The organism is Vibrio sp. GJ43-1 (assembly GCF_055808835.1).
Window position 1 is genome coordinate 1,786,761 of record NZ_CM147885.1, and the last position, 57,671, is coordinate 1,844,431.

Genomic DNA, 57,671 nt, shown 5'->3' on the forward strand with positions numbered 1-57,671 from the left:
AAATACTTGACGTTGCCATCAATATCAATCAATCCAAAGTGTTTTTCCGAATGGGTGGGATTGTTCGCGTCACCTTTCCACGGCTCATCAAAGGCTTGGAAATAGAACAGAGACGCACCAAATTCATTAGTAAAGTCACGCATATCGTCATAGAAGATTTTCTGTTTATACTCATCCGCGGCTTGTGTTCCACCCGCGCCAAACATTTCTGAAGACACGGAAGACCAGCCCGTTTCTCCTATGTGAATAGGCAAGCTTGCATCAATGTTATTCACAAAGGTTTGCACTTGGGCAAACTGGTCGACAGTACGGTCAAACGCTTTATCCATTGACGCGTTAATTTGCTCTTTCAGCGTTGAACTCTGAAGACTTTCTGGGACTTTCCATTGTTCAGAGAATGTTGGATCATAGTAGGTATCGTGGTGAGCATAAGAGTGCATAGAGACATAATCAACGGTTTCGATTAAGGCCTTTAGACTCGCTTGGTCACCGGTATTACCGCTTGGGTCCGTACCCGCCCACACCGCATAGTTGTCCGAAGAGGTAACCCAGATACGAGAGGTACTTTGATCATCAAATTTCCAGCTTTGTAAATCCGTCACATGATCCAAAATAATTTTTGGCACCACATGGTATTCAGCCCAATTGACCATCGCTTCATTACCCACGGCAATCACTTTGACAATTTCCGGATAGGCTAACGCGAGCTCTTTCGCTTTTGCCATTTCCAGCGCATTTTTAGGGCTTTCTTGGTCATGAATGACTTGTTGATCTGTCCAGGAATTTAGCGCTTCAATCCAAACCCCTAACATCACATACATTTCAAAACTGCTATCTTCAGCTTTCAACTCACTAATCGCTTGTAGGAGATTTTCTGTATTGCTTTTTCCATCTAACCCAATAAAGCCTTGCGTGTTATACGTTCGCAGCACTTTTATTCCCATTGCGGCTAAAATTTTCATGTCTTCTTTCTGTTGGTCGACAGTCGGTACATTGACACCTGACTCACGAACCGTGGTGCGCCATGCTCCATAAGATATAGCAAGATAATCCGGGTTACCCAATAAAGCATCGCCGTTTGCGGCGGTAGGCTGAATAAGCGGAATAGGTTGAGGGGTTAACTCTGTCGAGCCAGAGCCTCCTCCGTCAGGTGTTGAGGGCGTGGCGGTGAGTTTCTCATCGCCACATCCCGACATCGCAAGCGTTAAACCTACTAGCATTGCTGCTTTTAAACTGCATTTTTTCATTGCTTCTTCCTTGCACACTTTTGTTTTTATTTCTATCGAGGTTCATTTCATCAATTAAAAAGGCCTCTAGAACGTTAATTCCAGAGACCTTTGGGCAGTATTAATTCGCAGTAATAGAAACGTTATCGAAATATGCCGTCACTTCGCATCCTGCAACCGCGCCACACACTGGCTGTAGTAGCATAGACACGCCCCATTCAACATCCGATCCAGTAGTCACATCGAAGCTATGACTTACCCAATCATCGGTAGGCATAATAGAGAGTAACGGGTCTGTCTTAGAAACCCCTGCCGATCCTTCAGAGAACAGTAATGCATTAACAACCCCTCCATCGCTCGCCGAGCCCTTCAAATCGAAAGATACCGTTAAACTTTGACCCGCCGTGATCACACCTTCGCCAATTCGAGTTTGCTTGATGAATGGGTTTTGCGCCTCTGGGGCCACTAACTTGGCCAAATACGTTCCACCGAGTATCTTGTTCAACAGCCATGTGCGCGCCTTCCACTGCCCAGCCCTCAAAACTACCCAGCTCAAACCCACCATTCACAACTAAACCAGTATCACCGATATCCCCTACACCGTCAGTCGGCCCGTCCGGCACGACTGGCACATCTGGCTCTTGTGTGGCGCCAGTAGCAAAGAAATTGACGTTATCGATATGGAAGACAGCACCATTGCCTGTTCCCCATGCTGGAAATACCATCACCAAGTCTATGGCACTTAGATTCACGCCTTGTTTGGCGAAATCTGCCAAGTTGAAGCTAAAGTGCTGCCAATCAGACGTCGGTGCACTCGGTAAATCAACCTCAAGGGGTACGCCTTCTACACTTTCAATTTTTAACTTCCAAGCAGCGGCGCCATCCGTTGGCGGAGTCACAAGTTTAAGGTCAAGTTCTAATGTGCTTGGTCTCTGCAAGCGCGCTTGCGTCATAAGGCACACCATCCACTGCGGTATGGCCAGCATCTTGAGCATCGCTTCGAGTCGTGAACCCAAGTACGGTCGCACCCACTACTTCAAATTTCGTGACGTTACCGTATTCGCCATCCTCAACAATAGAAGGGGTTGTGCCACCACAGCAGTCCCACGCCGCCCATTTAGGGTTGGCTAAATCAGAATAAATGGTAAAAGCAGGTGTCTTTTCATCGACAGGCGGTTCCACAGGCGGCTCTACGGGTGGCGTCACTTCATCATCGGCCTCAACAAACGTCACGTCGTCCCAATAGAAAACTTTGTCTTCCGCTGCGTCTACGAGAAAATCAAAGAAGATTGATTTTTTGTCAAAGGTATAACTGTCATCAATCGAACCACTATTTAAGTCGGTGAAGTCAAACGTCAGCTTTTCCCAAGACTGCGCAACCGTTGTATAAACCAACACCTCCGCAAATTGACTGTCGTCGGCTTGGTTTTCAACTTTCAGCAAAACCAGGCACACTAGATTCCGGAGAATAAACCCACACTGATACTTTGCTGCGCTCGGCAGAAAGGGCCAGCTGAGTAGTGTCGCCCAATGTCGTACCCGCCCAATCCTCAGCAGATGCAGGCTTATCTGTTTTAATTACCACATTACTAGCGCTTGTTGGTGCAATGTCGGTATAAATTGGGTTAGTTGCATTTAACACCGTCGCGGTCCCACCAAAATCTTCCACGCTAGTGATATCTAATTTATCACCTAGGCATCAGCGTCTGGATTCGGCTCTGGCTCTGGTTCAGTTGGGGTCGACGAATTACCATCAGAGGTAAACTCAACATTATCGACACGATACACAGCCCCCGCTCCTTCTCCCCATTTGGGGAATATAAGGATGTTGTCAATGCTAGACAGATCTAAACCGCTATTAGCAAGATCAGCGAGTGTAACGGTTACATGCTGCCAGCTGTCTGTTGGCGTAGTAAGCGCGACTTCTACCGCTTCACCCTGGTTGCCATTTTCTGGTCCACCATTACTTTCTAACTTCACACTCCACGTTGTCTCACCTGGGCTGACCATCAGTTTTATGTCAAACTCTAACGTCCCTTCAAGTTCATAGGCACTCGCATCTAATGGACCACGAGCAACATCGCGTACAAAGCCCAAAACAGCTGGCGTATCCCCTACGCGAAACTCGGTTACCGTTCCGTAAGCATTCAGTTCTTCGGGATTACTCGGCGTTGTCCCGCCACAACAGTCCCATGTCGGCCAATAACTATTCAACGAATCTTTAAACACAACGAAATCACTTCCAGTTTCTGGAACTTCCGGCACATCTGGCGTTTGAGGGGTTTCATTTACCGCCAAGCTATCATCACCACAACCGACCATCGCTGCTGATAACGCTGTAACCAAAACGACATTTGCCAACTTAAACTTCTTGCTTTTTGTTCTCATCCTACATTTCCTTGGTAGTCAATAACTTCATGTATAGAGTGGTTTTGATGCACAACCTAAAAAGAAAGCGCTTTCATTAATAGCTACAATCAGCCTTACGTGAACATCGTGTGATAAATAGCAAAATGATAATCGCCAAGGTATAAAGCACTACTTTAAGGCGATAAAGCCAAACAAACCCCTTACAAAAGTAAAAAACAAAGCCAAAAGGTTAACCTTTCATCAATGCACAAAAGAAAGCGGTTTCTTAAATATTTGCTTTATTGTCTTGCTAGTTTGATTTTCATTCTAGCTAATGGTTATTTGAAAATCCTCTATCTTGAACAAAAAGTGTGCTTTGACGCTCTAATGTTGGGCATTGTCATTATAGTTTCGTGAGCAAAAGCAAAAAACAACACTGAATTGAGAACCAAATCACACCGCTTAATACAAAAGGAGAATAGCAAGCGCTTTCCTAATAAAAAAGCTAAATGTGGTCGGTTATTGTAGGTAAGCTTCTGATATAGAGTTTTAAAAAATGATACGGAAAGTTCACCATTTGCAAAAGTTACATCGCGGTATGACTGCCTACCTATCCTTCCAGTGACCTATAATAAAATATCGTCTATTCATTACATTTCACGTAATTTTCTCATTTTTCACTCTTATTCAACACCAGAATAAAACACTAAAACATCCAATAAATTACAAACAAACAACAACTATTTTTTACACATACAAAATTAATCAATACATTGACGGCGATCATTCTTCACCAATCAATGTCACGCCACAATATGCATCCTGTTCTAATTACAAGGATTTATCATGTCTGATCCAACTGCTCCAGAACGTAAAGTCACCATAGGAAGTTACTTGGCTCTTGCGTTTGCCATCGTTTTCTTTTCTGGTTTATTACAATCCAACGAATGGTATGGTGTTTTCGACTTTACGACGCTTAATGGCTCGTTTGGTCAAGTGGCCCATTCTGTTAGCGAAACCTCCGATGGTGTCGTTGAAGCGGCTAAAACCACCTTCCGTGGTGTTGGCGGAAGCGGCGCCCGCGATGGCTTTATTTTCGCATTAACGCTTATTCCAACAGTGATGTTTGCCTTAGGTATGATCAACGTGTTAGAGCATTACGGTGCACTAGACGCTGCTCGTAAGCTACTTTCTCCGCTTCTTCGCCCTTTAATGGGTATTCCTGGTAACTCAGGGCTAGCGCTCATTGCGTCGTTACAAAGTACGGATGCTGGTGCGGCGATGACTCGTCAACTTAAAGATGAAGGCCACCTGACCAAACGTGAAACCGACGTGTTTACCATGTTCCAATTCACAGCAGGCGCCGCCATTGTTAACTTTTTCTCTTCTGGCGCTGTATTGTTTACCCTGACTATGATGGATGGCTCTCTAGCCGTAACATCATCGATAGGACTCGCGGTCGCCGTAATGTTCCTATTTAAGTTTGTTGGTGCAAACCTATTCCGCCTTTACCTCAACATTACAGAAGGCAAGGAAGACAAAAACCAAAATGACAACGACACAGCAACGAAGCAGGAGATGGCATAATGAGTGAAGTAAAAGCTAAAAAGCCAATGGTAACGGACATCTTTGTAGAAGGCGCAAAGAAGGGCTGGGTCATCGCAACAACTTCAACGGTCCCTAATGTGTTGATGGCGTTTGTTATCATCAAAGCACTGCAAATCACTGGCGCACTTGGCGCTATGGGCGTGCTATTTTCGCCAATCATGGCGGTCTTTGGTTTACCTGGTGAATCGGCTGCTGTACTAATAGGCGCATGGATGTCGATGGGTGGCGCGGTTGGCGTGGTCATCACGTTATTTGACCAAGGTATTCTTAATGGTACGCACATTGCTATTCTAGCGCCTGCCATTTACCTAATGGGCTCACAGATTCAATATATGGGTCGTATCATGGGCCCTATAGGCACTGAAGGCCGCTATATTCCAGTGATGATTGCCATCTCTGTACTGAATGCTTTTGGCGCCATGTTCCTAATGAACATCCTAGTTTAGCCCTTAGTAGGCATAAACTTCGTATAGAACGGCCTTTCGAGGCCGTTTTTTTTTGAGTAAGACTTATCAAGACTCAATTTGTAGGTATACTCCCCTACCTAATTAAATAGAGGAATTCTGTTGTGGCAAATGATATGTCTGTGATTATTGGTCTCGTTAACCCAAAAAGTCCAACCAACGTCGGTGCGGTAATGCGCGCTGCGGGTTGCTATCAAGCGTCGGAGGTTCGTTATAGTGGCGAGCGCTTCGATAAAGCCGCAAAGTTTCAAACTGATACTCAAAACATAAACAAAACGATTCCTCTTGTCGGAACCGAAGATCTACTCGGCTCCTTGCCTGAAGACATGAAAATTGTTTGTGTCGAGCTCGTGGTAGGGGCAACGCCATTACCCGACTTCGTCCACCCTGAAAAAGCGATCTCATATCTTTGGTCCGGAAGACAACTCCATTCCAAAGAAAATCGTGAAGCAAGCTGATGAAGTCGTTTATGTACCAACGATTGGCTGCATGAACCTTGCGGCAACAACCAATGTTCTACTCTACGACCGATTGGCGAAATCAGCGCAAGAGATTAATCACGATGAACTCATCAAAAGCAGCCGAGACAAAAATAATCACCTCAAAGTCTAACTGCTCAACTGGCTTTATATTTATAGCGGCCTTACCTGGCATGAAACAAACTAGCCGTAAATCAAAGCGGGCTAGTTTGTTTCATCACGTAATGAACGGCAAAGGCTAACGACACTTAAACTGCGCCACTTGTCCGCTAAGCTGTTCTACTCGCGCAGTCACTTCATCTGTAACGCTATTGGCATCGCGAGATTGTTGCGCGACCATTTTTAGTGCTTCGTTGATTTCATTAACCAATGTTGAAATAGACTGTGTCGCAGAGGCTTGTTGCTCAGCCGTTGCCGCCAACGTACTCATTTGATCGTTGACGTTCTCCACTTGTTCCGCCGTCGATTTGATTCGCGAGGCTGCTTTATTCGTATGCGCGACGGCCTCTCCAGCAATGGTGGTTCCAATGCCTATTTGTTCAACCACTTTACCGGTGGATGACTGAATAGCCTGAATGATGCTATTAATCTCGCTGGTCGATTCTGTTGTGCGACTGGCAAGCATGCGTACTTCATCAGCAACCACTGCAAAGCCTCGTCCTTGCTCTCCCGCTCTCGCAGCTTCAATTGCCGCATTGAGTGCCAGTAAATTAGTCTGCTCAGCCAGCCCTTCTATAACATCTGTCACTTTACTGATTGCTTGGCTCTCTTGACGAAGTGTCTCGACAAGTGCTGCCGTGGTTTCAATCGCTTCTGCTAACAATGTCATGCTTTCTTGGTTGGCCTTTAATGCCACCTCTCCACTTTGCAGTTCCGCTTTGGAGTCAAATAACGTCGACGACGACGCCTGAACTTGATGTGCGGTTTGCTCTGCACCCACAGCCACTTCTGATAACGAATGACCAATTTCATCAACATGTTGAGATTGGCGCTCCATTCTCTGCAGTCCATCTCGGCTTGATTGCATTAGTTGCGCCATGCCGCCTTGAACCGACACGGCGTTCTCCGTGACGCCACCCACTAAATCTGCCAATGATTGGTTCATCGAATTCACTGAACGTGTGAGGTCTGCAAGTTCATCGCTTCCTGTAATCACCAACGCAGGATTGGATACATCACCTGAGGCGATTTGCTGTGCTCTGTTCGCTAGCGTTTTGATACGCGCGCCGATATGATGCCCCATCACACTCGACACCACGAAAGCACTCAACAATGCAGCCCCACAACTACTCAGAAGAATGACAACAACCATAGTGATACTTGTTGCTATGCTCTCTTCGGTTTTCGCAGCATTGGCTTGCTGCTGAGAAACAATGGTATTAAGGGAGATTTGCATTGCGTCGACAGCAGGCACAAGCGAAGAAGACATCAGGTAACTTGCACGGTTCCAATCTGCCGATTGGCGAATTTGAATAACTTGCTCTGCCAGCGGAAAGTAAAGCTGCTTCATTTCGTTGAACAGTGACCACAAACTTTGATCGCTTGAGCTTAATAATGACGTTTTACTGGCAATTTCGTCGACAACTTGTCGATGATATTTCATTAAGTCATGGTATTTATCTAAATAATCTTGTTGACCATATTGCAAGTAGTCTCGCAGAGCCGCAAGTGCGTTCGCTAACGACGTATAGCCATCGGCATAAAGCTTAAACAAGCGTTTACGCTCTCCTCCCTCGGTTCTACCGGCTTCATCGTTAATCAGACCTTGTAGCTGATCTAATGCAACTTCAGCAATAGGGGCGGCTTCATTGATAAACATAGAGTGAGCGGGAAGATTGTCATCTGTATGGCTGAGGGTCACAATTTCTTGAGCAGTCAGTTTAATGTTCGACCAAGCAGTATCTAAGTCATGATACTGACTCGATGAAATCAGTGACTCCAGACTAATCAGTTGAATGTCGGTGGTGTCAAACGCCTCAAACACCTTTTCCTGACCGAGTTCTTTACCATTATCTGAGTCGTTTAATAGCATGTACCCGCGAAGCACAGAGACCGTCGATTGAAGGGATTGCCCCACCTGACGACTTGCATCAACCGTTGGCAAATCATATTGCAGCAAAGATTGCGTGTGGTCTTGCACTTGAATAACACTTCGATAAACCAATAGCGAAGAGACGATAAACAGTACACCAAGCGCTAGAAAACCCATTCTAAGCTTACCCGATATCGAGAACTTCATCCTTAATCCTTTTATAAATCCCTTATTATCTCGGTACTATATCGACAAATATAACAAAATCTATACATTTTCATTATGATTCTTGAATCGTGTTATTTAACCGTTCTCATTGTGTTCAGAATAAACAATGAGAACGCTGCCGTTCTCATTGTTATCAGGTAACGTTACGCTTTACTGACAATACGCAGCAAGCTTACCCGCTTCAACTAACGCTTTGTCCCACACGAACTCATTGTTATCACTCACATAGTAATAAATAACATCGTTGGGTAGCATCACAAACTGAATGCCTCCATACCCAGACATGTAGGGAACGTAGTCTTCACAGCCACCCGATAGCACTTTTCGTTTGGACCACATACTATTACTGTAATATTTACTATCCGCTCTAACGTCGAGTGGTGGCGAGGTTGGATCAGCAAACATTGCTATCTCTAGTTCCGCAGGATCCAACATTGGCTGACCATTAATATATCCCCTATCGATACTGGTAAATTTTGTAATCTTAACGATATCATCACGCAAGTAAGTTAAACCATAGCCGCCGAAAGGCATCGATTCAGAATCGTAGGTTCTACGGGTATCCTGAGTGCCAAGATCGACATTAAGTGGTTTCCAAATATCGGTAACGATAATGTCAGCAAAAACATCAGCGGTTGCACCACGCTCGTTTCTTACGAAGTTTTGTGCGGCGACCGTAGCGATATAGGTATCTGTCGTATGGTAGTTAAAAAAGGTACCCGGTTGCGCTTTTCGTGGATAACGACTTAGGGAATAATCCAATTTTCCTGCATGATCTAATACTAAGAAAAAGCCCGTATCATTCGCGGTTGAATATTCGTCACTTAAATACCCTGATGACAAACGGTAGTTTCCTGTTGCCATATCGATCGCATTATTGGGCGTCACATCATTCCAGTCATCTTCTGGGTCTAAAGCCGCTTGTGGGATTAACTCCGTGAGCTGGCTGTCCATATAGCCCGGATAAAGTAATTCAAGACGCATTGATGCCGTTCCAGCAAGGGTCGTTTTCGCTGTCGAATACGAAGGCACTCTTAAACGCTCGCAATAAGGATGACTTCCTTGCCTTGTATCACAGCCACTGGTGTAGTGAACCCCTTCGGCAAAAACACCAAAGAATGTCATATGTTCAGGTGTCACTTCTGAAGCATGACCAAAATTCGCAACCTCAATATTGGCCGATGGGAAATCAACGGCCAACTCTTGTATGGGCTTACTTGGAATTTTGCTTGATTCATAAGATTGATGCGCTTGCTTAATTTCCAAGCTATTTGAGATGACACTTGGTATATACGTGGCATCGACACTTCCCCACATGTCGAACTGATAGTACAGACACGTTTCCGAAGCGATCTGATAGGCCACATCACTCATGGTATTATCATCATACGTGAATGTCATAAGACCGTTATGCACACAGTTCGAGTTTTTCTGCATCAAAGCAAAAGGAATAGAGGCGCGAGACTTACCATTGTCCCCCTCTTCTTTCCACACTCGACCCGGTTCAAGAATATATTCCCAATACGCGTGTGAGTTAAGCAAAAGACCACGCTGCACGGGTACAAGGTGTGTACCGGTTTGAACAAATTCATAATCAAAGTCTGGGATGTGCTTTCTTGGATCATCAGCATTCGACGTATAGCGATAAGTATCTTTGTGTTCGCTAAATTGCCCTACGCCCGCACTACCTGGGTTATTCAACGTAATTCGTCCCTCAAAATGATGTGCAGGCTGCGCAGCCTGTGCCGGAATCGCAAATGCTTCTGTGGACACTCGCTGTGTGATTGTTCCCGCGTTAAGGTCTTCATACGTTAATTCGGTTCTAGAATACTGACCGCTGCCATTCAATGGATCGTAATTTTCGATGTAACCTTGTCCATGCTCCTCTATCCCATTGCCCAACAGCGCAATCGTTGCTTGAGGGGTATCTGGGTCATTAGATTGTATGGACAACGTGGCATTGTGTCCCCCTATTGACTGAGGGCTATAGGAAACCGTGATGTCGCACGAACCACTTTGTGGAAGTTCACTATTGCTGCAAGTGTCAGTCACAATAGCAAAGTCACCAGTCAACGTTGACATTGTTGTTATCGAGAGAGGTTGCTGACCCGTATTCTCAACCGACAATACGCGCTCCGCGCCGTTACCCATAATTACCGAACCAAATGACACAGAATCTGGCACAACAATATTGGGTTCTAGTATCATGGGAACACTGTCACCTTGAATCAGTACATTTTCAACATAACAGTGGTCAGCACCGCCAGTTTGCGCTCGAAAGCGTACAATTACGTGGTCATTACCGTCATCAATAGACTGACTATGAGCGTAAAAGTTACCATTATCTTGACCATTTCCAAGAACAGACATGGTGACAAAGTTTACGCCTCCGTTAATAGAGTATTCTGCGTAACAGTAATCACTATTTTCCAATAACCTTGATGCCAACGAATACTCAACAGTCACCCCCAACGACCCAGATAAATCAATAGTCTTTGATAGCTGACCGGTTTCTTTAAAATACGCTGATGACCCAGACAAACTGTAATTTGAGGCGGTTGTAACATTCCCCGAAATATCCCATTGCGCTAATCCCGAATCAAAGTCATCTGAGAAAATAATCTCTGAATAAACGGGTTGAGATAATATCCCTCCAATAATTAGAGGGATAAGTGACGAAAGTTTCATTCTATTCTCCATATACAAATTAATTTTGATATCCTGAGAACTCAGACAACCGACAACATTTAAGGCTAACACTTCAGGTGATTTAGAAGTTGTGGCACCACTTAGCAGCCACACTGCTCCCCTTAGACACTAAGGAATAAAGGCATTACTTTAATTAAAGCAGTTAAATTACGAGCGATGAGTTTCCTGTCTTCCAATCCTGAGGGACACGACATCAGAAGAAGTACTGCATCGCCCGTACCCATAATGGCGAACCCTCAAGTTAACTATCAAACACTAATTCATTACCTTATTTGGCAACCATAGTACTAACTCGGGAAACATCATACATATTATCAGTACAACTAATTGCACTAAAATAAACGGCGTGACAGAACGATAAATATCCATCATGGTTACCCCATTCGGCGCAATCCCTTTAAGATAAAAAAGCGCAAAGCCATAAGGTGGTGTTTGTACTGCCACTACAATATTTAAAATCATGAGAACACCGAACCAAATAGGGTCATATCCAAGTGTTACTGCGACAGGAGTGAATATTGGCGCGCACATTAATACAATAATGAACTCATCGATAATAAACCCAAGAAATAGCATTATCAGCTGAAACATAATAATGATCATAATTGGCGGTAAATCAATGCTAGTTGCAAAGTTAGACACCATATTTTGTACTCCCATCAGTAGATGGAAGTTACTAAATATCGACGCACCTAAAATTATCCACATCGCGACACTCACTAACAGCGCGGTTTGCACACCTGCTTTATGCATCATTTGTGGTTTAAAACGTTTAAACAGTATCGCTAGAATGATCGCCCCAACGACACCAATTGCCCCCGATTCGGTTGGGGTAGCAATTCCCATAATGATACTACCCAACACAGCAACAATGAGAACTAATGAAGACAACCCGTCTCGTATGGTTCTAAACAACTCAAACCCTTTTGGCACTTCAATATCATTTTCAGTATCGAGTGGCGCTCGGCTCGGGTTTAATTTACAACTAATCACTACGTAAGCGATCAGTAATGTGATCGTGATAAGTGCGGGCACCATTGCGGCTAAAAACATCCTACCCACTGAATTTTGCGTAGCGGCAGCAAACATGATCATTGGAATACTCGGCGGGATCAGAATACCCAGCGAACCACCAGCCATGATAACCCCTAGCGCCAGTTTTTTATCGTATCCCCTATCAAGCATCGGCTTTAACGCGATACTGCTTGACGTCATAATTCCTGCACCGATAATTCCCACCATGGCACCAATCATCGAACATACGCCAATAACACTGATTGCAAGCGACCCTCTGACTCTCCCGATGAGAAGTTGGCTAGCATTAAACATGGCATCACCAATACCTGAGCGAGTCAGTAATTGCCCCATGTAAATATACAAAGGGATCGCAAGCAAAATAAAACTAAAAAATGTCGACTCAACCGTGGTAGGAATAATATTGAACAACGCGTCTCCCCACGTCATATACCCTATACCCATCGCAATGCCAGCAAGCGCTAGTCCTACCTGTGCTCCCAACGCAAACATGACTAGAATGCAACTAAGCAACACCAGTGTTAATACTTCAATTCCCACGAGATTCCCCTACGATAATACTGTCTGATATTGGGTGAGTTTTGCTTTGTGAGTCAGCATATTCAGCATCCCCCGTCACGTCGGGTTCAGTAATATTAGCTTTCTTTGTATCAGCGTTGTCGGGCTGATGCTGAGCCGCATGCAAATGATCCACATAGGCACTAGGAATAAGTTCACGTTTTGTTATCAATGCAAAAAGATGACAAATAAACTGTACGGAATATTCAGCTATAAAAATCACTGCAGCCACTGCCATCATGAGCCAAAAATGGTCCACCCGCGGCGCCCATTCAGTTTGACGTTTGAAACCGTATTGATACGTCTCGAGGAATTTTTCAAAACATAGTTTTGCCATTACGATGAGAAAACCGACCGCAAGAATGATGGTAATGAGGCTAAAACAATGTCGAACAAATACAGGCACTTTTAAATAAAGAATATCAACATTAATATGTGACTGCTTTTGTTGTGCATAAGCCCCTCCCAATGCAGAGATATAGCCAAACAAGAACAGAGAAGTATCATAAGCCCATATTGTTGGCGAATTTAATACATATCGGGCAAACACTTCAAATGCCACAACGCCCGCCAAAACAGGCATAAAGAAAGACACCGTACGGCCAATGGCCCACACGATGTAACGTACACTTCGGCAATAAACCACCAATAACTTTTCTAACATCTCAACCTCCTAGAAAAGAAAAAAGGCGGAGCATTGTGCACCACCTTTTTCAGTCACGCTTCTACAGACTTTCTAACTGTTCGACTAACTGTTTCGAGTATTTATCTTGGTTGGCATACTCTTTTGCTAGTGATTGACCCGCATTTTTCCACGCCGCCGTATCCGCTTCTGAAGGTTGCGGGCTCCATTTCAGTCCCTTGCCTTCCATTTCTGTTACGGCTTGAGATTCCCACAAAATTGACTTAGTCATTTGTTCTTGTGCGTGAATCGTTGTTGCCGCTTTTACGATTGCTTGAAGATCTTCAGGCAATTTATTGTATTCCTTTGTATTGACGACAATAGGAAGTACCTGCGCGCCAGCCAATGGCAATGGATACATGAATTTAGCCACTTCTACATGATTACCATCACGGTGATCAATCATATTCGACCCAATAGAGGCATCAATAACGCCTGTCGCTAATGAGGTGTATATCTCACTCCATGACAAGGTGACAGGTGAAGCACCTAAATTACGTAAGAATTTGCCATAAGCACCGGGCGCACGAATTTTCATGCCTTTAAAGTCTTCAATCGACTTAATCTCTGTTTTTGAAATAATATAAACCGCAGGTTGAATATACGGGTCAAGCCATGTCATTCCTTGCGAACCATAAGCCGCCTTTAACGTGTCTGACCAGCCTTTTTCATGGAACAATGTACTTAATTTACCAACATCTGCAGTGCCACCAGGCAAACCAATTTCAACCACACCAGCGGGGAGTTCACCCGCATGCATTGACTGGAATGGCGCCCCCATCGTTACTAAACCAGACTTAACGGAAGACAAAATACCACTTGTTCCCACACCTTCGCCTGAATACAAAACTTGAACTTCAATTCGTCCATTCGACATCGTTTCAATATTCTTTGCTAGATTTTCATATACCTCTCCATACGCCGTGCCGCGTCCGTAAAGGTTAGCAAATCGCCAGTTATGTTCAGCGGCATAACTGGCGGCTGAGGCGGCTAGTGACGTAACACCGATCGCAGTTGCAAGTAGGCTACTCAGTAGTTTTTTTCCATTACTGTTCGACATTTTTCTTCCCCGTTCCATGTGCTGATTGCAATTAACATTCATCCGATATGTTGCGTAAATGTTTCAATAATCAATATAGAAGTCTGAAATAATTGGTGTTAGAACCAGTTGCCGACTTCATGTGGTACCAGCTACAAACCGTTGGTACCATAAGAAACGCGCATCTGGCACTAAAAATCCCCGCCAACTATTCCTACTCTTATTGCATTCAGGTCAATACATGGAATCAGTGAATGGAACATATAATTAACAAATCATTACTTGCAGCATGCTGTGAACCCAGCGACCACGCTATATCGGTTTACAACCCCGCCACTCAAGAGCGCCTGACACATATCCCGTCAATCTCCGCCGAAATGCTACTTGATGACATAGAGCGCTCAAAGATTGCTCAGAAGCAATGGGCAGCGACGACGGCATCCGAACGCGCAAAGGTGCTCAAACGCTGGTATGACCTAATTATTGAAAACAGTGACGACCTCGCCAGAATAATGACATTGGAACAAGGTAAACCGTTAACGGAAGCGAAAGGAGAAGTCATGTATGGCGCTTCATTTGTCCAATGGTTTGCCGAAGAAGCAAAACGCACGTACGGAGAAACAATCCCAAGCCCAGCGGGCAACAAACGTACCATGACTATCAAGCAACCCGTCGGTGTCGCGGCAGCAATCACGCCATGGAATTTCCCTATTGCGATGATTACACGTAAAGCCGCACCCGCACTCGCCGCAGGTTGCAGCTTTATCGTAAAACCAGCAAACCAAACGCCACTGTCCGCATACGCTATTGCCGAACTAGCCTATCAAGCGGGACTCCCCCGAGAACTGCTGATCGTGGTCAACAATCATTCTTCGGTAATGATTGGCGATATTTTATGCAGTCATGCCGACATCAAAAAACTGTCATTTACCGGGTCAACAGAAGTTGGAAGACACCTCATTAAGCAAACTTCACAAACGGTAAAAAGAACATCCATGGAGCTTGGAGGTAACGCCCCCTTTATTGTTTTTGAAGATGCGGATATTGATGCAGCTGTCCAAGGTGCACTGGCATCTAAATTTCGCAATGCCTACCAAACCTGTGTCTGCGCCAACCTAGCTATATGTTCACAGCAAGATACATGATGAGTTTGTAACTAAGTTAACCGACGCTGTAAGCCATTTGAAAGTGGGGAATGGGCTCGATGACGGCGTGTCCATAGGTCCCCTCATCGACCAAAACGCCAAAAATAATGTACTCAAAATCATTCAAAGGGCCATAGAGCAAGGTGCACATTTGAGCCAAGGTGGTACGTCGTTGCAGGGACAATTTATGGATCCAGCCATTCTGACTGGCGTCACTTCGCAGATGGATATCGTTCAAGAAGAAATATTTGGGCCAGTTGCACCCGTTATTGCATTCGAAGATGAAGACGACCTTATTATCCAAGCCAATGACACCATCTACGGTTTAGCAAGTTATTTCTACACCAGTAACCTCAACCGAGCTTTTCGTGTCGCAGAAGCACTTGAATATGGCATGGTTGGGATTAATGAAGGCATCATTTCAACCGAAGTAGCCCCATTTGGTGGCGTCAAGCAATCTGGCTTTGGTCGAGAAGGTGCCAAGCAAGGTATTGATGAGTACATGAGTGTTAAATATATTTGCCTTGGAGGGCTATAGCACATGCAAGAATCGAACATGACCGCCCAGCAAGGCGCCACTCGGTCGCAATCTTCGACCAATGAACAGTGGCAGCAACGAAAAGAAGCCGTGATCGCAAAAGGCATGGGGAATTTGACCTCGATTTTCGTCCAGTCGGCATCCAATGCCACCATTACGGATATAGAAGGGAAAAATTATATTGATTTTGCATCCGGAATTGCCGTCACAAACACTGGGCACAGCCATCCAAAAATTCAACAAGCCGTAGCGCAACAACTTGAGCGGTTTAGCCACACTTGCGCCATGGTGACGCCCTATACAAGCTTTGTCGAGTTAGCCGAAAAAATCATCGATAGAACCCCCATTTCAAACGATAAAAAAGCTGTTTTTCTCACAACAGGAGCTGAAGCGGTTGAGAATGCGGTTAAGGTCGCAAGAGCCTATACGAAGCGTTCCGGCGTCATCGCCTTTCGTGGTGGCTTTCACGGAAGAACCAATTTATGCATGGGGCTCACCGGAAAGGTCACTCCATACAAGCGTCACTTTGGGCCGTTTCCTGGTGACATCTATCACGCGCCATTTCCTAACCAATATCACGGTGTCAGTGAAGAACAAAGCCTCCAAGCTCTAGATGATCTGTTTGCTTGTGACATTGAACCTGAACGCGTCGCCGCTATTATTTTGGAACCTGTTCAGGGTGAAGGTGGTTTCTATCAGGCTCCAGTGACTTGGGCCAAATCGCTTCGACGTCTCTGTGATGAACATGGCATCATGTTGATTTGTGATGAAATTCAAACTGGTTTTGCTCGAACTGGCAAACTGTTTGCCACAGAGCACCTAGCGATCGAACCGGACCTCATTACTATGGCAAAAGGTATTGCAGGTGGGTTCCCAATTTCTGCTGTGGTAGGTAAAGCACACATCATGGACGCTGCACCACCGGGAGGTTTAGGTGGTACTTACGCTGGCTCACCACTTGCTTGTGCTGCTGGACTCGCCGTATTAGACATCATCGACCAAGAGCACTTATGTGCCAGAGCTGAAGAAGTCGGAACTCTTTTTAAACAACAACTCATTGAGATTCAAAATCAATGCCCGCAAATAGGGGACATACGCCAGTTAGGCGCTATGATCGCCATTGAACTGAACGATCCAGGCGATGGCTCCCCTCTCACCGAGCTCACTAAATCAATCGTCCAAACATGTGCTGAAAATGGAGTTATCGTTCTGTCCTGTGGCGTAAAGGGGAATGTTATTCGATTCTTACCACCACTTACTATTGAGTTCTCACTCATTGATAAGGGCCTAAGGCAGGTAAAAGCCTGTTTACTTACCAACGGTCAACCCTAAATCAGGCTATCATTCGTTACACATCAAACAGTACGGCGTTTGGTGTGTAACCACTAGACCTTAGTCGTATGTCTATGTTTTTTATAACCATTGAGATCCAAGTCTCATCTATAAAGAAATATATCATCAATACTAATTAACTATATTAACTGATAAATCAATACTGAGCGTGCATGTTAGAGCAATACATTCAGCTAGATGCTAACCATCACCTGACGCTACAAGACCAAATTAAATCAGGGATCACTCAAGCGATTGCTAATGGTTTCATCAACGCGTCTGTACCCCTAACCTCATCTCGTAAACTGGCTCAAGATCTTAAAGTCTCCCGTAATACCGTTCTGCGTGTTTATGACCAACTCAGCGAAGATGGTTTTCTTATATCCAAAGAACGAAAAGGCTATTTTGTTAATCCAGATATCAGTGTATCGACGATTCCTAGAACACAGCCAGTCAAGCAAACCATCGATTGGAACCACTACATACAAGTTAAACCATCATGGCATCAAGAAGCCCCTAGAGACCTGAAAAATTACCCCTACCTCTTTGTTCACGGAATGATGGACCACTCATTATTTCCTGTGAACGAATGGCGAAAATGCAGTATTCAATCGCTCAACAAAACCAACAGTAGACAATGGACATCCAGCGACAACGATTACGACGATCTGGTAGAGCAAATTCGAACTCGTGTGTTACCTCGCCGGGGCATTTATGTGCAATCTGACGAAATTATGGTCACTATCGGCAGCCAACAAAGCTTAAACCTTATTGCCAAGCTCCTGACGAGTGACACTTCAACTATCGGCATTGAAAATCCGGGGTACCCTGAAGCATGGGCACAATTTGAATCAAGGAAAGCACGACTACAGCCGCTCGATGTAGATGGTCAAGGCTTAGTTATCGGCGAGCCATTGAACCAGTGCGATATTGTATACACAACGCCGAGCAATCAATTCCCTACCACCGTACGGTTATCTTCAGAACGACGTAAAAAGCTTGTTGAGGCGTCTGAGCAGCACAATTTCCTAATTGTAGAAGATGACTTCGAACACGAGGTTTGCTTTATTGAAGAAAATACCTTTGCATTAAAAGGCGAGTATTCAAGCGAAAGAATTATCTATTTGTCTAGCTTTTCATCAACCATTGCTCCAGGACTTCGCATTGGGTTCATTGTCGCTGCACCAGAATTTATTAAAAGAGCAAAACATCTGCAACGCTTAAGTCATACCTACCCTCCGAAAAACAACTGCCACACGTTGGCGCTGTTCATCAGCCTCGGATATTATGATGCCTTAATGCAAAGACGGTTAAAAAAACTTCGCAGTAAATGGTTAACCATGGAAAAAGCATTAAACTACTATTTCCCCCAATCCGGCGTCGTCCCATCCTTAGCTGGCACCTCTTTTTGGCTAAACTATGATGCGAGATTCGATGCCAATACACTTTATGAAAAGGCTGAACAAATAGGAATTCTTATCAATCCTGGTGACCAGTACTACATTGAAGATGACAAAAAAAGCAGCTTTCGGTTGAGTTTCAGTTCTATTGAAGAAAGTGACATAAGAGAAGGCATTAGGCGTTTATCGGAAGTGGCGAGGAAAATACTACCGTTAGAACACATCGCTGATACTCAAGGTCAGCAGCTCTCTGGCTCTGAAATAAGGAAACTATTCGACCATCACACGGTGCTGACTAGTGACTGCTTTAATATTCCATACCGCATTGAATTTCAACCGGATGGACGAATGCATGGCGTATCGGATAGGCCTAACGATGAAGATGAAGGTTACTGGTGGGTAGAAGGTAATACTATGTTTTATCAATGGAAAACATGGCAGTTTGCCGACATCCGTGAAGTCAGACTCGTCCTAGATGGGCATCAACTAAAACGGTTCGATCGCAATGGATTTTGTGTCAATACTGGCAAAATATCGCCCTCTGAGGCTTGGTAATATCAACGAGCAAACTCGGACCCAACTCGACCTAATCAGAGCTTTCCCGCACTGTCTAATAAACACTGCGGTTACAAAAAGAAAACATATTTTTTGTAACGCACATTAATAACTCTTTGCACCAATGAACATTTATTCTTACTATGAAGATGTTGTACGCTGTATAAGGATATCCCATGGCCAAAGACCTATTTTCTAATCTCGACCTCAATTTATTGCGTACCTTCATCATTTTGAATCAAGAGCGCAATATGAGAAAAGCCGCTGAACGACTATTTGTCTCCCAGCCAGCGGTGAGTAAAGCACTACAGCGGCTCAGAGATCATTTTGGCGATGAGCTGTTTGTCAAAACCCATCATGGTTTACGAGCAACAGAAAAAGCCAATATCCTTGCCGAGTCTGTCAGTCCAATATTGGATGAACTCTCTCACGCAGTAAATCACTCCTCAGAGTTTGATCCGAGTGAACTAGATGGTTCGCTTAAAATCGCCATATCTCCCTTTTTTTATCAGGGATTGCCAGTAAGTTATTTCAATCAATAAGAAAAGAAGCGCCAAACGTTCAGATCCAGTTACTCAATTGGAACAAAACCACGCTACAAGATATCGTGAATGATGACGTACAGCTTGGTCTCAATTACTCTATTGCTCATGCGCCAAAAGAGCTGGTACAAACTCAGCTAACCACCGACACTTTTCGCGCCTTTATACGTAAAGATCACCCTTTTGATAAAGATGAGATTGACATGCAAGATGGTGGGAAATTTGAGATAGCGACCCTTATTGCTGCGGATTGGAACTCCAATTTATCCAATACCGAGAAAATGCTCCTCATGAGAGGTATAGAGCCTAATGTCGTGTTTCGGTCTGAACTGCCTTCCGCTGTTATTGATGTGGTAAAAAACTCCGACATTCTCTTCCCTGCCTCGATGTTCCTTAACCTTGAAGAAAATTCCGGCTTACGCTCACTGCCAATCTTGTTTGGAAACGCAGGGGTGAATACCGACATCAATACCTTCTTCCACTATAAGAATAGAAATAATGCAACCACGCAGTGGTTACGTAAGAAATTACATCTAACACTGACTGCTTAACCCCATAATCTCATTAATAACCCTCGGTTATTAATGAGATTATGTTTATTTATTAATAACTTAATGTTATTTCCCTAATGAAACCCTTTCATTAGTCTTCAATTAACCTCATCCATATACTTCTCTCCATCGGCTAGGAACAATCCTAAAGACAGGCGCATCCCCTCATCAAGAGTGGAAAACCAGCCTAGGGACCAGCTATACCCCGATAGACTGGCTGAACTTTAGCTATTCACTTAATCATGAAAGAATTATGTCATACACAGACTTAGAACCTAATATCTTGCATGCTGACTTCACGTTAACCTTTAAGCCGAAATACATCGAACCATACGTCAAATATCGATATGGTCAGCACCGTGTTCGCCCTGGCGAACCAAGAACGACAGAAGGCAGCTATGAATTTGGTTTTAACTTCAACTTTAAATAACTCCGATGCACTTGATTATCAACCTAGCGATGTTAACCATTTTAGTCATCATTCTTTCTGAGCTGGTTATCTTACTTAGTTACTTAGCTGCTTAGTTACCTAATTACTTAGTTGTTTAGTTGTTTAGTTGTTTAGTTGTTTAGTTGTTTAGTTGTTTAGTTGTTTAGTTTCACACGTTTCATCGGTGACTCTCTCCCCTTAACGCACTATTTGTTAAGGGGATTTTTCAAAACGACGACAACGAAACCAAGGTTTTGGTATAGTCATGCTGAGGCGCGGAAAACATCATTTGTGTGTCACCTTGTTCCACAATCTCACCATTTCTCATCACAATTGTGTAGTGACACAGCGATTTCACTACATTTAAATCATGGCTAATAAACAAATACGTCAAGCCATGCTTAGTCTGCAATGACTTCAATAAGTCGAGCACTTGAGCTTGCACTGTGCGGTCTAATGAAGAGGTTGGCTCGTCCAGAAGAATAAACTCTGGTTTTAGAATGAGAGCCCTTGCGATAGCAATACGCTGTCGCTGCCCCCCGAAAACTCGTTGGGGTAACGGTGGCGTGTGTCTGGGTCTAGATCGACCTCCTTCATCACATCACAAATCAGGCGGTCTAACTGCGCTTCGTCATGTTCAAAATGAACACGCAACCCTTCTCCTATCACCTGAGCAACGGACATTCTAGGATTAAGCGCTGAGAACGGGTCTTGAAAGACCACCTGCATACGGCTTCGATAAGGTAACATTCCTTTTCTATCTAAGCGTTGAATATCCTGCCCATCGAATTCAATTATCCCTTCACTTTGCACGAGTTTAAGTATCGCCATACCTGTTGTCGATTTACCAGAACCACTTTCGCCGACCAAGCCAATGGAATGCCCTCTCTTGAGTTGAAATTGCATTTGCGTCACCGCCTTGACATGGTCCACGACTTTTTTGAATAGCCCCCTTTTATCGGGAACCACACTTTCAAATCATTGACCGACAGGAGTGTTTTCGCGTCAGGTTCAATTTCAACTGGCAGGCCTCTTGGATCTGAATCAATCAGTTTTTGGGTATAGGGATGTGACGGCGTAGTAAAGACTTGCCGACAAGGCCCAACTTCTACCAGTTCACCGTCTTTCATTACGGCGACTCGGTCCGCTATACGTCGTACAATACTCAGGTCATGAGTGATGAATAACATCGCCATACCAAGCTCTTGTTGCAGCTCCTTTAGTAAATCTAATATCTGGGCTTGTACTGATACATCCAAAGCCGTCGTCGGTTCATCGGCGATAAGTAATTCAGGTTCATTAATTAACGCCATCGCGATCATAACGCGTTGACGTTCCCCACCTGACAACTCATGAGGATAGGCCGAAATCTTACGCTCAGGAGACCGTATTCCCACCTTTTTTAACCACGACACGGCTAAAGCTTCCGCTTTGGTTGCTCTCATGCCGCGATGAATAGCCAATGTCTCCACCAGCTGTTTACCTATTTTGTGCAAAGGGTTCAAGGACACCATTGGTTCTTGAAAAATCATGCCAATTCGACCACCACGAATGCCGCGAAGTTGACGAGCACTGCACGACAATATATCGATACCATCAAATGTAATCGTACCGTTTAGGTAATGGCTTGAACCTTTCGGCAGCAACTTGAGGACTGAATTGGCCGTGACGGACTTGCCGGAACCGCTTTCTCCTACGAGAGCTAAGGTTTCCCCTTTTTGAATGCTTAAGGAAACCTTATTCGTCACCTGCTCAACACTTTTACCACGCCCAAAGCCAACGGAAAGATTGTCTATAACCAGTACGTGGCTTGGCTTCTCTTGTCTAACTTCTGTTGGGGCTGTATTGTCTTGGTTCATAATGAAATCTCAGTATTAGCCCTGTCGATGTGGGTCAAAGGCATCGCGAACGGCTTCGCCAGCAAACACCAATAGCGTCAGCATGATAGAAAGAACGGCAAACGCTGACAGCCCAAGCCAAGGCGCTTGAAGGTTCGCTTTTCCTTGCGCCAACAATTCACCTAATGACGGGGAACCCGCAGGTAGACCAAAGCCAAGAAAGTCCAACGACGTTAAAGTCGTCACCGATCCAGATAAGATAAATGGCATCATAGTTAACGAAGCGACCATTGCATTGGGTAGCATGTGCCGCAACATAATGCGCTTATCACTGACTCCCATGGCATGCGCGGCTTTTACATAGTCAAAATTGCGGCATCGCAAAAACTCAGCCCGCACGACCCCCACTAAACTCATCCAGCTAAACAGCACCATAATTCCCAGTAACCACCAAAAATTAGGCTCAACAAAGCTCGACAAGATAATCAATAAGAACAATGTTGGCATGCCCGACCAAACTTCAATAAAGCGCTGGCCGATTAAATCAATCCAACCGCCGTAATAGCCTTGCGTAGCACCTACTGCCACACCAATAACGCTCGACACTATGGTTAAAATAACACCAAACAATACTGAGATACGAAAACCATAAATTATCCTCGCTAAGACATCCCGACCTTTATCATCGGTTCCCAACCAGTTGGCAGAATCGGGTGCCGACGGAACCGATGCGACAATGTTGTAATTGATCGTATCGTAGCTAAAACGAATGAGTGGCCAAATTATGTAGCCATTTTCTTCAATAAGATCGCTGACATAAGGGTCGGTATAGTCGGCTTCTGTTTCAAACTCACCACCAAACTCCGTTTCTGCGTATTGGCTAAATATTGGGTAGTACCATTGATTATCATACTCAACCAATAGCGGTTTATCGTTAGCAATAAACTCCGCAAATAGACTTAAAAAGAACAGTAGACAAAAGATCCATGTTGACCAGAAACCTCGTTTGTTGGCTTTGAAACGCTGCCATCTTGCGTGCGTGAGCGGATTCGCTGCCATCTATCGCGCCTCAAAATCAATACGTGGATCGACCCACATATAGGTTAAGTCAGAAATAATACTCAAAATCAAACCTAAGAGCGTCATGATATATAAAGAGCTAAATACCACCGGGTAGTCTCGTTGAATGGTTGATTCAAAACCTAACAATCCTATTCCTTCTAACGAGAACATCACCTCAATAAGCATTGAGCCCGTAAAGAAAATACTGATGAACGCACTTGGGAAGCCAGCAATAATAATCAGCATGGCGTTACGAAAAACATGCTTATAAAGAATGCTGTTTTCATCTAACCCTTTGGCTCGAGCAGTCACGACATATTGCTTGTTAATTTCATCTAAAAATGAATTCTTAGTCAGCATACTGAGTGTGGCAAAGCCACCAATTACCATCGCAAGAATCGGCAAAGTTAAGTGCCAAAAGTAATCAATAATCTGTTGGTACCACGTCAACTGATCAAAATTGCTCGACACCAGCCCCCTCAATGGGAACCAACTGAAATAATTCCCGCTGGCGAATAGGATGATTAAAATGATAGCGAACAAGAAACCGGGAATCGCGTAACCGATAATGATCATGGCACTGGACCAAATATCAAACCGAGAACCATGATGAATGGCTTTAAAGATGCCTAACGGTATCGAGATTAAGTAAATAATCAACGTACTCCACAATCCCAATGAAATGGAGACAGGAAGGCGGTCTTTAATTAAATCAATAACATTGCCACCACGAAACAGGCTTTCACCAAAATTAAACATGGCGTAATTTTTCAGCATATCGAAATAGCGCTCGTGGATAGGCTTATCAAAACCAAATTGCTTACGGATCGCTTCCACGACTTCTGGGTCTAAGCCACGCGACCCTTTATACCCAGTCGATACATCATCAGAACTAGTATCCAGTTCTACTTCCTTACCGCCACCACTAAAACGCTCCATTACACCTGAATTTAATCCCTGCATTTGAGCGATAGCTTGCTCTACTCTATCCACCAGGCGCGACCTGAATAATGAAGAAATTAATGGTGATGATTGCCCAAAGCGTTGGGATAACCAGCAATAGTCGCCGGAAAATATAGGCCGCCATAATGTCCTCTTATCTACGCTTTTCAGGAAGCTTTTCAGCTTTCTCTTTAGATACCCACCAGGTATCAATACCTAGGTCATAAGTAGGTAGGACATCAGGGCGTTCAAATTTATCCCATGTCGCCACACGATATTTTTTGATGTACCACTGAGGAATGATGTAGTAATTCCATTGCAATACTCGATCGAGTGCACGACCTAATGCGAGAAGCTGTTTTGGGTTGTCTTGATGATCGGCAATTTCATCCGTTAGCGCATCAACAACAGGGTCCATGACGCCAGCAGTATTGTAAGTCGAATCAATGAAGTTCGAATTCCACACTATTTTAAGGTCAGAGTTGGGGTAAGGGTTAGCAAAATAAGAAGAAGAAACCATGTCAAAGTCACGATCTCTCAGCCGCTTAGTGTATTGCGTCGTGTCGATGGTACGAATTCTCATATCTATACCCATCGCGCGCATATTTTTCTGAATAGGAATCGCATAGCGCTCTGTCGTTGGGCTATAGATAAGCAATTCAAAACTCATTTTCTCGCTTGGCTTTGACATTCGTCATCACTTTATTTTTTAGCTCCCACCCTGCTTCTTTTAGCAGTGCGAATGCTTTACGCATTTGAGGACGAATTCGACCAGAACTATCAGTCACCGGAGGATTATACTCTTCACTAAATACTCGCTCAGGGATCTTACCCTTGTACTCATTAAGAATAGTCAGTTCAGCCTCGCTTGGTAGCCCTTTCGCTTCATAGTCAGTATTTTGGAAGTAGCTGCGTGTTCGAGTATACTGGTTATAGAACATGTTCTTGTTCATCCATTCAAAATCCATCGCATAGTTTAATGCTTCACGGACCTGCGGATCGTTAAATACGGGACGCTGAATATTGAACACAAAGGCTTGAGTGGCCATTGGTTTGTGATGTTCTATCTCTTCCTTTTTAATATAACCTTTATCGAAGTTCGCTCCAGTATAAGAACTGGCCCAAAATTTAGCGCTGGATTCCTGTCTAAAGTCAAACTCACCCGCTTTAAATGCTTCTAGCATCACGGTGTCATCTCGATAGTAATCATATTGGACTGTCGCAAAGTTGTTACGACCAACGTTCACGGGTAAATCTTTAGCCCAATAGCTTTCATCCAGTTCATAAGTCACGCTTTGACCCGGTTTATAATCTGTAATCTTGTACGCACCACTGCCTACCGGAGGTTCAGTCAGAGGCTCTGCAAAGTTCTTATCTTTCCAAAAGTGCTCAGGCAGTACGCGCGTACTCTGGGCGAGACCAAATAACTTTTCTTTATTTGGTCTCGACATATCGATTCGCACTGTCAGTTCAGATATCGCTTTGACCGACTCGACATCTTTATAGTAAGCACGATACTGTGGCACCCCCTCTTTCATAAATTTGTTAAAGGTGAACTCCACATCTTTCGCCGTAATGGGATGACCGTCATTAAAACGGGCCTTCGGATTGATATCGATTTCCATCCATGAAAAGTCATCAGAGTAACGAACTCGCTCAGCGATCAGTGGGTAGTAAGCGTTAATTTCATCGCTTGGTGAAAACATTAGGGTGTCATAGAGGTTGCCAGATGCTGCCGCCGCAACACCGCGTGAAGCAAAACGATTAAAATTATCGTAAGTGCCAATTTGGCCATATGTGACTTTACCAAACTTGGGCGCGTCTGGATTGACGTAATCAAAATGAGTGAAGTTTTCAGGATACTTGGCGGTACCAAAACCAACCAACGTGGTACTTTCTATTGTATTTGCGGCGATTGCACTGGTAGCGAACAACCCTAGCGTAACCAATGCAACGTTTCTCAATACTGCCATCCCTTTCTCCCTAAAATAGAAAAAGGGCGTCTTAAGGCGTCCTTTCCCTCACAAGCTAACAACAAGTAAATTTGATTATACTGTTATAAATAGCTGTATTTCACGGGGTTTTCAAGGGGCAGGGTCGATTAAGAAATGATTTAACATTAAAGTTTGCAGTACCTTCGCAAAGGTGCTGAATTCTTAGCCACATAAGTCGCAAGCTAGGATATCTTGCGTCTCAGGACAATACATGTGGACACGCCCACTACAGCCTTTCTTCGAGACATAAAGCGCCTTATCAGCACGCTCGATAATGTTACCTTCCAGCGCTGAATGCGTCGCTACACCAATAGAACATGACACGCCGAATGCTTTACCACTGCTACTGACGAAACTTAATGCGTCTATTTTTTTTGAAAGGCGGCTAGCCAATAAATAGGCTTGCTCGAGATTACTATCTGGGAGAATAAGTACAAATTCATCACCACCATAGCGACACAATAAATCTTCTTCTCTGGTACCTTTATTGATGGCGTTAACCACCGCTACAAGTACCCTATCCCCGACGGAGTGGCCGTATTTGTCATTAATGGGTTTAAAACGGTCGACATCAATAATCAGAACAGAACATTGCGTACCGTCATCGTGATATTTTTGATGCTGTTCTTCCAACGCTAGATGCAAATAGCGACGATTATAACAGCCTGTCAATCCGTCCGTATTGGCCTCTTCTAGTAGTGTTTGGCGCTCTTCCATGTCTTTCGATATATCGACAGCAAAACCGATAACCCCCAAGACCTTGCCATTTTTTACAATGGGTGAAGAGACCGTTAAATGGTACAGCTCTTCATCACCAATAAAAAATGGGATCTTTTGTTGGGTAGGTTTACTGGTGGCAATCACTCGCTTATCACTGGCACGCATCAACTTTGCGGTACCATAACTAAATAGATGCCAATCTGTTTTGCCTCGAATCCCATCCAGACCCACACCAAACGTATCGATCGCTTTTTTATTAACGTATTGGTAATTGCCTTGGCTATCTTTTATAAAAATATACGCATCAACAGCGTCAAAGACTTCTGACAAGCCTAGTAACTCTTCTTGAGATCCTTGATGTGCTGATAGTATAAGATCGAGCATAATTTCGCTTTATAAAATGCATTGGATTGAATATCGAATGCTAGAGTTTAAACCCTAGTTGCCGATTATTCCTGCGTCTTAACTACTTTTCTAAGTCAAAAGTTTAATTTCGTTACGCACTGCACATTTTTTGAATTAATGTCACAAAAAAAGGCTGAATCAATCAGCCTTTCTATTTCTTGCCTCACTTAAACACTACAAGCTCACAACATTAATAACATTATTGATGTTGTTTCTACCACCATACATCGGCTTGAAAGCCGACAATAAAGTCGCTTGCCGCATCACCTTTACTATCTTTACTCGTCCAAGACTCAGGAAGGTAGGTGGCAAGTAGTCTAATTTCTGGCGCCACTCCAAGTGAGGTGGGAAGTATAAACGTTGGCGCGACAGTGTATTTTGTTTGCTTCCATGAATTACCATTCCAATTATTGTAAACGTAGCCAGCTTCTCCTTGAAGATAAAAGTGCTGACTTACTGGTATCGTGGGTCTCACCATTGCTGATGCCCAGTAGTTATAACCACCGTCGGTACGGGCATCACCCGTTGCCATATCGTTGTATTGCGCTTGAATGGAAGGGAACAAACTCACACCATTGTCAAATGTATATCCACCCCACAATAATACACGTGCAGAGGTATCATCTTCTTCTAATTGGGTAAGAAGATACGAGGCTTCACCTGCCGCTCCCCAGTCATTATGCTGCCCTTGTGCCAGAGAACCCGGGTGGTACGCATTATAATCTGTGATTGTTCCTCCTAATAGATTACCCGCTCCTAGACCCTTACCACCTTGTACTATTATCTTAGAAAACCCATTCCCAGGGATAGCAAAGAAACTGCTTAGATTATACGTAGCCGTCAAGTCGTAACCCGTTTCCGCCCACTCTTTACCCGTTGTATCCCAGTTGTCTGGCATCGCTTTTAGCAACGCTGATAACTTTAAGTTACCAAACGTTGATGAAATATTAAGGGCATGCATTAAGTTGTTTAGATTCGTAGCATTGTTACCAACGGCTGCCTAAGTGAAGTCGCCCAACGATCGACATCCTCATTCACTCGATCACTACCGATATACGCTAAATCAACAATAGAATCACCGAGCTCATAACCTTGAATACCAATACCCGTTCCTGACATGTCAGTGTAAAAGAAATCGGTCATGAATATGTAGTTATCGGCTTTGCCATATTCTCTTCGTCCTGCCCAAAACGTACCCGATGGGGTGATCCCATTAAGTTCGATAAATGCGTTACTAATACCTGCATCAAAGGCATCCGCACTAGACGTTAACGCCGATTCTTTACCAATTTTGCTAATACCAATATGAATTTTGAAGCTGCGTTCATCTTCAAATACCCACGTACTGGCAAAGTTTGCCTTGTAGTCATTGTCGGCTTCAATACCAAGGCGACCTAATGTCTCTTTTTGCCCTGCGTAGTTTGAACGTTTGAAATCATTCTCTGCACTGGTAATGACACCAGTCCTAAAGTATCCATGAAACTCAAACCCTTCTGTTTCTTGTGCAAAAACCCCGGTATTGATGCTCAAAGCGGCAACAACGCCTAACGCTAATCGTGATACTTTCATGTAAATGTCACTCCATTTTATTGTAAGCGCTTTCTTTGTGATCGTTAATGATTCTGATAAAGACGCTTAACCACTGCGATATATAACTGCTAGTATTTATTTGATATCGCTAATAACGTGATGTATTAGCGATATTTAGATTAAAAATTAACGAACAAGGCGGATGTTATCTAAGAATACGGTCAGGGATGCGTTGGGCTCTAAAACGAGTAAGTTTTTGACCTTAGACAAATCCACCGTGCTTCCTTTCGCGAATCGGTTACCGTTACTCACAAGTTGCGAAAGTGGAATTCGAACTTCCTGCCACTGCGCTCCCGCTTTCAAAGGCACTTCATAATCACCAGCAAGTGGCCAACCGCTGTCCATTTTGACTAATAACTGAGACTCACTATTTACCGTCGGAACTTTAATATCAAATACCAACTCACCGTTCTCCGCCCAATCACTTAAATCGAGTTCAGGAGTGATGAAATACGCATTACCGACTTTGCCTTTTTTAATTAATTCAATCACTTTTCCGCGTTTAGGCTCGTCAATGAATGACACGCTAACTTGACCATCCGGATCGTAACCACTCACGACAAGATGCTTATTTAGTTCATCACCAAAAATGGACAGTTCGGTACCTTTACCGTAATCCTTGTCAGCAATAATAATAGGCGGCGCAGCATTTCCTTTTACGAACTTGGCGTCATCTGAAACGGTAGCGCACCCTTTGCCAGTATCTGGGTCTACACTACATTCAAATACGCGAACGTAATCAACCGCCAAGGTTTGTGGGAAGATGTCATTATCAATCCCGCCCTCATTGCGATTGGCTGACCAAGAACCTCCAACCGCGAGGTTTATCAACATATGAAAACGTTCGTTAAATGGTGCACTTTCCTTTGCGGTGGTCAAAGAGCCATTTTCTTTGTACTGGCTGTACCAACCATCTTGCCGTTGCGTCGCAAAATGAATGTTATCAACATACCAACGGACTTCACCTTCTTCCCATTCAACCGCGTATGTATGGAAGCCATCGGCAGGGTTGATTTGATTTGGCAAGTGATAATCGGTACCAGAGCTCACATTTTCAGGCCATTGACGTCCATAATGTAGCGTGCCATATACACGACTTTCTAATTCACCTACTGGGGCATCTTCTATGTCAGTTTGTACCTTTAGGTTAACCGCTTCCATGATGTCTATTTCACCTGAGGCCGCCCACGTTCCATATTTTTGGTCCGTCGGTAACATCCATATCGCAGGCCAAGTGCCTTGACCGTGAGGCAACCTTGCTCTTATTTCAAAACGACCGTATTTCCAATCGCCTTTATTTAACGTACGTAACCTTGCAGAGGTGAAAGGCAATGTCGCTTTTGAACGCATATCACCTTTATTATTATTGGGTCCGGTGAAGCTGCCTTCTTTGGCGACAATATGCAGAACTCCGTTATCCACAAATGAATTTACTTTTCGCTTGGTATAACATTGCTGCTCATTATTCCCTCCCCCCAACAATTCTCTTCATGACTCCACTTCGACTTATCAATTTCATCCCCTTGGAATTCATCGTTCCAAACCATATTCCAAACAGCATCAGGACTGCTGGTAGGATCATTCAATTCTTCTTTAGAAAATGTCAGTGGTTCGCTGGTAGAACTACAGCCAAATAAGGCAATGAGCAGCGCAGAAGATAAAGCGGAACGTGTAGTTACATTCTTGATCATATTAATTCCCTGTACGACGACACCTTCCTTTTTACAATGGAAAGAACCCGCCTTTACGATTGATTATATTATTATGTTTACGATTTAAAATTAGGGGTGCAATTTCACAGATTGCATGAATATGTTTTTGGCTACCGCCGGATTCGTTGCCCTATTAACAAGCGACAAGGCTTCTTCAAATTTATTTTCCTGTACCAAATCGACAATTTCTAAGCCGTAATTATTCAGGTCTCGCTGAGTTAAACTGGCTTTATATTGTTCAAATAAACTGACGGTGATAGCAGGTAGCGCAGCCTTTTGTGCAACGTGCTCCACTTGTCCCGATTTGGATGTAAGCGGTAGCCTTTTTTCTATGTGATCGATGGACAGCGTTAACTTTCCAATGGCGCTATGAATCGAAAACGGCTGAAGTACACGTTTTTGCATTTCAATACTTTGACTGCGTTGCGCTGCAAACGATTCTGGCAGCTGCCGCAACGTCTCTTCACCGAGTAACGCTCGTGTGGTGTATATCACGATATACTTGGCGTGTTCGTTCATATTCATCAACACCGATAAGTGATAGCGCTCTGGATGCAAAATCGTCTGTTTTTCCAAAGCTAAATCATCACTTGTACTTGTGTAAATAACAGAAAAATTGCTATTAAGTAGCTGAACCTGAGGTACAAATACGTGGTTTTCTATATTGGCATAAACATCGAATCGAGTAATTTTACCAATGTCTGAAAGGTCATAAGCCTGAACAAACGACTTCCCGGTCGGAAGCTCGAAGGCTTGAGATCGACGACTCAGTTCGATGGTTAACTCATTTGTATGGCTCAACTTTTGATAATGCAACTCTGAATAGCCTTGACAACACAAGGGAGCTGCCGCTAATGCGCTCGTGCCAGAAACATCTGAATGATGAGGCGTTTGAGTGCACCCTACGACGGTTGAAAGCAATATCGATGCTAGTAATGGTAACTTCATATACATTCCTTTGCCTTTTACAAACTGCAACACGCAACACTCAAAATAAAAACGTCGGGATAACTGAGTACACATATCCCCATATGCTTCCTCCCCCAAATAACACTATCCCGACAAAAACTGGTCAGCCTAGACGCTTAATACGTTAATCGCTATTAACGTATTCTTTGGTTTGATAGTTGCGCTATCGTACTGCACACAAAAAGAAAGCGCTTTCTTTAGTTGCTGAAAAAACAAAACTACTTCTTGATTAACTATTCAGTTAAAAATACAAGAAGTTAAGCAACTAACCCCTTTTACTCTTGATAATAGTAGAGTAATTGAAAATAACCTTTCTGTACACGGATGAACGGATTGCCTATCTTAAACCTTGAACAACGTCACCATAAAGAAAGCGCTTACAATTAGTAGTGTGTGTTTGGTCACTAAATCATCAATTTTTCCCAATACTGGCCGCCAAGAAATGAAATTCGCCACTTTGATCACGTTTTTCTTTTTGAAACATCGAACTTACGTTAACACATCACGGTATTACTATGATTCTGTTGTATAATTTCATCGTTAAATGATTAGGAATATTAGATTGATTACGATAAAAGAAGTCGCTGAACTCGCTCAAGTTTCTCAAGCAACAGTCTCAAGAACGCTTAATGGGCACGCTTCTGTAAAAGAAGCGAATAAAACTCGAGTATATGCAGCGATCGAGCAGTTGGGCTATAAGCCAAATGCGTTTGCCCAGGCGCTCGCTTCAAACCGCTCATGCAGTATTGGTATGTTGGTTGGGACCCTAGATGGCCCCTTCTATGGGCCGATGATGCACGAAGTGGAAAAGGTCGTACGTAAAGAAAACTATCACCTCATCATTACCAGTGGACATGAAAAGTATGACGAAGAGCATGAATCGATCCGCTTTCTGCGTTCCAAAAAAGTAGACGGATTAGTACTGACCGTCGATACCTTACCCGATAGTGAATTACTAGAAATTGCTAACGAAGTCGAAGCGACGGTGCTCATTAACCGCTATATTCCAGAGATCGCTAATCGTTGTATTTGGATAGATAACGAACGCGGCGGCTTTCTTGCAACCGAACACCTTATCCAAAAAGGCCACCAGCATATTGGCTGTGTGACGGGTCAGTTAAGCAAAGTCGACAGTCGAGATCGTCTACAAGGTTTTAGAAACGCGCTGAGCCAATATGGTATCGACTACAATCCACACGCGGTTGTGGAAGGACGCTTTGATCACAAATGTAACCATGAAGCTATTCGTCGCTTGCTCGACCGAGATATTCCTCTCACCGCAATTTTCTGTATGAACGATAATATAGCGATGACGGCGTATAGCTTGTGTATTGAACGAGGCCTCACGGTTGGCGAAGACATTTCAATTATCGGTTTTGATAACGTGTCATTCGGTCAATATATGACACCGGGATTGACCACCATTGACTTTCCTATTCAAACTATGGCAACCGAAGCCGCCAAGAAAGTCATGGGAATCGTACAAGGCAAGAGCAACGCGAAACAACCAAGTGCCCCTATTGTTCCAGATGTTATTGTTCGAGGCTCCGTGAAAGATTTAACGGAGTGATTGCTTCCGAAGTCGGAAAAACGTTTTTATTGTTGTTCAGTTTTCATTGCCAATCAATTTTTGTCGCGAACTTGTTTTATCACGAGCTTGTTTTGTCACAAACCACAAAGGGGAGCACCAAATGGTGACTCCCTTTTTATAATTAAGCCTAATCTTCTAGCCTAGGCAGAACGCAAAGTATTTTCTTTGCTTCCCCCAACGTCGCATAACGACTAGTGAATAGCCCCTATTGCATCATACTCATTGGCAAATTAACCGTTACTGCTTTTACGTGGTGACCACGAGAAAAGATAGCGTTGCTGAGCAGCGTTGGTATCGTCGCTGATTTTAGTCTTGTCACCTCACCCGAAACCATTTCAACATCAATACTTATCTCTTTCGAATGGTTAATGACATACATAAATGGCACCTGACAATACGTAAATGCAAGGCTATTGACTGGCATTGCTATGCCTTGTCGCTTCCCTTCTACATCAAAGTAACAGAACCTATTCGCTTGAGTAATGAACTCTTGTTTTTGTAGCAACGTCGGCGAGATATGAATTTCACCATCCGTAATCTCAATGCCCAATTCACCAAAGCGAGTTAGAATCTCTTCTTTCACTTGCCCTGTCATTCCAGGTTGCTGTGCACCAGCTTGTTTAGGAGTATGAGAATAAGGGTCTGTCGGGAATGCGCCATACACGTCTGGCGTTTTGTTAAACCCTATCCCCTCTCGGACGCGATAGTAATAACCTGCTAACTTAGCCGTTTCTTCGCTTTCCGGAGATTCCAAGTATGCACGTTGATAATTCTCTTGCACTGCGAGTAACAGCTTAGAAACCATGTGCCAATAGATACAGCCCAAGCCTTCATAACCAAACATCGTGCCTGAACGACCCGTAAATGCTTTATGGTTAAACGTCAGCTCGTAGATGTCTTTTATTTGTTCCCAGTCCTGGTCTGTATGGGCAGGGTAATCATGCTTCACTTCTGCGATTTTTTCGATTAACTTACCCACGTTTTCAAAATCAGCATTAAAGTGTACCTGTTGGTTGCCACCCGCCACGACCAATCGCTTGTCATTGGCAGCTAACATGACTTGTAACAACTCACAGTGTTCTAGCATCGCACTTGAGACTTGGTTTTTCTCTAAATAACTCGGTAACGCTCGATCTGGATAGAGCATGAAACTCTGTTGATCTTCCCGATACATATCACTAGCAAATAGCTTATCTAATAACGTAATAGCTTGCTTGGAATCCAGAATACCAGAGCTCAATATAGCAACCTGACCTTCTAGCATTGGATATAACTCCGCAACTTCAGCCGTGCCATGAGACAAGTCCAGAATATTGTAAGCATTGTACAAACCATCGCTGCGTTTGTTGTTCATAATACTTTGATCAAGTAATGACACACTTACATCCAGCAGCTCATTGATTTTGCTCATATCAACATTAGATTTACCGCTAAATCCATCCGCGTATACCCGTTGGCGATACGCATCTGCACTCTCTTCAAGATTGACTAACATCTGCTTGCGAAGCTCTGGTGTAATATCATTACTTCGTACAATCGTTAACATTTCTTTCAGGCGAGTATTGGTGTTCAATAACCATGTTGACACTTCGTTAGATAACTCAACACTCATTGACGCTTTACAGACAAGCTTTCGCAAGAAAGTGACATAGCGACGAATGTAATACAACGTCACCATCGACAAGCCATTACCGACAATCGCGTTATTCGCATCATTCCATTCTGGGCGCTGGGTATTAAGCCAAATACCACCATCAAGCACAAAGTTACTCAGCTTTGACAATAGAGGGACTAACAATTTTTCAAGCAAGTTGACTTGGTAGACTTCACCATTACTATCAAGTAGTAAGCGTCCGTCACTGCCTAGCGTCGCGCTTAACTCTTCCGTTAATTGTTGCTTCTGAGTATTGAAAGAAACCGTGTCTTTCGGGTTTGCAAGTAACCCTTCTACATTACATAGCTCATAAGGCACATTGGCGTAACTATAGTTCGCGTCAGAGAGCCATGATGTCAGGTCATTATGGTGATATTTGTCAGCCAGCTCTAAAAACTTAAGTAGGTAAATGATCTGGTGATCACCCCAATAACCAATATTGCTCCAAGGGTCGTCCAGTTCCAATAATTCCCAGTCCACCCCTTCTTTTGTAATTCGATAAGGGTTATAACCATCGACCGTCGATGCGTTGACAAACTTAGCAATAAACGAACCGATAAAATGCGGATAACTCAGCGCCATGGCTTCCCAGTTTTGGAAAATATCGCGCCAGTTCCCTTGATAGGCAAGGAGTCGATTGCCCTCATCATCACGCACTTTAATTTCAAAGTGGTTCCATGGTCGGCTAGGGTCACCGTGCCTGCGACCGAACGTCAGCGGTAAATATTCGTAACATAAGCGCACAAGTTGGTCATCACCTGTCGCTTTAGCGGCTGCCATTAACTCCGGGTGCGTAAAGTTTGCATTTAAGGAGGCAATGAAGTCAGTGTGTCGTTCGAACACGCGACTGTTCATCGCCTTTAATGAGCTCATGACATCTGCAGCATCAAGGTGGTACCCCGACACAAACACACCGCCACGCATATTGTTAAACAATACATTGGCGTAATGGTGCACACTCGTTTCTTCATTTGATGTCAACTGCCAAGCGTCAGCACCTGACATTAACGTGACGAGATCCAACTGATTACGCGCGACATCCTCATGTACCAATTTTAGGAGGTCGTCACCACGATGTATCGACTGTCTTAGCTCATCGACTTCTACGTGGGTTTTGTCGATATCAGCAACCATCAGCCAAGCCTTTTTCTCTGCTGGCTTTAGTGCAATAGCTTGATGAACAAAATAAGCGCCACGTTCACCACGGGTGAGCTGTTCACGCTGTATCGGCAATCCTTTCCTAAATTGACCCAATGCTTTTGCACTCAGTAAAATATCGGCGTCATTATCGGTGATAGAAAAAGCGGTCGTGGTCCTTAGTGACTCTGCAGGCTCTGCTCGGTCACTAAGCTTTGCGTACATGCTATACGTTGCCATAGGCAGGTCATCAACGCGCTCGTTCCATTTGTAAGCATCAACAAGTGCACTGCGGGTCTGCAGCGCCTGTAATGGTGCCCCCGATGGAAGCAAGTTCTGGATACCATCGATCACTTCCATTTGAATATTCGCTTGCGATAAGTTTGTGATTTCCGTTTCTCTTACAAAACCAAATGCCTCACCACAACTCCAACTGTACTGATAGCGCAGTGCTAAAGAGTGGTTCACTTCCTCAAAAATAATTTTGTCACCCACAGAGTTCTTATATAAGTTCCTTTGAACCTCGTATCGCCCATCATGGTGCTCATTATAGGGTTCCCATAACAATGACGCCCCACCCTCTTGCACAACCTTGATGATGGTTTTCGCACCCGTGTTGTGGGCGCTCTCATGAATATGGTCCACTGAACGATACGGGAAAAGGGCGTTTTCTGGGCGAACACGTCCGGCAGACAATGCACCTGTAGACGAAATAAAAAACCAATGATTGCTCGCTGATACCACACTGATAAAAAACGGGGACATTTGGTCCACATCACTAATTTTGTAAAATCGCTCTCCATCTCGATCGACAAACTGGCCTGATACGGCTGAATCACTCTCTTTTGGTCTATTTTCCATAATGTATATCACTTATTTGAAAGCGCTTTCTTATGCGCTAAAATGGGAATTAAAGGTTGTGGCAACGAGCGAAGTGCTCAGGTGCAATTTGTACAGGCTCAGGCATCTGGGTCTGGCACTGCTCTGATGCATTCGGACAGCGCATATAAAACGGGCAACCGACACTATCAGGCTTCCACAACGGTATATCCCCTTTCTTCACCATGAGTTCACGACGACCGGCTTTACCAGCTTCCGGCACAGCTGAAAGCAACAATTTCGAGTAAGGATGCTGCGGGTTTTGCGTCACGTTATCACTTGCCCCCCACTCCACCATGTGACCGACGTACATGACTGCGGTTTTCTCGGCAAAATAACGAGCCGTAGCAATATCATGAGTAATGTACATGAATGAGATGCCGTGCTTGTCCTTAAGGTCCGCCATTAAATTCAAAATACCCAGTCGAACGGAGACATCGAGCATGGAAATCGGCTCGTCAGCCAAAATGACTTCGGGATCAACCGCAAGCGCACGTGCAATAGCAACCCGTTGGCGTTGCCCACCACTCAATTCATGAGGGAATTTTTCCGCCGTTTCTTTTACCGGTGATAAGCCTACCAATTCAAGTAAGTCGTATACCAGCTGGGGCACGGCTTCTTTTGCTGCACGTTTATGAATCAGTAGCGGACGTGCGATATGATGATAGATCGTATGCACGGGATTTAGGCTGCCAAACGGGTCTTGGAAGATCATCTGCACTTGGCGTGCGTACTCAAGAGCCCCATTTTGTTCAATGTAAGTGTTAAGCGGCACACCCTTAAAGCTAATGTTGCCGGACGTCTCATCGTAAATACGAGTTAGGATTCGAGCACCCGTGCTCTTACCTGATCCGGATTCTCCAACAATCGCTAACGCCTCACCTTTTTTAAGTTCAAACGAGACATCATTCACGGCTCGCATTACATTACTTTTTGCCGATTGACCAAGAGGAAAATCTTTAACTAAATTATTGACGGAAAGAATCACTTCATTACTTTGCATCTTTCTTACCTCACATCAGATGACAAGCGACCAAGCGGTCAGCATCAGTTTGAATTAACCTTGGCTCTTCACGAGTACATACTTTCGAGCACTCGCCGCAGCGCTCTTGAAAGTTACAGCCAGTCGGGATATTTAACAGATTTACAGGGTTGCCCGGAATGCCATAAAGGCGCTCTTTGGGTCCATGAATTGTCGGGAAAGAAGCAATCAACCCTTTTGTATAAGGATGCTTAGGCGAGCCAAAGACTTCGCTTGCGCTGCCCAGTTCAATCAAATTTCCTGCGTACATCACGCCAATTCGGTCGGCAATTTCACCCATCAAACTCAAGTCGTGACTAATAAACAAAATGGAGAAGCCAAATTTCGTTTTAAGATCATAAAGCTCGTTCAAGATCTCACGTTCTACGACCACATCTAACGCCGTGGTCGGTTCGTCCATAATAATCAACTTAGGCTCTAGCGCTAAAGCAATCGCAATGACGACACGTTGACGCATACCGCCGCTGAGTTGATGGGGAAAACTTCCCATTCGGTCAGCATGAATTCCTACTACTTCAAGTAATTCGGCACCACGTTCATGCGCTTGCTTGTAGCTGACCTTTTTATGCGCGAGGATCACATCCACCAGCTGCTCACCTATTGTGATAACTGGGTTTAAGGAGTTCATCGCACTTTGAAACACAACAGACACGTCATTCCAACGAAACTTACGTAGCTGACGAGCATTCATTTTCAGCACATCCTCTCCCTTGTAGAGGACCTCTCCTTCCGAGATTAATGCCGAGTGCTTTGTGTAACCGTGAAATGGCAAACGCTAAGGTACTTTTGCCGCAACCTGATTCACCTAAGCGATACCTAAGGTTTCGCCTGGTTGAATGGTTAAGCTGACATTATTTACTGCACGTGCGATACCGTTTGGTGAAACGTAATCAACACATAAATTGTTAATTTCAAGTAATGCACTCATTATAGGCCTCGACGCTTATCTGCTTCTTTCTTAAGTTTGTGCCACAGCTTCATGTGTGGACCCGTCCGTAGTTTCGGATTACTTACTTGGTCGATAGACATATTGATCAAAGCAAGTGCACCGCCTGTAATAGCAAGAGCCATTGCAGGGACAAGCATTTCCCACCATGCACTCGGTATAGAGCGACGATGACGTTTGTGCCCAATACAACATAGAACCCCAGCTCACTTCCGTCGCATCTCCCAATCCAAGAATACCAAGACCAGCCTCCGCGCCCATGGCGTAGATAACCGTTCCAAGGAAGCCTCCAAACACAATCGAGACCAAATTAGGCAGTATTTCTACTAAAATAATTCGTGCTTTTGATTCGCCCATTACCTCAGCAGAAATAATGAACTCTTTGTTTCTAATCGCCATGGTTTGTGAACGTATCACCCTCGCCCCCCATGGCCAGGAGGTAATCCCCAGCAAGACCGTTATCACCAAGGACCCGACCTGCCCTAAGAACGCGGCTAACACTATTAGTAACGGCAATTGAGGAAAAACGAGAAAAACGTTGGTCAGAAAGTTCAAACGATCATCAATTTTCCCACCAAAATACCCAGACGATACTCCAACCAGCACCGCGATAGTCATCGCGATTACGCCAGCACTCAATGCCACGGTGAGCGACTTTCTCGCACCATGTAATACTTGGCTGTAAACATCTCGCCCACTTCGAGTTGACCCCAAAATATGGTCCGAACTCGGTGCCATATGAGGTCTTGCAACACGCTTTTGAGGATCATGGGTCGCTAGTGAAGATGCGAATATTGCTCCCATCAACACCAAGCTCATTAATGTTCCACCAATAATAGCGGGAGGGTTTCCGTAAAAAAATGCGTAAACCGTACTTAGCTTGCTTTTGATATTTTTCCATGAAAAACGTGGTTCACGAGCCGCTAAGTTTGGCTGATTTGTGTACTTATGAGCATCAATTAACTTGTCCATAATGCACCCTAATTTGAAATACGTGGGTCGAGCCAAACATATAGAAGATCGGCAATAAAGTTCGCTGTTAATACAGCGGTAACGAGAATAAGCAAAATAGCTTGGATAAGTGGGTAATCACGCGCAATGATGCCTTTTAGCAGGATATTACCTAGGCCCTGATAGTTAAAAACCACCTCGGTCATGATGGAACCTAAGCAAACGAAAAGCCAATGGCCATCGCAATCGCCGTCGCGACAGGTAAAATGGCATTACGCCCTGCATAGCGATACATCACTCGAAAACTACTCAGCCCTTTTGCCTCCGCCATGGTGACGTAATCTTCCCCTAGGACATTGATCATGGCATTTCGCATATTAAAGACCCAGGTTGAGATACCAACAATGACCATCGAACCAACAGGTAAGATCGCATGCTTAGCCACACTAGAAATAAATTCCCATGTCCATGCAGGCTCCAAAGATGGGTCGTACGTGTACGCAAGCGGAAGCAGCTCCATTTTTAAACCGAAAAAGTAAAACAGTAATAAAGCGGTGACGATATAAGGAAAGTTACTGATAAATGCTAAGACTGGCGGAACCACCTGACCAAAGAAACCTTCACGACGATAAGAGGCATAAGTACCAATACTGACGCCGATGATAAGCGCAACAATTAATGACCCCAGCGCAAGAAACATAGTCCATGGCAACGCCATCGCCAACACGTCCGAGACACTCACTGGAAACATGAGAACCGAAGGACCTAAGTCCAGCGTGAACACACTTTTAATATAAGAGAAATATTGAACGAAAATATTACCATCTACAAAACCATACATTTCACGCACTGCATCCATTTGAGATGGATCCATACGTCCCTGAGCGGCAGCAAACAACGCATCTACAGGGTCGCCAGGCATCAGCCTTGGCAACATAAAGTTGAACGATATAGCGATAATAAATGCGGTAAAATAAAAGCCAAAACGGCGAGCTAAAAACGACATAGCAATACCTTTATAAAAGGGGCTAGCAAAGTGATAGCCCCAATGATGTCAGTTACTTAAGATGTAAATTATTAAGAATAATTACGCGCTTGCCACCGTCGTACCAGACTGGCTGGATATACGGATTTTTCTCGCTTGGCCAGCCAACAATTTTTGTTGAGTTGTATTGGAACCAAGTAGGGTTTGAAAATAGCGGAATAAATGGCAAATTCTCTGCTGTAAATGCTTGCAGCTCCGAAAGGATGGCTTGTTGCTTCGCTTTATCGCCAGTTTTGCCGAAACTTTCAATTAACTGATCGATTTCAGCACTGTTTACACCGTGTCCAGCATGCCAAGTTTTACCGATGCGAGAGGTCGAAAAATACTCTTGATAAGCTAAGATTGGATTGGTTGCGACCATCGACCAGTTAATAGACATTTTGTAATTACTGTCTTTTAGGTTGCTGTCATAAACGGCCCAATCGACGGTTTTAACCTTGGCTTTAATACCAACTTCTTCATAATACTCAGACACCATCTGAACCACTTGAATCCAGTCCGTCCAACCGTTGACCACTTCAATATCAAACTCAACCGTGTTACCAGATTTATCGTCTCTAAAGCCATCACCGTTGCGGTCTTTAATCCCCGCTTCGTCGAGTAAAGCCTTCGCTTTATCAACGTCATATCGAGTAAGTTCAGAGAATTTATCATTTACGCGCTTATCGATGCTGCTCATATAGAGCTCCCCAATACCACCGACGTTAAAGTTGGCAGTTGGGTAGCCGTAAGCGGCAATGTCTACAATCGCTTCACGATCCAATGCCATGGATAACGCTTGGCGTACACGTATGTCGTTAAACGGTTCTTCTTTGGTATTCACATACAAATGGATAGCGTCATTCGCCGGATACCAAAAGTGATGCTCGCTTGGGTTTTGAGCGACAAAGGTCGTTTCAATATCAGCAATAAAGTTTGAACCCCAATCAATCTCACCTTTGATCAATGCTGGTTGAATTTGAGAGTTGTCGTTGTATGAACGGTACGTAATGCAATCTAGATGAGGTAAATTTGCGAGGTAATAATTAGGGTTTCGGCATAGCTCAACTTGTTGAGGCTTAACATACTTCACCGTTGTCATTGGACCGCTACCAATTGGATTCGGGTTAGTAAATGTCGTTAAGTCTTTTGCCTGACTCCATACTGCTTTTGGAACAATATGGTATGAAGGGAAGTTCCACAAAAATGTTGAGTCGGCTTCATTAAGTTCGAATGTCACGGTACGGTCATCAATTACATTCACCGAAGCAAGGTTTCCACCTGACCAAATACCCTTTTGGTCAAAAGCTGGCGCTGTTTTAGTCATCGTGAAACTAAACGCCACATCTTCCGCAGTCAGTGGGCTACCATCTGACCATTTTAAGCCATCACGCAGTTTGACGGTGATGGTTTTAAGATCATTAGAATAATCTGCAGACTCTGCCAATCGCCAGTTCGTTTCACCCGTCATATTATTAAAAACCATTAAAGGTTCAAACATCACACCGTGATAGAGATCTTTTGTTGTATATGGATTGAAATTGTCAACAAACCCCGTATTGATGATTGGAACGGTCAACGTCCCGCCCTGTTTAATCTCTTCCGCTTGCGCGCCAGCAGCCATTAAAGCTCCACATAATACTGAGGCGATGAGAGTTGTTTTTTGCATCTCTGAATCCTTTTCTTTTAGAGTGAATAAGCGCGGTCTTCAAATTTCTCGTCATATAGGGGGGTTAACACATAAAAAGAAAGCGCTTTCTTTTAGAGATACTATTCAATGCCGCCTCGGATAACAAAGGGTTAAACAATAAACCTCGAACAGATCACACAAAGGTAAAACTAGTAGAATCAACACCTTAACTATAAATACATGAGTTAAACATATAGAATTTAAAAAATAAAAGCTTAAATATCAATAGGTTGAACCACATTAACTCAGTTAATCACTAATATACAGAAGTGTGACCGCTCTAACTTTATGAAAGCGCTTTTATTGTTCAATATTACTAACGCCTTCTTTCAATATGGTAACGCCGCCTAATATAAACTTTAAAAACATAAGGTTATGGTATAAATCATTCCTTAATTTCTCATTATTCATAGTGATACTACTGTTTGAGTGTGGAGTTTGTGGCATAATTTTGAAAACGCTTACATAAGGAGGCACTATGACGATTCACTTTTGGAACGGAAATAAATCTAAGCCGCGTCAGGATTTTGAGCGTAGCCTACTTCAAAAAATACTCCTGACTACTTCGCGATCAGTAGATGACACTTTACTCTTTGATGACTGTAGTGATTATCCCAACGCGGATGATGAAGGTAATATATTCCAGACAGGGGTTGATATTTTAGTCACGGTTAAGGGGAATCAGAAATTTTCTGGGAAGCCATTTATAGAGATCAATCGATCGTTAACGAAAGCGTTGCTCGGCCAGCGAATCCTATTCATTCGAGCTGATGACCAAGCTCGTTTTCGCTCCATCCAATCCATTAAACAGTTAAAAGTTGGTATACCTGAGACCTGGGTAGACGCAGAGTTATTTCGGCACAACGGTTTCAATGTTGTCGAAAAAGGCAACTTTGATGGCCTCTTTACCCTGTTATCCGATAAGAGTTGTGATTTCGTCTGCTTTGGTGCCAATGAGGCGCTAGATATTTATCAGCAACGTGTCGATGACAAAAAGAGCATCATCCTCCTAAAAGATAAAATGATCCTCTACCCCTTCCCACTCGTTTTCTACGTCAACGCCAATCGTCCTGACCTTGCTAAGCGAGTCGAACACGGTCTTCAAGTATTGGAAAGAACGGGGGAATTTGAAGCATTATATCAAGAATACTTTGGTGATATTGAGAACGAGTTGGCGTTAGATAAGCGCGAGGCACTACCGCTACACAACCCATTTATCTAGTGCGAACAAAAAATTAGTTAACATTGTAATACCAGAAAACAACAAAAAGAGGCGACACTACGTCGCCTCCATATACACTGCTGGTTTCTCCCAATAAGAATGCTTACGGCGCAGAATCAATCTCAACAGGTTGGTAATGTTTCCCTTCCAGCTTGAGCCATTCTGGTAACACCGTTCCCATTGAAATGGAGGACCATGTACCTGAGAAGATGCCGATGAACATGGCGGTGGCAAACCCTTGTAGTGCGTCACCGCCTAAGAACCAAAGTGCTCCTACCGTCATTAGCGTGGTACCCGATGTCACCATCGTGCGGGCAAACGTCCCTAATACCGCTTGATCACTGACTAACGCGGTCTCTTCGTGAGGTTTGAACTTCAGAATTTCACGAATTCTATCGGCAATGATGATCGAGTCATTCAGTGAATAGCCTAATATCGCTAAAATGGCAGCGAAGACCGTAAGATTAAACTCCATTTGAGTCAGGGCAAAGAAGCCTAAGACTAACACCACATCATGCAATAACGCCGCCAGTGCACCACTCGCTAGGCGCCATTCAAAGCGGAAGCTCAGGTACCCTAGAATACTCAGCAATGATACCAACAGCGCCAATCCCCCTTGATCGTAGAGATCTTGACCAACTTGCGCGCCAACGATGCTATCGCTCACAATACTTGAATCAGGATATGCCTTCGCGAGTACTTGTTTAAACTCTTGGTGCACCGCATCACCACGGTCAGCCGAGTAACGAATGGTCCAGCGACCTTCATCACCGGACTTAGTGACAGAAATACCCTCACCGAGTACCGGGCTTAATGTCTCGCGTAACTCAGTTTGAGTCGTTGATTGCGCTAGCTGGACTTCCGAAACAACGCCACCAGTAAAATCTAAGCCCAAATTCAGGCCTTTGACACCAACCACAATGATGGATAACACCACTAGAGCAATTGACAGTAGGTTAGTGAAATAACGAATTGAACGAATATGAGTGGTTAGATAATTTTTCATCATTATACCCTTACTTCTCTGCGAGCATCTTTGCCCCACACAAGATTGATGATGGCGCGAGAAACAAAAATACCGAGTAAACATACTGGTCAATAGACCTAGACCTAGCGTCAAAGCAAAGCCCTGAATTGGACCATTACCCATTGAGTACAAGATAACCGCAGTAATCATCGTGGTGATGTTGGCATCTAGGATAGTGGCAACGGCTGAATTAAAACCTTGGTCAATAGCCTGAGCAAAGCTTCTCCCCTCGGCGAGTTTGTCACGTATTCTTTCAAAAATGAGCACGTTGGTATCCACTGCCATACCCACAGTAAGTACTAAACCAGCAATACCCGGCAAGGTTAATACCGCACCAGGAACCAATGCAATTAGCCCTAACAAACAGCTCATGTTGAGCATTAATGCCACATTTGCAACCCAACCTAAACGTCGGTACCACAGCGCCATGAATGTTAGCGTTAGCCCAAGACCTAGCGCCAGCGCAGCAAAGCCATTTTGAATGTTTTCAGCACCGAGAGACGCACCGATGGTACGCTCTTCAACTATTGTGACTGGTGCTGTCAATGAGCCTGCACGTAGCAATAGTGCAAGCTGCTGTGCTTCTTCTAAATCACCAGATCCGGTAATTCTAAACTGGCTACCAAGCTGAGACTGAATGGTCGCCACACTGATAACTTTCTCGCTTCTTTGGGTTTCTCCACGAGCATTCACACCATATTCGCGATACACCGTTGCCATAGGTTTACCAATGTGAGTGGCAGAAAAATCACTCATCATTTTTCCACCCATGTGATCGAGGGAAATATCTACTTCCGGACGATGCATTTGGTCAAAGCCAACTCTGGCGTTGACGATATGCTCACCAGTGAGGACTGGCTTTTTCACAAGAACAACCATGCTGCCTTGCTCGTCTTTTACTCTCAGTGTGGAAACCGCTTCACCACCCGGCGTTTTGACTTCATAAAATGCTAAGCTCGCCGTCGCGCCGATAACCCGCTTGGCCATGGAAGGATCTTGCACACCCGGCAATTCAATGCGAATACCCGATTCACCTTGGCGCTGCACTAATGCTTCAGTAATCCCTAATTCCTCAATACGTTGACGCATAATTTTTAGGTTCTGCTGCATTGTGAGGTTAAGAAACTCACTACTATTTTGCTCACGCAGAGTAATAGAGAGTCCTTCACTGTCGCCTTTAGCTAGCCACTCAGGGTATTGGCTATTGATGAACTGACGTACGGAGACTTCGTCAGCTTTATCTTTGGTGCGCACTAACATGCCATTACTATTTTTAGGGCTAACCGTGACACCAAATATTCGTTGCTCGCGCAGTGCTTGCTTGACTTCATCGATAACGGCATCGCGCTGCTCAGAAATCGCTTGGTCAACATCCACATTCAGCAAAAATTGAACACCACCACGCAAGTCAAGACCTAGCTTTATTGGAGCAAAACCCATCTCTTTTAGCCATGCTGGCGCAATCGACGTGTAGGAATAAGAAAGGCTATCACCTTTGCCGATTACGTCATTGAGGGTATTCCTGGCTTTAGTTTGATCCGCTTCATCATTAAAAACTAGCGTCGCTTTGTTGCCTGTCAGCGCTATCGATTCGGCTTTAACACCTTGAGCATCCAGTAAACTGCTAATTTTGAATGGAGTGTCGAACTGGCTGCTGCTATCCGTAAACTTCAGCTCAATGGCGGGCTTCTCACCATACCAAGATGGCAAGGCACTTAACGCTAACAGCAAACACGTGGTAATAAGGACCAAATATTTCCATTTGGAATAGTGGTTCAAGCGCTTTAGTGGTTTATTTTTTACACGCATAATTCTTCCTCAGCACTGAGCTGATAATTAAAAATTGACCTTTGGAGCGGAGAAAAAATTAGACCATTCACGCATCGTGAACCCTCTATTATTTTGTTATCCGCACATTGTTATTAGTTAATTTAGAAGCGTTATGCGTACTGCCCATTCAGGGCAACATAGAAGGTATTACTGTCTTTCCAACCACTGACACGGTGATCACTGATATGGAAGTAATAATGAGCAAATGAGAGGGGAATATCTGTAATTAAGCCGACCTTGAAGCAGCAATAAGCATCGCCAACTTCTGTGACGACGCCAAAATTTGCCGATTCAAACTCATGGGGTTCGTTGCCGTTACTGATCCAACGAAGGTTCGATAAAATCGCTTTAATTCGATTATCATCAGAATGCGTGGACATCGGGTGAGCAGGTTGAGACGACGTCTGATTACGGTGAGGGATCGGAATAACATCCGGCGTAAATGACGATGTACCCTGCCCTGAGACAACATCTGAACCCATGTCAGAAGATATGCTAGGCTCTGTTGCTACAGAGCGACTGTTAAATTCAAAGGAAGTGGCAGCATAGTCCGTATTCGGAGCCTCTGTTAATTTTTCAGACGCAGTGACTCCAAAGGACGTAAGAACTACGACACAAAATGAAAGCACAAACGACAACAAGGACTTCGACACAGCTTAACCTCAATGAATTTACGCCGCCATTATTCGCCCATCTGAGTACAAACACAAATAAAAAATACTAAATTCATCACTGCAATTAGCCCCTGTCATCTTGAGGGAACAAAAACTGACCACTATAGTAAATACAGAGGCGCTGAATAATTCAGGCTCTTAATTGCAGGTGAATAATGGAACTGTCGCAAAATGAACGACTTACATTAGTGAAATACGCCCTCACCATTCTTGATGGCTGGGGTGCCTCAAATATCCAAACAGAAGCAATATTAGAGCTTTCTCCCGCCCAACATGCCCGCCTGAAAATTACGCTGCAGCTACGGTTGCGGTTACCCCCTCAACGATGGAGAGAATCCACATAATTGTTGAAATAGATGGCTATTTACGTACCGCGTTTGACAACTCGCACTTCATCAATAACTTTATTAATGTTCGCAGTAATACCAACCGTTTCAACGGTTATGCACCCATTGAGCATATTGAATGTGGTGAAATTAGCGGATTACAGCGACTTAAACAATGCGTTCAAGATTTAGCCAGTGATGTACAAAACCCAACATCTTAATATGTTAAACACTCCAAGGGGCGCATCATTAACCCTGAAGCTACGAATTAATATTGCATCAGATACCACCAGCCACACATAAAACACCCTAATTATCAAACATGCAAACCAACACAATGAATATCTATCGTGGTGACAAAATTCGCTAGTTGATGTCTCTTGGAAACATCAACTAGTATGCGCTGCAAGTTAAGAGCGGGCGAAAAGCGTCCTTTCTTTTAAACTGATATGCATCGTTTGGAGTAATTGTCGTGAATGCATTTAAAAATTTATGTTCCGATAAAATGAATAAAGAACGCATTAAACGTGAGCATGATTTGCTTAAGTTAAACTGTGTAAGTGACAACGAGTTCAAATCTCGAATGGCCATTTGGGATAGTTTAGCGTTTGCACCTGCGCCACTAGAAGAAGCAAAAACCTTCATTAACACCGTCTTTGGCAAATTACAGCAAGATGTTAAAGAAGCGCATCATGAACTATCACTTAGCCATAGTGAGTTCGTTACGTTTGCTACAGAAGAGATCACCTACATTAGAAACAACGTCGCTAACCAAACTACGCAATATATTTGGTATGCGGTGATTGCACTTACTACTGCCTGTATTATCGCAATCTGCCTATAATGGAATAAGCGCCCAAATTAATTAAGAGCGTTACACAAGCTAACGCTCTTACCCCTCTCTCATTGTAAATTCTTCATTTAGCAAAGACCGCCATCATTCAGAGTCTACGTGTGACTCTTGCCTGATAGCTTGCGATCACCCAATTCTTGATAACCACTCCGTCTTCACCATCTGCGATGTCCATCATTTACCCTACAAGAAAAGAGCGATAAGCTAGTCTGTTGTATAACTCCCACTCACAAGGATGATGTGCATCATGAACCAAACTATCGCCACCATGTTAGGCCACCGCTCCATTCGTCAATTCACGCCACAGCCAATAAGTGCCGAACAACGAGACATGATTGTACAAGCAGGTCTAGCGGCATCGTCTTCAAGCTTACTGCAAGTCGTTTCTGTCATACGAGTGACGGATAATAAGAAGCGAAGTCTTTTAGCTGAATACGCCGGAGGGCAAGCTTACGTAGCCTCCGCTGCTGAGTTTTTAGTGTTCTGTGTTGATTACCAACGCCATATTGCTATCAACTCCAACGTACAGGCTGATTTCACTGAATTAACATTAATCGGTGCGGTAGATGCGGGAATTATGGCACAAAACTGTTTACTGGCCGCTGAGTCTCTAGGATTAGGCGGCGTATATATCGGTGGTCTACGCAATAACGCACAACAGGTAGACGAGCTACTCAATCTACCGGAAGGAACTGCGGTATTATTTGGTATGTGTCTAGGATATCCAGATCAAGATCCAGACGTAAAGCCACGTTTACCACCTCATGTCATTGTGCATGAAAACCAATACCAAGCTTTAAACATGGCCGACATCGACGTCTACGATGAATCGATGCAGCATTACTACGCTCATCGCTCCAGTAATCAAAAACAAGCAACGTGGTCCCAACAGACAACCAGCAAGCTTTCAGGCGAGTCGCGACCACATATGCTCCCTTACTTAAACAGCAAAGGACTGACTAAACGGTAATCACACCGCTTGTTCAAAGCACGTAAAGTATTCACCTATAACGAACCACGCCGCGTTTCGTTATAGTGTCTACTTTACGTTCGAGCTTGAATCAGACAATACCGTTAAAACGACCAACCCACTTTAAAATTAAACGCCGTTTCAGAACGATCAACAAGTGGCAATTGGCTGACGCCGACACTGCCTGTCCACCCTTCATTTTCAACGATGAAATCAACCCCTGGCGTGACACCTGTGTAAGTATGGTGATCAACATGGTCACGTCCGGCATAAAAGTAACTTCTGTCTAATGTTGAATGAATCACACCCAAATTCGGCGCAATATATATCTGATCGGTCACACCGTAAGTGAGCGCAACCCTAGCCGCATAAAAATCAGATTGCGTATAGTACCCACCATCCGGATTTTCCTCGATTCGACCCGCTTCAATGCCGCCACCAAGACCCCATTTCCCTTGTCCATTTAGTTGATATACACCCAAAGAGTAAGCCTTTGTTGAATTGAGAAAAGACACGCCCCCTAACACTGAAAGCTTCCCTTCCGTGTCTTTTGCAAAGGCAGAAAAGGTCACGGCTGCAATAAGTGCAACACCGAAAATCATATTACTACGTGCTCTGTTCATTCATTTTATTACGTTTATCGGAAAGTGGACCGCACTGTAGGCAACCCATGCCTCGGGGTCAAAGTAATCGACCACCTTTAACAAAAGCCTGACGAAACCACAAAGTTTCAAAGGATTTGGTCATTTTTTTCACTCAATAAGAAACTACCCGCGAATTTATATTCCCTTTCTTACTGTATAGGAATATAAATTGCGCATACGACCTGAAAAGTAGATAACCAATATGGACAACACGCAGCGATCCACCAATCAAGTTAATGAGAAGCCTCTTCAGCTTCTGATGCAAGTTGCGCTTTCAGAAATACCTGTGTCAGCTAAGACACTCAGTATGCAAATGGGTGTGCCGCTAAGCAGTTTGTATCGCCACATTAAACTGCTAAAAGAGTGGAATTTAATAGAAGAAAGCACACAAGACAAAACCCTGATTGTTGGCCCTGCGGCATTGATGCTCATGCACAGCTATCAATCCAACCCTCATAATTCTGAGGCGATTGAGAGCATTCTGAGTCGCTTGCAAAAACAGACCGGAGAAATGGCAGCATACATGGTGCCCGTCGGCTATCGTGCATTGTGCGTTAGCCTACAAGAAAGTGCACAGGCCATTCGCTGCAGTTATGTTCGTGGCCAAAGTCAACCTTTGTTACGTGGTGCTTCATCTAAGGTTATGCTCGCATTTTTACCAGAAATGCGTTGTGAAAAGATTCTTCGTTATTTCGGTGAAGAAGACAATATCGACCGATGGATGGCGGAATTAACACTTATTCGACATCAAGGGTTTGCTGTCAGCACATCAGAGTTTGACCCTGGCGTAACTGGTATTAGTGCCCCTGTTATGAAAGGAAGCAAGTTACTAGGAGCAGTCTCTATCATGGCTCCTGCGTATCGAGTCGAGGCCAATAAGGATCGATTCATATTACACGTATTACAAGCGGCCCGAGCACTACCACCAGAAAGGTAAACCACTACATTTTGGGTGATTTAATCTCTCGCAAGGTTATTTACTCTCTCGCAGGTATTGACTATGTTAAGCGTCTTCAAGCAATTATGGAAAAACCGTTATCATCCAACCATTGAACACAAACTGCCTATTTTTACCGTTTGTGAATCAATCAAACCGATAAGTAACGTAGAATTTGAAGACGCTGAATCGCTGTTAGAAACGGCCTATGACTGGCTAAGCGATCAAAGTCATTCTCACTCTATGAGAAATGTAGGTCACTTCCCGCTACTTTCTGTTTACTCTGCTGAACGACCTTACTTCGAAAGTCCATATGCGAATTGTGCACTAAATTCTCAACTCGTTGAGCACCTTTCACACGGTGCTACGCCGATGGTGATTACCAACTGCCATGAAACACTTCTCAACCTTCTACCGAGTCTAATTATTGACTCGGAGCAACTTGGCATCATCAACATCAATGCTGATTTTTTAATGGATCAAACATTAGAAGTAAAAACTGGCTCAATGCTCCACTTTGCCCTAAATCGACACAACGAATGCCGCGCGTTCCACATTGGGATTGATCCAAATTCTGCGAGCAAAAGTCAGTTGGATTACGCCGAAGATATGGGGTGTGATTGGGCACTCTTGAATGAAGTCAACTATCGAAATAAAGGCATGGTTAAATCTCAAGTCGCTCGTTTTCTGCACCACTGCGATAAAGTTGTCATCACCATCGACCTAGCTTCTATCTCAAAGACTATGTCTAAGTTAGAAAATCAAAAACTCGAACTATCTATGGTTCTTAGAATCCTACGTCAATGTATGAGCGCTAACAAAACCACCTTGATCCAACTCGTTGGCAACAAAGAAGAACACATATACTCCGCGTCAACACAGCTAATTGTTGAGCAAGCGAGCCACTTTTATTATTTTTCTCGCTAACCAGTTACTGCCTTGCTTTAAGGGGATTAGCTTTGCGCTCTATCCCCTTTAGCAAAGTAAAAGATCCACACGGAAAAATATTGTGCCGTGCGACGTTAATGGCTAAGCGTCGTCCACTTTTTGTCGACGCCTCATTAATTATTGTTAGTTATTAGTTATTAGTTATTAGTGCTTATATCTAAATGTTCGACTGTCATCCAAAATCTCAATTCTGATGGGCACCACTCCTTGCTTTGTACTGCCTACTTTCTCAAATGCTTTTTGAGAAAGATCGATAGTTCTTCCTTTGACATACGGCCCTCGGTCGTTGATTTTTACATCAACGCTCTTATTGTTATTGGTATTAATGACTCTAACAACCGTACCAAACGGGAGCGTTTTATGAGCCGCAGTCAGTGCCCTCATATTGTACTTTTCTCCACTGGCAGTGAGTCGGCCATGAAATTGACTGCCATACCATGAGGCAAGCCCGGTAAGTTGATGTTTCCGTGCATACTCTTGTGTTTTAGGTGACGCATTAGTCGAAATGGATGAACAGCCCGCGAGTACGGTGAATGCTAATAGAGTGGATATCAGGGATATTGATTTCATGTGCCTACAATGTCACTTTCCTTAAATGTGTCCTTTAAGTATTCATGGTTATCTTGCAACGTTCATCAATACTGTGTCAGTAGTCCGTGATTTTGCTTCTATCCATTTGGATACTCGACTCGTTTCTACGCGCCCCCTTCAACCTCCTATCATAGGCGCTCAAATAATACGCAACAACACAGTTGACATGCCTAATAAATCAGCACAAATCGAAACATAATAGTAACAAATGAAATTTTTATACATTTTTATTGCATAAAACATCATTTTGAGTAGTATACATACCTAGTGACTATTAATGCAGTAAATCAGCATGAGAATTCAAGTTAAGCAAGTAAATAAATCCTATGGTGAAACACAAGTTCTCCATGATGTCAGCTTTACCTGTGAACAAGGTGAAACTCTGGTATTGCTTGGCCCTAGCGGTGCGGGTAAAAGCTCTTTACTCCGAGTGTTAAATTTGTTGGAAACCGCGAATAACGGCACCCTCGACATCGCGGAGCAAACCTTTGACTTTGCTGCAACCATTACCGAAAAGCAGGGCTTAGCACTGCGCAAAAAAGTGGGCATGGTCTTTCAGCAATACAATTTGTGGCCACACATGTCAGTCATAGACAATTTGATTGAAGCGCCTAGATCAAAGTCGCAGGTATGAATAAAGAAGAAGCGAAGAGTGAAGCTTTAAAAATATTAGCAACATTGCAATTGGCAGATAAGGCCGATGCTTGGCCATTGCAACTTTCTGGAGGTCAACAGCAACGGGTCGCGATTGCCAGAGCGCTAATGATGAAACCTGACGTCCTTTTATTTGATGAACCGACTGCGGCACTAGACCCAGAAATCACAACGCAAATAGTAAATATCATCAAAGAGTTAAGCAGCACTGGCATCACCCAAGTTGTGGTAACTCATGAAGTGGATTTTGCTAAAAAAATTGCCAGCCATGTCCTTTATTTAGAGCAAGGTAGAATTGTTGAACACGGGACTAACGCTTCCTTCACTCAGCCTAAAACTCAAGCTTTTGCCGAGTATTTAACACACTAATTCACTCGCCAACCTATCACGTAACCACTCCACTCATTAGCGCCACCGCTATTGAGATGAGATCGGCGTAGTCCTTAGGATGGCGAAAAAATATCAACGAGGATGCCACCATGGTTTACCTCACTTGGAGAAATATTATGAAGAAAATTCTACTCGCATCAATCATCGGCCTTGTATCTGCTAACGCGGTTGCTCAACAAGAAATTAAATTCGCGATGGAAGCCACTTACGCACCATTTGAGTACGTCGATGAAAACAACCAAATTCAGGGCTTTGATGTCGATTTAGCCAATGCGCTTTGTAAGCAAATTGACGCAAAATGCAGCTTTCACAACCAAGCCTTTGATAGCCTGATTCCAGCTCTAAAATTTAAGCGTTACGACGCCGCCATCTCTGGTATCGATATTACAGAAGCTCGTCAACAGCAAGTTAGCTTCACAGCGCCTTATTACGATAACTCAGCGGCATTTGTAGCCCTACAAGGTAAAGTCGCCAACCAAGCGGTACTAGAAGGCAAACGTGTCGGCGTACAAAACGGCTCTACGCATCAAAGCTACCTACTTGAACAAATGACCGGTGTGACTGCCGTACCTTATGCGAGCTACCAAGATGCCTTTATCGATATGCAGAACGGTCGTATCGATTCTGTATTTGGCGATACCGCCGTGGTTGCTGAATGGTTCGATAAAAACGACAAGCTCACTTACGTCGGTGAACAGATCACTAACCAACAATACTTTGGTAATGGCTTTGGTATTGCGGTAAACAAAGGTAACCAAGCGCTGCTTGACCAATTGAATACCGCGCTCAGCGCTGTAAAACAAAATGGTGAATATCAAGTTATCTTCGACAAGTACTTTGGTAAGTAATATGGGACTGACGGGCTACTCCTCTTCACTCCTTCAAGCAAGTTGGGTTACGATCCAACTTGCCTTGGTCAGTCTGTTGGTTGGGTTGGTTCTTGCTATCGTTTTCGTGCGATGGTGAGATGTCACGCAAGAAGCTAGTATCTTGGCCTACGACCGCCATTGTCACGGTCATTCGTGGGCTGCCAGAGTTATTGGTGGTGCTATTCATTTTCTTTGGTTCGACGCAAGTCCTGTTTCTTATTACTGGCGACTTTATTGAAGTGAGTCCGTTTCTTTCTGGTGTGATTGCGCTATCGTTGATCTTTGCCTCCTATGCAGCGCAAACCATTCGTGGCGCATTGAAAGCGGTTCCTAGCGGACAACGCGAGGCAGCACGAGCACTCGGTATGAGTCGCTCGCGCACATTTATCAAAATTGTTTTACCTCAAGCAGTGAAACACGCGCTTCCCGGCCTTACGAACCAATGGCTGGTGTTATTAAAAGATACGGCGCTGGTGTCATTAATTGGGGTGACTGATTTGATGAAACAAGCGCAACTGACGTCAGCTGCAACGCACGAAGCCTTTACCTGGTACGCCACTGCCGCTGTAATATACTTGGCAATTACACTGCTTACTCAGCAAGCCGTTAAACGCATCGACAGCAAGTTTTCGGTACAACAAATGTCGGCACCGAAGAAAGGAGTCACCGCATGAATCAACAACACGTTTGGCAAATGCTGGAAGGATTGGTGACCAGCTTACAGTTGACCGTTGCCTCATTATTGGTTGGCTGCATTTTAGCCTTGCTGATGACATTAAGCCTCATTTTACGTACCCCATTAGTACACTGGTTGAGCCGAGGCCTCATTACGGTTTTCACTGGCACGCCGCTACTTATTCAAATTTTCTTAGTCTATTACGGGCCTGGACAGTTTGACGTCATTAGAGAAAGCGTGGCATGGCACTGGTTAAGCCAACCATGGTTCTGTGCGATGTTAGCACTGGCGCTCAATACTGCCGCTTACAGCACTCAGTTGTTCAAAGGCGCTTTTCGTGCGATCCCTGATGGCCAATGGCAAGCTTGCCGTGCATTAGGCATGGATATGAAGGCCACGCTTGGTGTATTACTGCCGTTTGCTATTCGTCGTGCAGTTCCTGCATATTCGAATGAAGTAATCTTAGTCTTTAAAGGCACATCTCTTGCCAGCACTATCACCATTATGGACATCATGGGTTACGCTCAGCGTATTAATGCGCAAACCTATGACACATTAACGGTATTTGGTATCGCGGGATTATTCTATCTTGCCGTCAACGGCTTACTCACACTGCTATTTAGAAAGGTAGAAAGGCAAGCTCTGGCGTTCGAATCCTGTCGTTAGCAGTAATCGAATCAACGAAAAGTCGCCTAGCTTTCCCTGTTGGGAAATGGAGCGCAGTGAAAAATGAAAGAAGCTACTCTCTAAATATAAACAAGCTACTATCTAAATATAAACAAGCAACAATGTAATTATAAACAAACGATAATGTAAACAAGCCGCCCCATTTGATTTGCTCAAAGGGGCGGCTTGTTTATTTATTCGCTAAAATCATTAAATCATTACTTTAAGGGAAAACACCAATACGTCGGTATACAGCGCCGTTTCAAAGCCAAAATGGCTATAGTGAAGGGTAATCGTTGGGGCGAATACGGGTGTTATTCCGCCAATCTGAACGCTGTTATCCTCTTTAGAATAGCCGCTAATCCCACCAAGCCTCAAACCAACTCGAGCCCAAGATTTCCAATCATATTGAGGATGATAAGAAACAATGTATGAGCGATTATCAAAACTATTAATCAGCGTAAACGCCTCAAATTGTTTGTATCTAAAACCCACAATATAGTTGTCTTGATTTCGTCCTGTCGATGTCAGGTGCTCTGTCCACCCAGCATAGGTGAGATCAAAGTTCCCTTTAAGTGGGTCACTATCTTGAGCATTTTCTGAAGAAACGGTTTTTGTCGGTACTGCTTCAGATGTTAGCTCATCCGCGAACGCGCCAGTACTCACGCACATCACAGCGGCAAAGACCCACCTCGTGATTTTACTGATTATGTTATTTATTGTTTGACTCATCGTTTTCGTCATATCTCAATTAGTTTCAGCTGCTATTTTAATAGAACACGCGCCATTAAGTTCGTCTCAATTTGTAGACAATTGTCTTTATCTGCCGAAACAAGACGTTACCATTTGTAACACGCTATATTGTATGCCCCAAACCAATTAATTCAAATACTTCATTACAATCCAGACTCCATAAATACTATCAATCATTCGTGTCCAGACGACTGATGACATGCAGAATGTGACGCGAGCCGTTTGATTGTTGACTCAATCCCACGTAAAAAATAAGCAATAATTCTGTATTGTGGGTAAATGATAATCGCAAATTTCTGTGACAATATTGCGATTATTTCGATAAAATGGCGCCATTAGATTACGCACAAGGAAAGTAACCATGAAAAAAATCGCACTTATATTATTCATTGCCTCCTCTCTGATGGCTTGTACGGAAGTTGGAAGTGAAGCTTGGTGTCAGGACATGAAAGAAAAACCAAAAGGTGACTGGACTGCAAATGAAGCAAGTGATTACGCAAAGCACTGCATTTTCAAATAGTCCCGCCCCTCTCATAGAATTCAGGCGGCATTCCGTAAAGTCTACATCGTCTGAGTTCTGTTAAAGAATATAA

The 57,671-nt window shown here is 43.9% G+C and carries 39 protein-coding genes and 12 pseudogenes (1 of these 51 only partly in view); 20 read left to right on the forward strand and 31 right to left on the reverse strand.

Going from position 1 to position 57,671, the window contains the following annotated elements; genetic code table 11:
• The 6 genes from AC0L66_RS25395 to AC0L66_RS25420 all read right to left on the reverse strand — a co-directional run.
• Window positions 1–1,247 carry the 5' portion of a glycoside hydrolase family 17 protein gene (locus AC0L66_RS25395; RefSeq protein ID WP_473570002.1) on the reverse strand. 667 nt of this gene lie to the left of the window's left edge, so only the first 1,247 of its 1,914 coding nucleotides appear in the window; the start codon lies at window positions 1,245–1,247; its stop codon lies off the left edge, out of view.
• A 100-nt stretch (window positions 1,248–1,347) separates the two neighbouring features.
• A complete protein-coding gene (locus AC0L66_RS25400; RefSeq protein ID WP_473570003.1) occupies window positions 1,348–1,599 on the reverse strand; it encodes a hypothetical protein in 252 nt (83 codons plus the stop codon).
• Window positions 1,565–2,179 carry a hypothetical protein gene (locus AC0L66_RS25405; protein ID WP_473570005.1) on the reverse strand — a complete coding sequence of 205 codons (615 nt, stop codon included), beginning with the start codon at window positions 2,177–2,179 and terminating at the stop codon, window positions 1,565–1,567. Before AC0L66_RS25405 ends, AC0L66_RS25400 begins: the two co-directional genes overlap by 35 nt.
• Entirely contained in the window at window positions 2,136–2,669 is a 534-nt protein-coding gene (locus AC0L66_RS25410) for a hypothetical protein (RefSeq protein WP_473570007.1), read from the reverse strand. The genes AC0L66_RS25405 and AC0L66_RS25410 overlap by 44 nt, the downstream gene beginning before the upstream one ends.
• Window positions 2,656–2,895, reverse strand: coding sequence for a hypothetical protein (locus tag AC0L66_RS25415; protein ID WP_473570009.1), 240 nt, complete (start codon window positions 2,893–2,895; stop codon window positions 2,656–2,658). The genes AC0L66_RS25410 and AC0L66_RS25415 overlap by 14 nt, the downstream gene beginning before the upstream one ends.
• Window positions 2,896–2,918: 23 nt before the next feature.
• Window positions 2,919–3,614 (reverse strand): hypothetical protein, encoded by a 696-nt coding sequence (locus AC0L66_RS25420; RefSeq protein WP_473570011.1) that lies wholly within the window; start codon window positions 3,612–3,614, stop codon window positions 2,919–2,921.
• 807 nt (window positions 3,615–4,421) lie between these two features.
• Here AC0L66_RS25420 and AC0L66_RS25425 point away from each other — a divergent pair.
• The 3 genes and pseudogenes from AC0L66_RS25425 (at window position 4,422) to AC0L66_RS25435 (ending at window position 6,259) form a co-directional block, all read left to right on the forward strand.
• The gene (locus AC0L66_RS25425; RefSeq protein WP_473570013.1) at window positions 4,422–5,162 is read left to right on the forward strand and encodes a nucleoside recognition domain-containing protein; all 741 of its coding nucleotides are present in this window, start codon (window positions 4,422–4,424) and stop codon (window positions 5,160–5,162) included.
• A complete protein-coding gene (locus AC0L66_RS25430; protein WP_265674953.1) occupies window positions 5,162–5,629 on the forward strand; it encodes a YjiG family protein in 468 nt (155 codons plus the stop codon). The genes AC0L66_RS25425 and AC0L66_RS25430 overlap by 1 nt, the downstream gene beginning before the upstream one ends.
• Window positions 5,630–5,763: 134 nt before the next feature.
• Window positions 5,764–6,259: pseudogene (locus AC0L66_RS25435) on the forward strand (RNA methyltransferase).
• Between the two features lie 105 nt (window positions 6,260–6,364).
• Here AC0L66_RS25435 and AC0L66_RS25440 read toward each other — a convergent pair.
• The 5 genes from AC0L66_RS25440 to AC0L66_RS25460 all read right to left on the reverse strand — a co-directional run bounded on the left by AC0L66_RS25440 (window position 6,365) and on the right by AC0L66_RS25460 (window position 14,430).
• Window positions 6,365–8,365, reverse strand: coding sequence for a methyl-accepting chemotaxis protein (locus AC0L66_RS25440; RefSeq protein WP_473570014.1), 2,001 nt, complete (start codon window positions 8,363–8,365; stop codon window positions 6,365–6,367).
• Window positions 8,366–8,536: 171 nt separating this feature from the next.
• Entirely contained in the window at window positions 8,537–11,074 is a 2,538-nt protein-coding gene (locus AC0L66_RS25445; RefSeq protein ID WP_473570016.1) for a choice-of-anchor D domain-containing protein, read from the reverse strand.
• A 276-nt stretch (window positions 11,075–11,350) separates the two neighbouring features.
• Window positions 11,351–12,670: a TRAP transporter large permease gene (locus AC0L66_RS25450; RefSeq protein WP_265674956.1), complete on the reverse strand. Its 1,320-nt coding sequence runs from the start codon at window positions 12,668–12,670 to the stop codon at window positions 11,351–11,353.
• Window positions 12,660–13,352, reverse strand: a complete 693-nt coding sequence (locus tag AC0L66_RS25455; protein ID WP_265674957.1) for a TRAP transporter small permease subunit — start codon at window positions 13,350–13,352, stop codon at window positions 12,660–12,662. The genes AC0L66_RS25450 and AC0L66_RS25455 overlap by 11 nt, the downstream gene beginning before the upstream one ends.
• A gap of 61 nt (window positions 13,353–13,413) precedes the next feature.
• Window positions 13,414–14,430 carry a TRAP transporter substrate-binding protein gene (locus AC0L66_RS25460; RefSeq protein ID WP_265674958.1) on the reverse strand — a complete coding sequence of 339 codons (1,017 nt, stop codon included), beginning with the start codon at window positions 14,428–14,430 and terminating at the stop codon, window positions 13,414–13,416.
• A gap of 233 nt (window positions 14,431–14,663) precedes the next feature.
• Between AC0L66_RS25460 and AC0L66_RS25465 the strand changes: the two are divergent.
• From AC0L66_RS25465 to AC0L66_RS25485, 5 genes and pseudogenes are all read left to right on the forward strand, one after another.
• Window positions 14,664–16,092 (forward strand): annotated as a pseudogene (locus AC0L66_RS25465) (NAD-dependent succinate-semialdehyde dehydrogenase).
• A 3-nt stretch (window positions 16,093–16,095) separates the two neighbouring features.
• The gene (gene gabT / locus AC0L66_RS25470) at window positions 16,096–17,424 is read left to right on the forward strand and encodes a 4-aminobutyrate--2-oxoglutarate transaminase (RefSeq protein ID WP_473570018.1); all 1,329 of its coding nucleotides are present in this window, start codon (window positions 16,096–16,098) and stop codon (window positions 17,422–17,424) included.
• A gap of 173 nt (window positions 17,425–17,597) precedes the next feature.
• A complete protein-coding gene (gene pdxR, locus AC0L66_RS25475; RefSeq protein WP_473570020.1) occupies window positions 17,598–19,379 on the forward strand; it encodes a MocR-like pyridoxine biosynthesis transcription factor PdxR in 1,782 nt (593 codons plus the stop codon).
• Between the two features lie 176 nt (window positions 19,380–19,555).
• Window positions 19,556–20,472: pseudogene (locus tag AC0L66_RS25480) on the forward strand (LysR family transcriptional regulator).
• 253 nt (window positions 20,473–20,725) lie between these two features.
• Window positions 20,726–20,902 carry a hypothetical protein gene (locus tag AC0L66_RS25485; RefSeq protein ID WP_473570022.1) on the forward strand — a complete coding sequence of 59 codons (177 nt, stop codon included), beginning with the start codon at window positions 20,726–20,728 and terminating at the stop codon, window positions 20,900–20,902.
• A 226-nt stretch (window positions 20,903–21,128) separates the two neighbouring features.
• On the opposite strand, the pseudogene AC0L66_RS25490 reads toward AC0L66_RS25485, so the two are convergent.
• The 9 genes and pseudogenes from AC0L66_RS25490 to AC0L66_RS25530 form a co-directional block, all read right to left on the reverse strand.
• Window positions 21,129–22,761 (reverse strand): annotated as a pseudogene (locus tag AC0L66_RS25490) (ABC transporter ATP-binding protein).
• A gap of 15 nt (window positions 22,762–22,776) precedes the next feature.
• On the reverse strand, window positions 22,777–23,799 hold the full coding sequence (locus AC0L66_RS25495; RefSeq protein ID WP_265674966.1) for an ABC transporter permease: 1,023 nt from the start codon (window positions 23,797–23,799) through the stop codon (window positions 22,777–22,779).
• A pseudogene (locus AC0L66_RS25500) lies at window positions 23,800–24,889 on the reverse strand (microcin C ABC transporter permease YejB). It abuts the gene before it with no gap.
• 9 nt (window positions 24,890–24,898) lie between these two features.
• Window positions 24,899–26,717, reverse strand: a pseudogene (locus AC0L66_RS25505) (extracellular solute-binding protein).
• Between the two features lie 183 nt (window positions 26,718–26,900).
• Window positions 26,901–27,842, reverse strand: a complete 942-nt coding sequence (locus AC0L66_RS25510) for a sensor domain-containing diguanylate cyclase (RefSeq protein WP_473570023.1) — start codon at window positions 27,840–27,842, stop codon at window positions 26,901–26,903.
• 235 nt (window positions 27,843–28,077) lie between these two features.
• The gene (locus tag AC0L66_RS25515) at window positions 28,078–28,824 is read right to left on the reverse strand and encodes a carbohydrate porin (protein ID WP_473570025.1); all 747 of its coding nucleotides are present in this window, start codon (window positions 28,822–28,824) and stop codon (window positions 28,078–28,080) included.
• Window positions 28,825–28,832: 8 nt separating this feature from the next.
• Window positions 28,833–29,432, reverse strand: a complete 600-nt coding sequence (locus AC0L66_RS25520) for a carbohydrate porin (protein ID WP_473570027.1) — start codon at window positions 29,430–29,432, stop codon at window positions 28,833–28,835.
• 147 nt (window positions 29,433–29,579) lie between these two features.
• Window positions 29,580–31,144: pseudogene (locus tag AC0L66_RS25525) on the reverse strand (family 16 glycosylhydrolase).
• Window positions 31,145–31,234: 90 nt separating this feature from the next.
• On the reverse strand, window positions 31,235–32,113 hold the full coding sequence (locus tag AC0L66_RS25530; protein WP_473570028.1) for a MalM family protein: 879 nt from the start codon (window positions 32,111–32,113) through the stop codon (window positions 31,235–31,237).
• Between the two features lie 583 nt (window positions 32,114–32,696).
• Here AC0L66_RS25530 and AC0L66_RS25535 point away from each other — a divergent pair.
• On the forward strand, window positions 32,697–33,704 hold the full coding sequence (locus AC0L66_RS25535) for a LacI family DNA-binding transcriptional regulator (protein ID WP_265674972.1): 1,008 nt from the start codon (window positions 32,697–32,699) through the stop codon (window positions 33,702–33,704).
• A gap of 226 nt (window positions 33,705–33,930) precedes the next feature.
• On the opposite strand, the gene AC0L66_RS25540 is transcribed toward AC0L66_RS25535, so the two are convergent.
• The 6 genes and pseudogenes from AC0L66_RS25540 to AC0L66_RS25565 all read right to left on the reverse strand — a co-directional run bounded on the left by AC0L66_RS25540 (window position 33,931) and on the right by AC0L66_RS25565 (window position 43,027).
• A complete protein-coding gene (locus tag AC0L66_RS25540) occupies window positions 33,931–37,377 on the reverse strand; it encodes a hypothetical protein (protein WP_473570029.1) in 3,447 nt (1,148 codons plus the stop codon).
• Between the two features lie 49 nt (window positions 37,378–37,426).
• Window positions 37,427–38,398 carry an ABC transporter ATP-binding protein gene (locus AC0L66_RS25545; RefSeq protein WP_265674974.1) on the reverse strand — a complete coding sequence of 324 codons (972 nt, stop codon included), beginning with the start codon at window positions 38,396–38,398 and terminating at the stop codon, window positions 37,427–37,429.
• A 10-nt stretch (window positions 38,399–38,408) separates the two neighbouring features.
• Window positions 38,409–39,365: pseudogene (locus AC0L66_RS25550) on the reverse strand (ABC transporter ATP-binding protein).
• A pseudogene (locus AC0L66_RS25555) lies at window positions 39,365–40,355 on the reverse strand (ABC transporter permease). Before AC0L66_RS25555 ends, AC0L66_RS25550 begins: the two co-directional pseudogenes overlap by 1 nt.
• 8 nt (window positions 40,356–40,363) lie before the next feature.
• A pseudogene (locus AC0L66_RS25560) lies at window positions 40,364–41,340 on the reverse strand (ABC transporter permease).
• 52 nt (window positions 41,341–41,392) lie between these two features.
• A complete protein-coding gene (locus tag AC0L66_RS25565) occupies window positions 41,393–43,027 on the reverse strand; it encodes an ABC transporter substrate-binding protein (protein ID WP_265674977.1) in 1,635 nt (544 codons plus the stop codon).
• 499 nt (window positions 43,028–43,526) lie between these two features.
• Here AC0L66_RS25565 and AC0L66_RS25570 point away from each other — a divergent pair, with 499 nt between their 5' ends.
• A complete protein-coding gene (locus tag AC0L66_RS25570) occupies window positions 43,527–44,270 on the forward strand; it encodes a type 2 periplasmic-binding domain-containing protein (protein WP_265674978.1) in 744 nt (247 codons plus the stop codon).
• Window positions 44,271–44,373: 103 nt separating this feature from the next.
• Here AC0L66_RS25570 and secD read toward each other — a convergent pair whose 3' ends face one another.
• Together secD and AC0L66_RS25580 are read right to left on the reverse strand one after the other, a co-directional pair.
• Complete coding sequence (gene secD / locus AC0L66_RS25575) at window positions 44,374–47,106, reverse strand: protein translocase subunit SecD (protein ID WP_473570031.1); 2,733 nt, start codon at window positions 47,104–47,106, stop codon at window positions 44,374–44,376.
• Window positions 47,107–47,237: 131 nt separating this feature from the next.
• Window positions 47,238–47,780 (reverse strand): hypothetical protein, encoded by a 543-nt coding sequence (locus AC0L66_RS25580; protein WP_265674980.1) that lies wholly within the window; start codon window positions 47,778–47,780, stop codon window positions 47,238–47,240.
• 346 nt (window positions 47,781–48,126) lie between these two features.
• Here AC0L66_RS25580 and AC0L66_RS25585 point away from each other — a divergent pair, with 346 nt between their 5' ends.
• The 3 genes from AC0L66_RS25585 to nfsA all read left to right on the forward strand — a co-directional run bounded on the left by AC0L66_RS25585 (window position 48,127) and on the right by nfsA (window position 49,950).
• On the forward strand, window positions 48,127–48,348 hold the full coding sequence (locus tag AC0L66_RS25585; RefSeq protein WP_473570033.1) for a hypothetical protein: 222 nt from the start codon (window positions 48,127–48,129) through the stop codon (window positions 48,346–48,348).
• A gap of 251 nt (window positions 48,349–48,599) precedes the next feature.
• The gene (locus AC0L66_RS25590; RefSeq protein WP_390902920.1) at window positions 48,600–48,971 is read left to right on the forward strand and encodes a thiamine-phosphate diphosphorylase; all 372 of its coding nucleotides are present in this window, start codon (window positions 48,600–48,602) and stop codon (window positions 48,969–48,971) included.
• A gap of 256 nt (window positions 48,972–49,227) precedes the next feature.
• Entirely contained in the window at window positions 49,228–49,950 is a 723-nt protein-coding gene (gene nfsA, locus AC0L66_RS25595) for an oxygen-insensitive NADPH nitroreductase (protein WP_473570035.1), read from the forward strand.
• Between the two features lie 104 nt (window positions 49,951–50,054).
• Here nfsA and AC0L66_RS25600 read toward each other — a convergent pair whose 3' ends face one another.
• Window positions 50,055–50,573, reverse strand: coding sequence for a hypothetical protein (locus tag AC0L66_RS25600; protein ID WP_473570037.1), 519 nt, complete (start codon window positions 50,571–50,573; stop codon window positions 50,055–50,057).
• A 223-nt stretch (window positions 50,574–50,796) separates the two neighbouring features.
• Here AC0L66_RS25600 and AC0L66_RS25605 point away from each other — a divergent pair, with 223 nt between their 5' ends.
• Together AC0L66_RS25605 and AC0L66_RS25610 are read left to right on the forward strand one after the other, a co-directional pair.
• A complete protein-coding gene (locus tag AC0L66_RS25605) occupies window positions 50,797–51,531 on the forward strand; it encodes an IclR family transcriptional regulator (RefSeq protein ID WP_265674983.1) in 735 nt (244 codons plus the stop codon).
• A 63-nt stretch (window positions 51,532–51,594) separates the two neighbouring features.
• Window positions 51,595–52,458, forward strand: a complete 864-nt coding sequence (locus AC0L66_RS25610) for an arginase family protein (RefSeq protein WP_265674984.1) — start codon at window positions 51,595–51,597, stop codon at window positions 52,456–52,458.
• Between the two features lie 165 nt (window positions 52,459–52,623).
• Here AC0L66_RS25610 and AC0L66_RS25615 read toward each other — a convergent pair whose 3' ends face one another.
• Complete coding sequence (locus AC0L66_RS25615; protein ID WP_473570038.1) at window positions 52,624–53,049, reverse strand: septal ring lytic transglycosylase RlpA family protein; 426 nt, start codon at window positions 53,047–53,049, stop codon at window positions 52,624–52,626.
• A 313-nt stretch (window positions 53,050–53,362) separates the two neighbouring features.
• Here AC0L66_RS25615 and artP point away from each other — a divergent pair.
• From artP to artM, 4 genes and pseudogenes are all read left to right on the forward strand, one after another.
• A pseudogene (gene artP, locus AC0L66_RS25620) lies at window positions 53,363–54,093 on the forward strand (arginine ABC transporter ATP-binding protein ArtP).
• Window positions 54,094–54,230: 137 nt separating this feature from the next.
• On the forward strand, window positions 54,231–54,962 hold the full coding sequence (locus AC0L66_RS25625; RefSeq protein ID WP_473570040.1) for an arginine ABC transporter substrate-binding protein: 732 nt from the start codon (window positions 54,231–54,233) through the stop codon (window positions 54,960–54,962).
• Between the two features lies 1 nt (window position 54,963).
• A pseudogene (gene artQ / locus AC0L66_RS25630) lies at window positions 54,964–55,657 on the forward strand (arginine ABC transporter permease ArtQ).
• Window positions 55,654–56,325 (forward strand): arginine ABC transporter permease ArtM, encoded by a 672-nt coding sequence (gene artM, locus AC0L66_RS25635; protein ID WP_473570042.1) that lies wholly within the window; start codon window positions 55,654–55,656, stop codon window positions 56,323–56,325. The pseudogene artQ and the gene artM overlap by 4 nt, the downstream one beginning before the upstream one ends.
• Before the next feature lie 210 nt (window positions 56,326–56,535).
• On the opposite strand, the gene AC0L66_RS25640 is transcribed toward artM, so the two are convergent.
• Window positions 56,536–57,057 carry a hypothetical protein gene (locus AC0L66_RS25640; RefSeq protein ID WP_265674990.1) on the reverse strand — a complete coding sequence of 174 codons (522 nt, stop codon included), beginning with the start codon at window positions 57,055–57,057 and terminating at the stop codon, window positions 56,536–56,538.
• Between the two features lie 382 nt (window positions 57,058–57,439).
• On the opposite strand from AC0L66_RS25640, the gene AC0L66_RS25645 reads away from it, so the two are divergent.
• Entirely contained in the window at window positions 57,440–57,598 is a 159-nt protein-coding gene (locus AC0L66_RS25645; protein WP_265674991.1) for a DUF3012 domain-containing protein, read from the forward strand.
• The last annotated feature ends 73 nt before the right edge of the window (window positions 57,599–57,671 follow it).

Excerpts from the sequence above, each read along its gene's own strand:
- AC0L66_RS25585 (WP_473570033.1), top strand. The coding sequence starts at position 48,127 with ATGGAGAGAATCCACATAATTGTTGAAATAGATGGCTATTTACGTACC.
- artM (WP_473570042.1), top strand. The coding sequence starts at position 55,654 with ATGAATCAACAACACGTTTGGCAAATGCTGGAAGGATTGGTGACCAGC.
- AC0L66_RS25510 (WP_473570023.1), bottom strand. The coding sequence starts at position 27,842 with ATGCTCGATCTTATACTATCAGCACATCAAGGATCTCAAGAAGAGTTA.
- secD (WP_473570031.1), bottom strand. The coding sequence starts at position 47,106 with ATGCGTGTAAAAAATAAACCACTAAAGCGCTTGAACCACTATTCCAAA.
- AC0L66_RS25545 (WP_265674974.1), bottom strand. The coding sequence starts at position 38,398 with ATGCAAAGTAATGAAGTGATTCTTTCCGTCAATAATTTAGTTAAAGAT.
- AC0L66_RS25445 (WP_473570016.1), bottom strand. The coding sequence starts at position 11,074 with ATGAAACTTTCGTCACTTATCCCTCTAATTATTGGAGGGATATTATCT.
- AC0L66_RS25405 (WP_473570005.1), bottom strand. The coding sequence starts at position 2,179 with ATGACGCAAGCGCGCTTGCAGAGACCAAGCACATTAGAACTTGACCTT.
- AC0L66_RS25515 (WP_473570025.1), bottom strand. The coding sequence starts at position 28,824 with ATGCATGCCCTTAATATTTCATCAACGTTTGGTAACTTAAAGTTATCA.
- AC0L66_RS25640 (WP_265674990.1), bottom strand. The coding sequence starts at position 57,057 with ATGAGTCAAACAATAAATAACATAATCAGTAAAATCACGAGGTGGGTC.
- AC0L66_RS25645 (WP_265674991.1), top strand. The coding sequence starts at position 57,440 with ATGAAAAAAATCGCACTTATATTATTCATTGCCTCCTCTCTGATGGCT.
- AC0L66_RS25485 (WP_473570022.1), top strand. The coding sequence starts at position 20,726 with ATGTCATACACAGACTTAGAACCTAATATCTTGCATGCTGACTTCACG.
- AC0L66_RS25440 (WP_473570014.1), bottom strand. The coding sequence starts at position 8,365 with ATGAAGTTCTCGATATCGGGTAAGCTTAGAATGGGTTTTCTAGCGCTT.
- AC0L66_RS25615 (WP_473570038.1), bottom strand. The coding sequence starts at position 53,049 with ATGAAATCAATATCCCTGATATCCACTCTATTAGCATTCACCGTACTC.
- AC0L66_RS25605 (WP_265674983.1), top strand. The coding sequence starts at position 50,797 with ATGGACAACACGCAGCGATCCACCAATCAAGTTAATGAGAAGCCTCTT.
- AC0L66_RS25495 (WP_265674966.1), bottom strand. The coding sequence starts at position 23,799 with ATGGCAGCGAATCCGCTCACGCACGCAAGATGGCAGCGTTTCAAAGCC.
- AC0L66_RS25565 (WP_265674977.1), bottom strand. The coding sequence starts at position 43,027 with ATGCAAAAAACAACTCTCATCGCCTCAGTATTATGTGGAGCTTTAATG.
- AC0L66_RS25425 (WP_473570013.1), top strand. The coding sequence starts at position 4,422 with ATGTCTGATCCAACTGCTCCAGAACGTAAAGTCACCATAGGAAGTTAC.
- AC0L66_RS25540 (WP_473570029.1), bottom strand. The coding sequence starts at position 37,377 with ATGGAAAATAGACCAAAAGAGAGTGATTCAGCCGTATCAGGCCAGTTT.
- AC0L66_RS25610 (WP_265674984.1), top strand. The coding sequence starts at position 51,595 with ATGTTAAGCGTCTTCAAGCAATTATGGAAAAACCGTTATCATCCAACC.
- AC0L66_RS25460 (WP_265674958.1), bottom strand. The coding sequence starts at position 14,430 with ATGTCGAACAGTAATGGAAAAAAACTACTGAGTAGCCTACTTGCAACT.
- AC0L66_RS25455 (WP_265674957.1), bottom strand. The coding sequence starts at position 13,352 with ATGTTAGAAAAGTTATTGGTGGTTTATTGCCGAAGTGTACGTTACATC.
- AC0L66_RS25600 (WP_473570037.1), bottom strand. The coding sequence starts at position 50,573 with ATGAACAGAGCACGTAGTAATATGATTTTCGGTGTTGCACTTATTGCA.
- AC0L66_RS25430 (WP_265674953.1), top strand. The coding sequence starts at position 5,162 with ATGAGTGAAGTAAAAGCTAAAAAGCCAATGGTAACGGACATCTTTGTA.
- AC0L66_RS25420 (WP_473570011.1), bottom strand. The coding sequence starts at position 3,614 with ATGAGAACAAAAAGCAAGAAGTTTAAGTTGGCAAATGTCGTTTTGGTT.
- nfsA (WP_473570035.1), top strand. The coding sequence starts at position 49,228 with ATGAACCAAACTATCGCCACCATGTTAGGCCACCGCTCCATTCGTCAA.
- gabT (WP_473570018.1), top strand. The coding sequence starts at position 16,096 with ATGCAAGAATCGAACATGACCGCCCAGCAAGGCGCCACTCGGTCGCAA.
- AC0L66_RS25625 (WP_473570040.1), top strand. The coding sequence starts at position 54,231 with ATGAAGAAAATTCTACTCGCATCAATCATCGGCCTTGTATCTGCTAAC.
- AC0L66_RS25520 (WP_473570027.1), bottom strand. The coding sequence starts at position 29,432 with ATGAAAGTATCACGATTAGCGTTAGGCGTTGTTGCCGCTTTGAGCATC.
- AC0L66_RS25570 (WP_265674978.1), top strand. The coding sequence starts at position 43,527 with ATGACGATTCACTTTTGGAACGGAAATAAATCTAAGCCGCGTCAGGAT.
- pdxR (WP_473570020.1), top strand. The coding sequence starts at position 17,598 with ATGTTAGAGCAATACATTCAGCTAGATGCTAACCATCACCTGACGCTA.
- AC0L66_RS25530 (WP_473570028.1), bottom strand. The coding sequence starts at position 32,113 with ATGAAGTTACCATTACTAGCATCGATATTGCTTTCAACCGTCGTAGGG.